General features: G+C 37.3%; 69 protein-coding genes, 1 pseudogene and 2 other annotated features (2 of these 72 only partly in view). Of the genes and pseudogenes, 52 read left to right on the top strand and 18 right to left on the bottom strand.

The window, feature by feature from the left end; translation table 11 throughout:
* The 5 genes from GJU32_RS18260 to GJU32_RS18240 form a co-directional block, all read left to right on the top strand.
* Positions 1-179: the final stretch of an ABC transporter permease gene (locus tag GJU32_RS18260; protein ID WP_155593352.1), read on the top strand. 532 nt of this gene lie to the left of the window's left edge; only the last 179 of its 711 coding nucleotides appear in the window; its start codon lies beyond the left edge, outside the window; it ends in the stop codon at positions 177-179.
* Complete coding sequence (locus GJU32_RS18255) at positions 179-916, top strand: ABC transporter permease (RefSeq protein WP_155593351.1); 738 nt, start codon at positions 179-181, stop codon at positions 914-916. Before GJU32_RS18260 ends, GJU32_RS18255 begins: the two co-directional genes overlap by 1 nt.
* A gap of 18 nt (positions 917-934) precedes the next feature.
* Positions 935-2,200, top strand: coding sequence for an erythromycin esterase family protein (locus tag GJU32_RS18250; RefSeq protein WP_155593350.1), 1,266 nt, complete (start codon positions 935-937; stop codon positions 2,198-2,200).
* A gap of 68 nt (positions 2,201-2,268) precedes the next feature.
* Complete coding sequence (locus GJU32_RS18245) at positions 2,269-3,159, top strand: helix-turn-helix transcriptional regulator (protein ID WP_155593349.1); 891 nt, start codon at positions 2,269-2,271, stop codon at positions 3,157-3,159.
* Between the two features lie 96 nt (positions 3,160-3,255).
* On the top strand, positions 3,256-3,414 hold the full coding sequence (locus tag GJU32_RS18240; RefSeq protein ID WP_082389367.1) for a DUF1540 domain-containing protein: 159 nt from the start codon (positions 3,256-3,258) through the stop codon (positions 3,412-3,414).
* 48 nt (positions 3,415-3,462) lie between these two features.
* Here the strand turns inward: GJU32_RS18240 and GJU32_RS18235 are convergent, their stop codons facing one another.
* Positions 3,463-3,705 (bottom strand): group-specific protein, encoded by a 243-nt coding sequence (locus GJU32_RS18235; RefSeq protein ID WP_155593348.1) that lies wholly within the window; start codon positions 3,703-3,705, stop codon positions 3,463-3,465.
* 74 nt (positions 3,706-3,779) lie between these two features.
* Positions 3,780-5,117 (bottom strand): aminotransferase-like domain-containing protein, encoded by a 1,338-nt coding sequence (locus GJU32_RS18230; protein ID WP_155593347.1) that lies wholly within the window; start codon positions 5,115-5,117, stop codon positions 3,780-3,782.
* Between the two features lie 120 nt (positions 5,118-5,237).
* On the opposite strand from GJU32_RS18230, the gene GJU32_RS18225 reads away from it, so the two are divergent.
* The 4 genes from GJU32_RS18225 to GJU32_RS18210 are packed head-to-tail and all read left to right on the top strand — an operon-like array spanning position 5,238 to position 7,692.
* Complete coding sequence (locus GJU32_RS18225) at positions 5,238-6,140, top strand: DMT family transporter (protein ID WP_155593346.1); 903 nt, start codon at positions 5,238-5,240, stop codon at positions 6,138-6,140.
* Between the two features lie 2 nt (positions 6,141-6,142).
* Positions 6,143-6,388, top strand: a complete 246-nt coding sequence (locus GJU32_RS18220; protein ID WP_196426738.1) for a DUF4097 family beta strand repeat-containing protein — start codon at positions 6,143-6,145, stop codon at positions 6,386-6,388.
* 39 nt (positions 6,389-6,427) lie between these two features.
* Positions 6,428-6,985, top strand: a complete 558-nt coding sequence (locus GJU32_RS18215) for a histidine phosphatase family protein (protein ID WP_155593344.1) — start codon at positions 6,428-6,430, stop codon at positions 6,983-6,985.
* Between the two features lie 59 nt (positions 6,986-7,044).
* On the top strand, positions 7,045-7,692 hold the full coding sequence (locus GJU32_RS18210; RefSeq protein WP_155593343.1) for a uridine kinase family protein: 648 nt from the start codon (positions 7,045-7,047) through the stop codon (positions 7,690-7,692).
* Positions 7,693-7,734: 42 nt separating this feature from the next.
* Here the strand turns inward: GJU32_RS18210 and GJU32_RS18205 are convergent, their stop codons facing one another.
* From GJU32_RS18205 to GJU32_RS23645, 4 genes are all read right to left on the bottom strand, one after another.
* A complete protein-coding gene (locus tag GJU32_RS18205; RefSeq protein WP_155593342.1) occupies positions 7,735-8,379 on the bottom strand; it encodes an SIMPL domain-containing protein in 645 nt (214 codons plus the stop codon).
* Between the two features lie 50 nt (positions 8,380-8,429).
* On the bottom strand, positions 8,430-9,056 hold the full coding sequence (locus tag GJU32_RS18200; protein WP_155593341.1) for a DUF2238 domain-containing protein: 627 nt from the start codon (positions 9,054-9,056) through the stop codon (positions 8,430-8,432).
* Between the two features lie 113 nt (positions 9,057-9,169).
* The gene (locus GJU32_RS18195) at positions 9,170-9,472 is read right to left on the bottom strand and encodes a YunC family protein (protein ID WP_155593340.1); all 303 of its coding nucleotides are present in this window, start codon (positions 9,470-9,472) and stop codon (positions 9,170-9,172) included.
* Between the two features lie 218 nt (positions 9,473-9,690).
* Positions 9,691-9,816: a hypothetical protein gene (locus GJU32_RS23645; protein WP_274381830.1), complete on the bottom strand. Its 126-nt coding sequence runs from the start codon at positions 9,814-9,816 to the stop codon at positions 9,691-9,693.
* 252 nt (positions 9,817-10,068) lie between these two features.
* Here GJU32_RS23645 and GJU32_RS18190 point away from each other — a divergent pair, with 252 nt between their 5' ends.
* The gene (locus GJU32_RS18190) at positions 10,069-10,803 is read left to right on the top strand and encodes a polysaccharide deacetylase family protein (RefSeq protein WP_155593339.1); all 735 of its coding nucleotides are present in this window, start codon (positions 10,069-10,071) and stop codon (positions 10,801-10,803) included.
* A 65-nt stretch (positions 10,804-10,868) separates the two neighbouring features.
* On the opposite strand, the gene GJU32_RS18185 is transcribed toward GJU32_RS18190, so the two are convergent.
* The gene (locus GJU32_RS18185; RefSeq protein ID WP_155593338.1) at positions 10,869-11,135 is read right to left on the bottom strand and encodes a hypothetical protein; all 267 of its coding nucleotides are present in this window, start codon (positions 11,133-11,135) and stop codon (positions 10,869-10,871) included.
* A 105-nt stretch (positions 11,136-11,240) separates the two neighbouring features.
* Here GJU32_RS18185 and GJU32_RS18180 point away from each other — a divergent pair, with 105 nt between their 5' ends.
* Together GJU32_RS18180 and GJU32_RS18175 are read left to right on the top strand one after the other, a co-directional pair.
* Positions 11,241-12,035, top strand: a complete 795-nt coding sequence (locus GJU32_RS18180) for a DUF2268 domain-containing putative Zn-dependent protease (RefSeq protein WP_155593337.1) — start codon at positions 11,241-11,243, stop codon at positions 12,033-12,035.
* 18 nt (positions 12,036-12,053) lie between these two features.
* Positions 12,054-12,596: a DNA-deoxyinosine glycosylase gene (locus tag GJU32_RS18175; RefSeq protein ID WP_155593336.1), complete on the top strand. Its 543-nt coding sequence runs from the start codon at positions 12,054-12,056 to the stop codon at positions 12,594-12,596.
* A gap of 21 nt (positions 12,597-12,617) precedes the next feature.
* Here the strand turns inward: GJU32_RS18175 and GJU32_RS18170 are convergent, their stop codons facing one another.
* Entirely contained in the window at positions 12,618-13,472 is an 855-nt protein-coding gene (locus GJU32_RS18170) for an endo alpha-1,4 polygalactosaminidase (protein ID WP_155593335.1), read from the bottom strand.
* 107 nt (positions 13,473-13,579) lie between these two features.
* On the opposite strand from GJU32_RS18170, the gene GJU32_RS18165 reads away from it, so the two are divergent.
* From GJU32_RS18165 to GJU32_RS18155, 3 genes are all read left to right on the top strand, one after another.
* On the top strand, positions 13,580-13,942 hold the full coding sequence (locus tag GJU32_RS18165; protein WP_155593334.1) for a hypothetical protein: 363 nt from the start codon (positions 13,580-13,582) through the stop codon (positions 13,940-13,942).
* 379 nt (positions 13,943-14,321) lie between these two features.
* Positions 14,322-15,953: a ribosomal protection-like ABC-F family protein gene (abc-f, locus tag GJU32_RS18160; RefSeq protein ID WP_155593333.1), complete on the top strand. Its 1,632-nt coding sequence runs from the start codon at positions 14,322-14,324 to the stop codon at positions 15,951-15,953.
* Positions 15,954-16,021: 68 nt separating this feature from the next.
* Positions 16,022-16,774: a hypothetical protein gene (locus tag GJU32_RS18155; protein WP_155593332.1), complete on the top strand. Its 753-nt coding sequence runs from the start codon at positions 16,022-16,024 to the stop codon at positions 16,772-16,774.
* Between the two features lie 46 nt (positions 16,775-16,820).
* Here the strand turns inward: GJU32_RS18155 and GJU32_RS18150 are convergent, their stop codons facing one another.
* Positions 16,821-17,306 (bottom strand): SRPBCC family protein, encoded by a 486-nt coding sequence (locus tag GJU32_RS18150; RefSeq protein ID WP_155593331.1) that lies wholly within the window; start codon positions 17,304-17,306, stop codon positions 16,821-16,823.
* A gap of 145 nt (positions 17,307-17,451) precedes the next feature.
* On the opposite strand from GJU32_RS18150, the gene GJU32_RS18145 reads away from it, so the two are divergent.
* Positions 17,452-17,817, top strand: a complete 366-nt coding sequence (locus GJU32_RS18145; RefSeq protein ID WP_155593330.1) for a YybH family protein — start codon at positions 17,452-17,454, stop codon at positions 17,815-17,817.
* On the opposite strand, the gene GJU32_RS18140 is transcribed toward GJU32_RS18145, so the two are convergent.
* A complete protein-coding gene (locus GJU32_RS18140) occupies positions 17,811-18,608 on the bottom strand; it encodes a sulfite exporter TauE/SafE family protein (RefSeq protein ID WP_155593329.1) in 798 nt (265 codons plus the stop codon). The two genes, GJU32_RS18145 and GJU32_RS18140, sit on opposite strands and share 7 nt — an antisense overlap.
* 112 nt (positions 18,609-18,720) lie before the next feature.
* Between GJU32_RS18140 and GJU32_RS18135 the strand changes: the two genes are divergently transcribed.
* From GJU32_RS18135 to GJU32_RS18075, 13 genes are all read left to right on the top strand, one after another.
* A complete protein-coding gene (locus GJU32_RS18135; RefSeq protein WP_155593328.1) occupies positions 18,721-19,290 on the top strand; it encodes a nucleotidyltransferase family protein in 570 nt (189 codons plus the stop codon).
* Between the two features lie 21 nt (positions 19,291-19,311).
* Positions 19,312-19,776 carry a DinB family protein gene (locus GJU32_RS18130; protein WP_155593327.1) on the top strand — a complete coding sequence of 155 codons (465 nt, stop codon included), beginning with the start codon at positions 19,312-19,314 and terminating at the stop codon, positions 19,774-19,776.
* Positions 19,777-19,786: 10 nt separating this feature from the next.
* Positions 19,787-20,617 (top strand): helix-turn-helix domain-containing protein, encoded by an 831-nt coding sequence (locus tag GJU32_RS18125; RefSeq protein WP_155593326.1) that lies wholly within the window; start codon positions 19,787-19,789, stop codon positions 20,615-20,617.
* A 203-nt stretch (positions 20,618-20,820) separates the two neighbouring features.
* Positions 20,821-21,801, top strand: coding sequence for an ABC transporter substrate-binding protein (locus GJU32_RS18120; RefSeq protein WP_155593325.1), 981 nt, complete (start codon positions 20,821-20,823; stop codon positions 21,799-21,801).
* A gap of 175 nt (positions 21,802-21,976) precedes the next feature.
* Positions 21,977-22,984 carry a FecCD family ABC transporter permease gene (locus GJU32_RS18115; protein WP_155593324.1) on the top strand — a complete coding sequence of 336 codons (1,008 nt, stop codon included), beginning with the start codon at positions 21,977-21,979 and terminating at the stop codon, positions 22,982-22,984.
* 28 nt (positions 22,985-23,012) lie between these two features.
* Positions 23,013-24,008 (top strand): FecCD family ABC transporter permease, encoded by a 996-nt coding sequence (locus tag GJU32_RS18110; RefSeq protein ID WP_155593360.1) that lies wholly within the window; start codon positions 23,013-23,015, stop codon positions 24,006-24,008.
* A gap of 29 nt (positions 24,009-24,037) precedes the next feature.
* Entirely contained in the window at positions 24,038-24,820 is a 783-nt protein-coding gene (locus tag GJU32_RS18105) for an ABC transporter ATP-binding protein (RefSeq protein WP_155593359.1), read from the top strand.
* On the top strand, positions 24,817-25,587 hold the full coding sequence (locus tag GJU32_RS18100) for an alpha/beta hydrolase (protein WP_155593323.1): 771 nt from the start codon (positions 24,817-24,819) through the stop codon (positions 25,585-25,587). The genes GJU32_RS18105 and GJU32_RS18100 overlap by 4 nt, the downstream gene beginning before the upstream one ends.
* Positions 25,588-25,700: 113 nt before the next feature.
* Positions 25,701-27,266: a BCCT family transporter gene (locus GJU32_RS18095; RefSeq protein ID WP_155593322.1), complete on the top strand. Its 1,566-nt coding sequence runs from the start codon at positions 25,701-25,703 to the stop codon at positions 27,264-27,266.
* Between the two features lie 90 nt (positions 27,267-27,356).
* Positions 27,357-27,815: a GNAT family N-acetyltransferase gene (locus GJU32_RS18090; protein WP_155593321.1), complete on the top strand. Its 459-nt coding sequence runs from the start codon at positions 27,357-27,359 to the stop codon at positions 27,813-27,815.
* Positions 27,816-27,826: 11 nt separating this feature from the next.
* Positions 27,827-28,477, top strand: coding sequence for a hypothetical protein (locus GJU32_RS18085; RefSeq protein ID WP_155593320.1), 651 nt, complete (start codon positions 27,827-27,829; stop codon positions 28,475-28,477).
* Positions 28,478-28,550: 73 nt separating this feature from the next.
* Entirely contained in the window at positions 28,551-29,030 is a 480-nt protein-coding gene (locus GJU32_RS18080; protein ID WP_155593319.1) for a hypothetical protein, read from the top strand.
* 108 nt (positions 29,031-29,138) lie between these two features.
* Complete coding sequence (locus GJU32_RS18075; RefSeq protein WP_155593318.1) at positions 29,139-29,651, top strand: YfiT family bacillithiol transferase; 513 nt, start codon at positions 29,139-29,141, stop codon at positions 29,649-29,651.
* A gap of 76 nt (positions 29,652-29,727) precedes the next feature.
* On the opposite strand, the gene GJU32_RS18070 is transcribed toward GJU32_RS18075, so the two are convergent.
* Positions 29,728-30,363, bottom strand: a complete 636-nt coding sequence (locus tag GJU32_RS18070; RefSeq protein ID WP_155593317.1) for an exosporium glycoprotein BclB-related protein — start codon at positions 30,361-30,363, stop codon at positions 29,728-29,730.
* Between the two features lie 170 nt (positions 30,364-30,533).
* Positions 30,534-31,718: a hypothetical protein gene (locus GJU32_RS18065; protein WP_155593316.1), complete on the bottom strand. Its 1,185-nt coding sequence runs from the start codon at positions 31,716-31,718 to the stop codon at positions 30,534-30,536.
* A 235-nt stretch (positions 31,719-31,953) separates the two neighbouring features.
* Here GJU32_RS18065 and GJU32_RS18060 point away from each other — a divergent pair, with 235 nt between their 5' ends.
* The 4 genes from GJU32_RS18060 (at position 31,954) to GJU32_RS18045 (ending at position 34,282) form a co-directional block, all read left to right on the top strand.
* On the top strand, positions 31,954-32,607 hold the full coding sequence (locus GJU32_RS18060; RefSeq protein ID WP_155593315.1) for a BMQ_0737 family morphogenetic spore coat protein: 654 nt from the start codon (positions 31,954-31,956) through the stop codon (positions 32,605-32,607).
* Positions 32,608-32,692: 85 nt separating this feature from the next.
* A complete protein-coding gene (locus tag GJU32_RS18055) occupies positions 32,693-33,265 on the top strand; it encodes a hypothetical protein (RefSeq protein WP_155593314.1) in 573 nt (190 codons plus the stop codon).
* The gene (locus GJU32_RS18050; RefSeq protein ID WP_155593313.1) at positions 33,258-33,539 is read left to right on the top strand and encodes a hypothetical protein; all 282 of its coding nucleotides are present in this window, start codon (positions 33,258-33,260) and stop codon (positions 33,537-33,539) included. The genes GJU32_RS18055 and GJU32_RS18050 overlap by 8 nt, the downstream gene beginning before the upstream one ends.
* 11 nt (positions 33,540-33,550) lie before the next feature.
* Positions 33,551-34,282 (top strand): coiled-coil domain-containing protein, encoded by a 732-nt coding sequence (locus GJU32_RS18045; protein WP_155593312.1) that lies wholly within the window; start codon positions 33,551-33,553, stop codon positions 34,280-34,282.
* A gap of 295 nt (positions 34,283-34,577) precedes the next feature.
* Here GJU32_RS18045 and rpmG read toward each other — a convergent pair whose 3' ends face one another.
* Positions 34,578-34,727 (bottom strand): 50S ribosomal protein L33, encoded by a 150-nt coding sequence (gene rpmG, locus GJU32_RS18040; RefSeq protein ID WP_155593311.1) that lies wholly within the window; start codon positions 34,725-34,727, stop codon positions 34,578-34,580.
* A 169-nt stretch (positions 34,728-34,896) separates the two neighbouring features.
* On the opposite strand from rpmG, the gene GJU32_RS18035 reads away from it, so the two are divergent.
* Positions 34,897-36,090, top strand: a complete 1,194-nt coding sequence (locus tag GJU32_RS18035) for a GTP-binding protein (protein WP_155593310.1) — start codon at positions 34,897-34,899, stop codon at positions 36,088-36,090.
* A 19-nt stretch (positions 36,091-36,109) separates the two neighbouring features.
* Here GJU32_RS18035 and GJU32_RS18030 read toward each other — a convergent pair whose 3' ends face one another.
* A complete protein-coding gene (locus GJU32_RS18030; RefSeq protein WP_155593309.1) occupies positions 36,110-36,652 on the bottom strand; it encodes an isoprenylcysteine carboxyl methyltransferase family protein in 543 nt (180 codons plus the stop codon).
* Between the two features lies 1 nt (position 36,653).
* Positions 36,654-37,736: a type III polyketide synthase gene (locus GJU32_RS18025; protein WP_155593308.1), complete on the bottom strand. Its 1,083-nt coding sequence runs from the start codon at positions 37,734-37,736 to the stop codon at positions 36,654-36,656.
* A gap of 396 nt (positions 37,737-38,132) precedes the next feature.
* Here GJU32_RS18025 and rsgA point away from each other — a divergent pair, with 396 nt between their 5' ends.
* The 5 genes and pseudogenes from rsgA (at position 38,133) to metG (ending at position 43,009) form a co-directional block, all read left to right on the top strand.
* Complete coding sequence (rsgA, locus tag GJU32_RS18020; protein WP_155593307.1) at positions 38,133-39,206, top strand: ribosome small subunit-dependent GTPase A; 1,074 nt, start codon at positions 38,133-38,135, stop codon at positions 39,204-39,206.
* Positions 39,207-39,220: 14 nt separating this feature from the next.
* A pseudogene (fosM, locus tag GJU32_RS18015) lies at positions 39,221-39,637 on the top strand (FosM family fosfomycin resistance protein); the annotation flags it as partial.
* A complete protein-coding gene (locus GJU32_RS18010) occupies positions 39,626-40,309 on the top strand; it encodes an HAD hydrolase-like protein (protein ID WP_420798391.1) in 684 nt (227 codons plus the stop codon). The pseudogene fosM and the gene GJU32_RS18010, both read left to right, overlap by 12 nt.
* 212 nt (positions 40,310-40,521) lie before the next feature.
* Positions 40,522-40,848 (top strand): hypothetical protein, encoded by a 327-nt coding sequence (locus GJU32_RS18005; protein WP_155593306.1) that lies wholly within the window; start codon positions 40,522-40,524, stop codon positions 40,846-40,848.
* A 209-nt stretch (positions 40,849-41,057) separates the two neighbouring features.
* Positions 41,058-41,318, top strand: a binding site (T-box leader).
* 56 nt (positions 41,319-41,374) lie between these two features.
* On the top strand, positions 41,375-43,009 hold the full coding sequence (metG, locus tag GJU32_RS18000; protein WP_155593305.1) for a methionine--tRNA ligase: 1,635 nt from the start codon (positions 41,375-41,377) through the stop codon (positions 43,007-43,009).
* Between the two features lie 46 nt (positions 43,010-43,055).
* Here the strand turns inward: metG and GJU32_RS17995 are convergent, their stop codons facing one another.
* Both GJU32_RS17995 and GJU32_RS17990 read right to left on the bottom strand, forming a co-directional pair.
* Positions 43,056-44,627, bottom strand: a complete 1,572-nt coding sequence (locus GJU32_RS17995; protein ID WP_155593304.1) for a 2-isopropylmalate synthase — start codon at positions 44,625-44,627, stop codon at positions 43,056-43,058.
* Positions 44,628-44,721: 94 nt separating this feature from the next.
* Positions 44,722-44,960: a binding site (T-box leader), on the bottom strand.
* 378 nt (positions 44,961-45,338) lie between these two features.
* A complete protein-coding gene (locus tag GJU32_RS17990; protein WP_155593303.1) occupies positions 45,339-47,033 on the bottom strand; it encodes a methyl-accepting chemotaxis protein in 1,695 nt (564 codons plus the stop codon).
* Between the two features lie 310 nt (positions 47,034-47,343).
* On the opposite strand from GJU32_RS17990, the gene GJU32_RS17985 reads away from it, so the two are divergent.
* From GJU32_RS17985 to GJU32_RS17970, 4 genes are all read left to right on the top strand, one after another.
* Positions 47,344-47,838, top strand: a complete 495-nt coding sequence (locus GJU32_RS17985) for a DUF1648 domain-containing protein (RefSeq protein ID WP_155593302.1) — start codon at positions 47,344-47,346, stop codon at positions 47,836-47,838.
* A gap of 159 nt (positions 47,839-47,997) precedes the next feature.
* Positions 47,998-48,663 (top strand): YdeI/OmpD-associated family protein, encoded by a 666-nt coding sequence (locus GJU32_RS17980; protein WP_155593301.1) that lies wholly within the window; start codon positions 47,998-48,000, stop codon positions 48,661-48,663.
* A 21-nt stretch (positions 48,664-48,684) separates the two neighbouring features.
* Entirely contained in the window at positions 48,685-49,116 is a 432-nt protein-coding gene (locus GJU32_RS17975; protein ID WP_230875086.1) for a DUF1801 domain-containing protein, read from the top strand.
* A gap of 224 nt (positions 49,117-49,340) precedes the next feature.
* Complete coding sequence (locus GJU32_RS17970; RefSeq protein ID WP_155593300.1) at positions 49,341-50,321, top strand: GNAT family N-acetyltransferase; 981 nt, start codon at positions 49,341-49,343, stop codon at positions 50,319-50,321.
* Positions 50,322-50,369: 48 nt separating this feature from the next.
* On the opposite strand, the gene GJU32_RS17965 is transcribed toward GJU32_RS17970, so the two are convergent.
* Entirely contained in the window at positions 50,370-50,807 is a 438-nt protein-coding gene (locus tag GJU32_RS17965; RefSeq protein ID WP_155593299.1) for an Rrf2 family transcriptional regulator, read from the bottom strand.
* Between the two features lie 190 nt (positions 50,808-50,997).
* Between GJU32_RS17965 and hmpA the strand changes: the two genes are divergently transcribed.
* The 9 genes from hmpA to GJU32_RS17920 form a co-directional block, all read left to right on the top strand.
* Entirely contained in the window at positions 50,998-52,164 is a 1,167-nt protein-coding gene (gene hmpA / locus GJU32_RS17960) for an NO-inducible flavohemoprotein (RefSeq protein ID WP_155593298.1), read from the top strand.
* 219 nt (positions 52,165-52,383) lie between these two features.
* Complete coding sequence (locus tag GJU32_RS17955; protein WP_155593297.1) at positions 52,384-52,644, top strand: metal-sensitive transcriptional regulator; 261 nt, start codon at positions 52,384-52,386, stop codon at positions 52,642-52,644.
* A 42-nt stretch (positions 52,645-52,686) separates the two neighbouring features.
* Positions 52,687-53,028, top strand: a complete 342-nt coding sequence (locus GJU32_RS17950; protein WP_155593296.1) for a rhodanese-like domain-containing protein — start codon at positions 52,687-52,689, stop codon at positions 53,026-53,028.
* 11 nt (positions 53,029-53,039) lie between these two features.
* Positions 53,040-53,333 (top strand): rhodanese-like domain-containing protein, encoded by a 294-nt coding sequence (locus GJU32_RS17945; RefSeq protein WP_155593295.1) that lies wholly within the window; start codon positions 53,040-53,042, stop codon positions 53,331-53,333.
* A 69-nt stretch (positions 53,334-53,402) separates the two neighbouring features.
* A complete protein-coding gene (locus GJU32_RS17940; RefSeq protein ID WP_155593294.1) occupies positions 53,403-53,951 on the top strand; it encodes a sulfurtransferase TusA family protein in 549 nt (182 codons plus the stop codon).
* Between the two features lie 16 nt (positions 53,952-53,967).
* Complete coding sequence (locus GJU32_RS17935) at positions 53,968-54,363, top strand: DsrE/DsrF/DrsH-like family protein (protein WP_155593293.1); 396 nt, start codon at positions 53,968-53,970, stop codon at positions 54,361-54,363.
* A gap of 81 nt (positions 54,364-54,444) precedes the next feature.
* Positions 54,445-55,572, top strand: a complete 1,128-nt coding sequence (locus GJU32_RS17930; RefSeq protein ID WP_155593292.1) for an MBL fold metallo-hydrolase — start codon at positions 54,445-54,447, stop codon at positions 55,570-55,572.
* Between the two features lie 94 nt (positions 55,573-55,666).
* The gene (locus GJU32_RS17925; RefSeq protein ID WP_155593291.1) at positions 55,667-55,894 is read left to right on the top strand and encodes a sulfurtransferase TusA family protein; all 228 of its coding nucleotides are present in this window, start codon (positions 55,667-55,669) and stop codon (positions 55,892-55,894) included.
* Positions 55,895-55,974: 80 nt separating this feature from the next.
* Positions 55,975-56,583, top strand: the 5' portion of a protein-coding gene (locus tag GJU32_RS17920) for a sulfite exporter TauE/SafE family protein (protein ID WP_155593290.1). 168 nt of this gene lie beyond the right edge of the window; only the first 609 of its 777 coding nucleotides appear in the window; it begins with the start codon at positions 55,975-55,977; the stop codon falls past the right edge of the window.

Raw genomic sequence — 56,583 nt, 5'->3', positions numbered from 1 at the left:
TTTTCGGGGTGATATTTGCCTACTCCTCATATGTTTTACCTGATTGGATGATATGGAAATGGCCTTCATTGATGAACCAATGGAATGAGCCGATGATCAATGTCATGCTAGGCGTAGGTACTGGTATTTTACTATATATTGCTGGCATGATCGATTTTGCAAGAAGGGACGTGAAATAATGAGTACTATACTTCGAGCTGAGTGGTTCAAGTTGCGTAAATCGAAAATGGTGCCGATTATTATGGCTGGACCTATTATTGGGTTGTTTATTGGCCTTTCAGCTAATTTAGAAGACAATATGCAGGGGATTGAAATGAATGAATGGTATATTGCCCTATTCTCGATGAATTTAACGTACGCATTATTGTTTTTACCGCTCATTACTGGCGTTTTTGCCAGTCTCATTTGCAGGTATGAACATCAGTCGGGTGGATGGAAGCAGCTTTTAGCACTACCTGTAACGAGGGGGCAAGTATTTGTAGCCAAATATGTATTAATCACGCTGCTTGTTATGGCGATGCAGATATTGTATTTAGGCTCGGTCTTTGCTGTGGGTATGTTGAAGGGCTACACAGATCCTTTTCCAATGGAAATCGTGTGGAAAAGTATTGTTGGAGGCTGGGTAGCAACACTGCCTTTAGTGGCCTTGCAATTGTGGATGTCTATTATGTTTAAAAGCTTTGCCGCTCCTTTTGCTGTCAATGTCATATTTACGCTACCATCTATTTTAGCGGTGAACTCTGAACGTATTGGCCCATATTATCCTTGGGCACAGCCTTTTTCTATGATGTATATAGGTGGCAATACAGACGATGTATTCTTTGTGCCGTGGGAGCAATTGTTAACAGTTGTAGGTGGTGGATTTATTCTGTTTTTCCTTGGAGGTTACTATTATTTCCAACGAAAAGCAATTTAACCTTAAGGGAGAATTAAAATGATAAAGATGAAAAGAAGCATACGATTAGTAACAGCATGCATGCTACTAGTAGTATTAGCTGGATGTGGGCAGGGAGATGCTGTGAAAGATGCCTCCCAATATATTAGTGAAATAAAAGATATTAATATTCCTGATGATGTAAAAATTATTGGTTTTGGGGAAGCGACACACGGAAATAAGGAGTTTCAAACATTAAAAAAGGATATGTTTGAAGCGATGATCAAAAATGAAAATGTTCATGTCTTTGTTTTAGAAGGGGATTTTGGTGGAGCCCAGCAAATTAACCAGTTTGTTTTAAATGGTGTTAACACTGCAGAGGAGGTTATAAAAACGCTGGATTACGGCATCTATCAAACCGAGCAAATGGTAGAGTTTGTGCAATGGATGCACGAATATAACCTTACAGTCAGTGAGCAAGAGAAAATATATTTTTATGGAAATGATATGCAACGCTATGATTATAGCAAAAAGGGATTGCTTGATTATTATGCAAATGTACATGGTGAAAATGCTAAGAAATATACGGATCAGCTAGAGCATGTTTCGAATAAAACGATGAGAGAATTATCGAATACACAGCTACTAGAAGTTGATAAAACGATTGATGAAATTATCAAAGATTTACAGTCAAACAAAGGGTTATATGAGAAAAAATCATCAAAGGATGCCTATTCTTTTGCTGTTCAATACGCACGAATTATGAAACAGCGTACACAATTATTTTTAAATGATGATAACTATATGAATTTACGGGATGAATATTTAGCTGAGAATTTACAGTGGATTGTTGAATACGAAGCAACGCAAGGACATGATAAAGTACTCATGTCTGCTCATAATGGTCATATAGAAAAAACTTCTGCTACAATGGCAGGATATCAATCAATGGGGCATTATTTAAATGAGCAATATAAAGATCAATATTTTGCGATTGGGACAGACTTTGTAAAAAATACATTCCAAGCACAAAATGCGGGTTCTGGTGAACGTAAGGAATATACGATTGAACATCATAATGCATTAGTGGATGCCTTTAGTGAAGTTGACGACAATATCTTTTATGTGGATTTTGAAAATGCCAATCAATCAGAAGAACTGGCTAATATTCTTTCAAAAAAGCAAAGAATGGGCAATATCGGCGATGATTTTCGTCCGTGGTATAAGCTTACACAAATGCTGTATACCATTAATATGACACCTGTTGAGGCATATGACGGTCTCATTGTTGTGCAAGAAGCAACGTCAACAAAAATAATTGATTAAGAAAATTTAGCAACTTCCATCAAAAAATTTCTTTCCTTCTCCTATATGATAAAGATGAGGTGAGTAACATGGAGTATAGTCAAGCAACACAAAGGACTATTGCTTATATCGAGGGGCAATTGACGGAAGAAATTTTACTTGAGTGTCTTCCTACTAATGTTGGCTATTCGAAATACCATCTAAGTCGGATTTTTAAGCAAGAAACAGGGCTTACAATTGGTGAATATATTCGTATACGCCGATTAGCTATGGCTGCAAGTTATTTGATTTACTCCAATGCATCGATATTAACGATTGCATTTACACTCCAGTTTCAATCACAAGAGGCTTTTACAAGAGCTTTTAAAGAAGTTTACGCCTTGCCACCAGGGAAGTATCGAAAATTGATGCAATCTTTAAATATGATGGAGGAAGAAAAGATGATGGAGTTAAACGAACATGTTAGTGGTTGGATGTTGAGTGGTGCGAATCCAGAGTTATATAAATTTCATACAGATGACAAGGTATTTCATTCGGGAAAGCGTTCGGGTGTTATATATTCCACAATAGCATCAGGGAATAATGGGCAATTTGCTACGATGATGCAGGGCTTTCAAGCAGCTGAATATAAAGGTAAGCGGTTGAAAATGTCATGCTATTTAAAGACAGCTGATGCTACAAAATGTGGTGCTTGGATGCGTATTGATAATGGTACGGGTGACACCATTCAATTTGATAACATGGATCAACGTTCTGTGACAGGGACTACCGAATGGAATCACTATTCCATCGTATTAGATGTACCTGAGGAAGGTTACTCCATTTATTTTGGTGTGTTATTAATTGGTTCGGGTAAAGTATGGGCAGATGGCTTTCGATTTGAAGAAGTCGATGACAACGTACCCTCAACCAATATGTTATCGCAGGAACGTTTACCGAGCCAACCTACAAACCTAGACTTTAGTATGGATTCATTGTAAACGGCATGCTATTCAATTTGTCGTAGATAGACTTTGTTTAACAACGTATTGATTACCTCTAATTTGTTAAAGCTAACAAAGAGGAGGTGTATAACGATGGCACAAGAAATTCTTTGTGAAGTCAATAACTGCACATTTTGGGATTCTGGAAACAAGTGTACTGCAGAAAAAATTTATGTTGTCAGCCAAAAGGGGCAACATGCTTCCAACAGTGAAGAAACAGATTGTAAAACATTCGAACCTGATACGCATTAATGATAAAAGGGTAGCCATATATATGGTTACCCTTTTTCCCTGCCTTTATTAATACATATCCACTTTTTCTTTGTTAAATAGAAGTGTATGTGCATTTTTTACTTTTTCTTCTACATAATCCAATGAGTATTTACCAACGGAATCCGTTAAATCACCAATTGCTCGCGACAAATTATCAATGATTGGAATGAACTTGTGCACTTCATTTCGGTCTTTTTCTTTATGCATCTCATCCATGATTTCATACGCAAGACGCTGAATCTTCCTTAGTCGCAATTTTTCAGATTGCATTGAATCCTCCTTATTGAACCAATTTATGATGTCTAAATATATGACTTAAGGTAAGATTTCATGAATGCCATTAATTAAAAGTAATGATTAGGGTTGTTTAGGGCTTGCGCAATTTCCTTTATGCCAGTGTCAATTTTTGATTCTTCAACATTCGAAACATTTAGTTTTAATATCCGTTCATAGTAAAATTCGTCTAAATAATTACGATAAATTGTATCTAGAAAAATATTTCGTTGCGTCAAATGCTGGATGAGCTTATTGATATTGACCTGTTTTGGAAGAATGATATGGCTATGCATACAGACTTCTGTAGATGCCTGATATTCTGCCAAATGTGTTGTTATGGCTTGCTGGAGTCTGTTAGCACGTATTGCATACGCCTCACTGACTTTCTTTTGATAACGTTCAAACATACCGCTTTTCAAATAGAGCTCTAATGCAGCCTGAGAAATCATCGAACTATCAATATCAGTGGTATTTTTATACTGCTGAAATGTATCAATAAAGACATCAGGTAAAACGGCAAGCCCGATTCGTAAGCCGGGAAACATAATTTTAGAAAAGCTTTTTAAATAAATAACATGTGCCTGTGAGTCATCTGTAAATAATGGATCCATTTTATGGTTTTGTTCGAAATCTGCCAAATAATCATCTTCAACTATGTAAACATCATATTTATAAGCAAGGTTACGGATAGCATCCTTTTCCTTTTTACTATAAGAAGTACCTAGAGGATTGTGCAGGCGCGGCATCGTGTAAAAAAACTTTATGTTATGTTTGCTAAAAATGCTTTCTAATTCATGTAAATCAATTCCATCCGATGTTCTTTTGATGCCGATTGCGGGAAGTCCATAGGTTTTTAAATAATCCATATACAAATGATAACTAGGTTGTTCCACTAAGATGGTTGAGCGACCATTTGGAAATGGCATAATACTTAGCAAGGATAGGGATTGTTGGACGCCAGAAGTAATGAAAATATTTTCTTCTTTTGTGAACAGTTGATAATTTGTTAATAATTTTTTTGCTTCTGTTATTAAAGAGGGTAAGCCTTTTGGTGTCCCATATCTAAATAGGTCTGCTTGGTATGTATCGATAGCTTTGTTGATACAATGCTGAAAATCCTTGTAAGGGAATGCATGCCAACTAGGTGAAGATGTGGCAAAATCTATGTATTCATTTAATTGTGGTTGGTAAGGTAGTTGATGGTCAACGACATAGTAGCCGCTTTTAGGCAAGGCATAGATAAGATGTTGATCCTCAAGTTTTTTTAAAGAGGTTAAAATCGTACTTTTACTGCAAGAAAATTGCTGTGTTAATTGGCGGATAGACGGTAGCTTTGAACCGGATTGTAAAGCACCTGTTTGTATTTGAGCCAAGAGTTGAGAGTAAATCCATTCATATTTAAGCATATACAACCTCCAGCGCATCTGTATCGGTACAGATGCGTTTTTTTAATATCGCCCATCTCTGCTTATTTTTAGTACGATAGCTATACCGGCCGGGAATGATGTAAGAAGGAGTACAATCGTATGACAGAAAAAAGAAAGGCCTATATAGCAGCGATCATTTATGCTTTTGTCATTGGGCTCTCATTTATGTTTGTGAAAGTTACGTTGACTGTTGCGAGCCCTATTGATACACTTGCACATCGCTTTACTTTTGCACTCATTGGTATTGCTCTTTTAATGGCATTTACGCAAAATAAGTTAACAATCAAAAGACAGGATTTTTTTAAAATTTTACCGTTAGCAATTTTGTACCCTATTGCTTTTTTTACTTTTCAAGTGCTTGGGCTTGCTAAAATCTCCTCATCAGAGGCGGGAATTATACAAGCAACCATCCCTATTTTTACATTAGCACTGGCAAGCGTAATTTTAAAAGAAAAAGCTACAAAAGGACAGCTTGTCTCCATTAGTTTATCAGTACTTGGAGTCATCTACATGCTATTTATGAATGGCGTGAATGCTACTACAGGAAATATAATTGGCAGCGGATTTATTTTACTTTCAGCTATTGCTGCTTCGCTTTATAACGTATTTGCAAGAAGACTTACAAAGCAATATTCATTACTGATTTTAACGTATGCAATGACATTGTGTGGATTTGTCATTTTTAATGGAATGGCTCTTGGACATCATTTGGTGAATGGCACACTCAATGAATTTTATCAGCCATTTAAACATGCTGATTTTGTCATCGCCATTTTATATTTAGGTATTTTATCTTCACTTGGTACGTCCTATTTATCAAATTATGCATTATCTAAATTGGAAGCTTCCAAAATGAGTGTTTTCAGTAATTTTGCTACGCTCATTACAATACTTGCAGGCGTTTTGTTTTTACAAGAAGCCTTCCGTTTTTACCATTTTATAGGTGGTGTCATCATTATTATTGGCGTCATAGGAACAAATTATTTTGGGCGTAGGAGGTGATTTTGAAGGAAATAGACGAAGAAAAATCATTATCAATCGAAACTGGCTCAGGAGATATTACAATTTCTTATAAAAATGACCCACAATCATTAGAGCTTATGGCTACAAGTGACTCATCGGACATTACCGTTGATTTAGAAGGTTTAAACAAAAAAGATGGTAGTGAATATTCGATGAGGGGGACAATTGGCGAGGCTACAAATAGATTGGAACTAGTTAGTAAAGCAGGTATAATAAATGTTAAATAATTACAATGTGAAATGTGACTTTCTCGAAGGGAGTTTTTTATGGGGAAAATTTATATTATTAGACATTGTCTTGCGCAAGGACAATCACCAGACGCACCTTTAACTGAGACTGGGTTGAAGCAAGCAGAAACTTTAGCTGATTTTTTCAAGGATATAAAAATTGAACGAATCCTATCCAGCCCTTTTTTACGAGCTATCCAATCCATTGAACCATTAAGTATTAGAGAAAGTATTACTATAGAAATTGATGAACGGCTTTCAGAACGTCTTTTAAGTACGAGAGATCTGCCAGATTGGTACGAAAAATTACAGGCGACATTTATTGATATGGATTTAAAATTTGATGGGGGAGAATCCAGCAGAGAAGCGATGGATCGAATTGTAACCGTTGTAGAAGACGCTTTTGCTCAAGATGCTGACAATATATTAATCGTGAGTCATGGGAATATCATTTCGTTGTTATTGAAGCATTATGATCAAGAGGTTGATTTTCAAAGTTGGCAAAATTTAAGTAACCCAGATGTTTTTCTATTAAGTGTTCATCTCAATGGCGTAATGATAGAGCGAGTATGGAGTTCACAGAATAGTGAATCCTAAAATTAGTTGGTATGGTAAGATTGTTTCTTACCATACCTTTTATGATGAAGGAGAGTGCGATGGAGACAATTTTAAACGAAATCTTAAAAAGGATTAAGTTAGCCGATAAAAGGATGATTATTGGCATTTCAGGTCATGGAGCTGCCGGAAAAACAACATTTGCCCAAAAGCTATTAAATGCTTTAAATCAAGATGAAGTGAATTATATGAATACTGATCCGTATATTGTCAGTGCAGACATTCGCAAACAGACAATGATTAATTATACATATCAAAATGAAGATCATCATTTTAAAATGACTGCTTGTCATCCCGCCGCCCATCATTTGCCGTCGTTAGAAAGAGATGTTCAGATGATAAGAACAGGACTAGATTTATTGACAATTGATACGCATTATTTGAAAAGTACATTACTTTCTTCAGAAAAACAGATCACGCTAGTTGAAGGCATGAGTGTAGCATTTATTAATCCAAAGTTATTTGATTTAAAAATTTATTTTTATACTGATGGGGCTACAGAGTTTAACAGAAGATCGGGTCGTGACGTACTTGAAAGAGGGATAGATATCAATTATTTAAAACAATCACATGATGAACGACGTCTTCAATATGAATTATTTATGCATCCTTTTAGTCAGCATTTTGATCTAGTTATTAAAACACAGGGTGACGTAATCTTTATTGAAAAAAATACATTTATAAAATAATAAAGAGCCTTCTGCTATTCAATTAGCGGGAGGCTCCTGTCTTTAGTATTGAAACTTTACGCGGACAGTAGCGTTGATAGCTATTTGTCCCTGTTCTATAGGTGTAACCCCCGAGGAAACGGCTATAGAGCGATAAAGGATTGGTGTGTTAGCCTGCTCTTCCACGATTTCTATGGGGAGAGGTTGCAAAGGCAGATGCATGGTTTCTGCAATGGTTTTCGCCTTCAATTGAGCATTCTGAAGAGCTAAACTTAATGCTTGCTGATAATAAGTGTCTACATGGTCATTTTTAAACTGAATATTAGCTATACGATTTGCCCCATTTTCTACGGCTGTATCAATAATTAAGCCCATATTATCAGTATTGGCTACATTGACGGTAATGGCATTAATCACTTCATAGCCATTAAAAATTTGTTTACCATCTTCAAAATTATACTGTGGTGTAATCGTATAACTAGCTGTTTGAATTTGCTCTTTTGGAATACCAAGAGCTACTAGTGATTGAATAACTCGATTCATTATCATCGCATTTTCCTGCTGAGGTCCTTGTACATTTTGGCCTTGTGTTTGGACTTCAATTTGTAATTGAACAGAGCTTGGAGTAGCCATTACCTGTCCATTGCCAATTACCGTAATAACACGTGATAGATGGGGAGATTGTTGATTGACCTGTGCATAATACATACAAAACCACCTTTCGAAAGGTTTATACTATCATGCTATGCAAAAATAGATTATTCCTTGTTTAGTCTTTTCAAAAATTTATCATGGAGCTTTGTGAAGAAAAGTAAAGTTAAAACAGTCCCCAACAAGGCTAAAAACATATCCCACTGAGCATCCCAGCGATCTCCCTGCATGCCTAAAAAGTCTTTCGCACCTTTACCGCCCTTCGAGATTTTTGTACTTAACCACTCAATAATTTCATATAAAGCAGCAATTGCGAGCACAATACTGATTGTAATACCTGTTAACCAAGCTCCTTTAATAAGCGGTGTCTTTCGAAGTAATATTTCCCTTATCACGATGGCTACTAAACCTTTAATAAAATGGCCAAAACGATCATAGTGATTGCGTTGCAAATGAAATTCTTCTTTTATCCAATTGAAAAGCGGAACTTCTGAATAGGTATAGTGCCCACCTATAAAAGTAAGAATCGACAATAAGGCAATGATAAAATAAGAAAATGTTGTGAAGCGAAATTTATTATAAATACAAACAACAACAATTATTGCCACTACGCCTGGGCTAACTTCAGCCAGCCAATCTAAATAGGAGGAGGGCTTAATGACGGACCAAATGAAGACGATGAAGACGATGGCAAGTAAGGTTACATGTATTTTAAAATGTTTACCATTATTCATAACAACACTCCCTTTGCCCCACAGTATGGGGAAGGGGGAAATTGCTTATTCAATATAGGTCAGGAAATATAAGAAAAGCGTCTAGTCACTCTAGAACTGACGCCTTTCTTAGGTTAAATCATTTTTAAAAGTGCCTCTACACCAGACATTCCTTCTGTAATACCAAGCTGTTCTGCTTCATACGTTACCGATTCTAACGGAGCTGTTAATAGCTCATCAATCGTCTTCACGCCTACTGCACGACCAGCAACAATTTTTCGATCAACTAAGCGAGTATTTAAAAGACCTACATCTAACGCTCCACACATAATGTAGCCTGTAGTATTGGAAATGGTCAGTAGCGTCGTTTTAGGTAATTGAACAACAACTGCAGTGAAAAAATGCCCTTTAATCATAATAGGTTCAATTGTCACCATCGAAATCACTCCTTTTCTCTATATACATATGGTGATAATTAGCAAGGTGTTCAACATTTCCATTAAAAAAATCTCTAAGAATGCGACAACTCAACTAACCAATTCGATATATGGAAAAGAATGAAACTGGTTGTGATTAAGTTATGCCAGAGTAATATGCTGAAAGCCTATAAATAGCAAAAAAGGAATCTACTCGTGATGAATAGATTCCCTTACATTTATTTTGTATACGATAGCAAAGCTGTTTGTTGTTTAAATTTATTTAATGCACTTGTTGCCTCACTTTTAGAACTGTACTCAAACATGCGATAAGTGTTTTCTTCAAAAACGGTAATAACCCACATATACGTCATCCCCTTAGTTGTGTTACATAACATTTAATTATTTAATGTAATTGTTGTATATCAGTTTACATTAATACATTAAAAAATAAAGTACTTTCCGTTATTTTTCACATATCGTTCAAAATTATTAATCGTACGTAAAGTTTTTTTGAAATAATAAGAACTGACAATCCTTCAGAAGTATAATTCACTGTTATTCGTAAATAGTAAGATGACGGAGTTCTGTGAATTTTGAACTTGGGAGGTGATGCTATGACACGTATATATGTATTGATTTTTACGGTTTGCTTTTTAATCATCTCAGGGTTTTTAGGGCAGCAAGGCTATGCAGATAAGGGCCGTCCTTATTATGAGCAGACAGGTGAAGTTGTGTGGGATATTAACACAGAAGATAAAATTGTCGCACTCACCTTTGATGATGGTCCACATCCGAAATACACTGCGGCAGTGCTCGATTTATTAGCAAAATATAAAGCAAAAGCTACCTTTTTTATTGTTGGGAAAAATGCAGATAAGTATCCAGACCTTGTTTTACGTTCTTATACAGAAGGGCATGAATTAGCAAATCATACGTATTCACATCCGTTTAAAGTTTCCATCAAAGATTTGCAAGAAGAGCTTCGGCAGACAAATGAAACGATTTATAGTATTACTGGTTTTTCCCCAGTTTTATTCCGTCCTGTTGGTGGAAATTACACAGATGCTATGATTAATGCTGCTGTAAAGGACGGCTACAAAGTTGTGATGTGGTCTTGGCATCAAGATACGCAAGATTGGAAAGAGCCTGGTGTAAAGAAAATTGTGCAAAAGGTGATGAAGGGAACAAAGCCTGGCGATGTTATCTTATTTCATGATGGTGGAGGTAACCGTGCACAAACTATTAAAGCACTAGAAGAAATAATACCTGCATTAAAAAAACAGGGCTACACATTTGTCACAATATCCGAGTTGATTGAAAGTAAACAGCAACAAGAGCAAGTTCAATAATGAAAAATGAGCCATCTCAATAAAGTTTGAAATGGCTTATTTTTCACATAAAAAAAATGCTTGAGTTAGAAGAAAATAATTGGAGCTAGTGCAATGCCTAGAATTGTTCCTAATGCAATTCCGTAGCCAAAGCCTCCGCCTCCGAAGCCTCCTCCTCCGAATCCCCAAAATCCTAAACCATAACCACTGTATCTTCTATCAGGTAGAATCCATACCTGTCTTCTGTCTACTCTTGTGATTTCCCCAACATGTACCCTACCATTTGAATCAGAAATCCTAACGCGTTTACCGTGATATTTACAGCAAAGATCATACGTTTCAGCTGGATTCACAAATATCCCTCCTTTCGACTTCATTACAAGCTAATATATGCAAATTGATTCATTTATCATTAGCCGATTGTCTATTCGCGACATATGCTGTAAAGAGGTGATGAAGTGGCAGTCGTGTCAACAGATAAGTGGTTAGATGAATTTGTCAACGCCAAAAAATCTAAAAGAAAAGATGAGCTAGATAACTTACAATGCTCGATTCTTTGTAATCGTTTAGTAAATCTATTTCAAGATGGGTTTCCAGAAGAAGTACAATTTACATTACAGCAACAGGGACTTTTTCTACCACATGAGGCAGTTGAGCTAGAGGAATTAAAGAAGCACAACGTTTGGCATTGGGTGCAGCAGGAATTTTTATTTTTACAACAGAAGTGGCATGGTCCCACAGTACCTATTTATATTTTTCCAATTACCCAACAGCAAACGATGACCAATAAAAACGGTGTGGCTTATCCTCATGCCCTTTTTTTATTTATTGGAGAAGTAGAAACACAAGAACTTCAAGCATTGTTTGCTCATGAATACAATCATGTTTGCCGTTTACACACTGTAAAAAAGTCACTCGATGAGATGACTTTGCTGGATTCTCTTATTTTAGAGGGATTAGCAGAATGTGCGGTGAAGGATATATACGGAGATAAATGGCTAGCACCATGGTTAAACAACTACACATTTGACGAGATCATAGCTTTATGGAAGACTCACTTTTTGCCAAATCTACAACTTCGAGGAGTGGAAAAACATAGGCCATTTTTATATGGTGGTGAGCTCCCACCGTGGATAGGCTATTGTATAGGCTACAGAATTATCCAGTCGTATAAAACGAATCATTCATCTACCAACCCATTATTCATTTCAAGCCAAGATCTTCTTGCTGGCTCAGATTTTCCGCTACAATAGAGTAAAGGAGTGATTGTTGTGTCTAATGAAATAAAAAATGTATTATTACCAGTCGTAGATTCATCTACAAAGGTGCTAATTGTAGGCTCTATGCCAGGGAAGCAATCGTTAGAAAAGCAACAGTACTATGGCAATCCACGCAATCACTTTTGGCCCATTATGGCAGAACTATTGGAGACCCATATTCCAGATGACTATGTAAAAAGAATCGCATTATTAAAACACAATGCCATTGGACTTTGGGACACGATTGAAACTTGCGAGCGTAAAGGAAGCTTAGATGCAGCGATTCGCAATGAAAAACCAAATGATTTTCAAACCCTTTTTAAAAACTATCCCAATATCCTGCTAGTGCTTTTTAATGGGTCAAAAGCATTCGACGTTTTTAAAAAGCATATTGGTCTAGAGCTTTTAGATGGACGAGCCTACAAAAAAATGCCATCAACGAGTCCGATACCAGGGAAAAATATTAAATCGTTTGCTGAAAAGGTAGAGGACTGGAAGGCTATGCAATATTATTTGGAAAATAACACTACAACTAAAATAACCTCCGAACAGTAAAGTTTCGGAGGTTATCTTATACTATTGCCAGCTGTTATAGTATGAACCAGCAGGGCTATAAAAGAATTTAAACTGATATTTTTCAGCTAAGGCACGACTTTTTGATTCATCTTCAAAACCAATTGTCATCACCTGTGTACCAAATTTGTCTCGGATTTGTACAAGTTTTTGCATCATATCGAGTGACCATTTATCTTTGCCTACCACAGGATAAGAGAAGTCTTCCCACATAATAAAGTCGACATAGGGTGCGGTATAATCAGCTAATGTTTGAAATCCCCAATTTTGAGCAACAGATAAATCAGGATTACGTTTTTTGATTTCTTGGATCAAAGATAGCATGGCTTCATTTTGCCATTTCTGTTCATCTTCAGGTAGATAAGAATTAATATTACCAACCGTATCTAAAAATACACCATCTAAGCCTTTTTGAACAATTTGCTTCTGTATTTCCGCTAGTAATAGGTCTTGATAGTGCGTAGAAGTCATATCCATTAAATAAGAATCCCATTCAGCGAAATACATTTTCTCGCCTTGCTTGTTTCGATAAAAGTCATCTTCCTTTAATTGCTGATATAGAGCTGTATTCCATTTATCTGTCTCCATCGCATTAATATAGCCATATATCAAAGTATCGCTTTTTTGAGCATTATCGATATATTTTTGCTGCATTTCAATGGGTTCAACAATCACTAAATCTAACTTAGTCATTTCCTTGCCAATGGCATCATTGCCTTTATCTAAGTAGTATTTGAAATTCTTCACATCATCAAGTTTTGTTTGAATAGTAGTTGAAGAGGAAGCTGAATTTTGAGTTAGACACCAAATACCTACTGCTATAAGAACGGCTGTAATGAGTAAAAGTAATTTTTTCATAAGCACTCCTTTTTGAAAAATATCCCTTTCATTATACATTAATAGGCAATGGCTCAACGGTTAATCGCCCTTTTACATATATTGAATAATGTAAAAGGAGGGCTTGTGTGTATAATAATCCATTTAGAGAAGATAATTTTAGAAGACCTGGCTGGGGAGGTTATGATGATTTTGAAACAACGTCATTTGGCCCATCTAATTTCGGACCACCTCCAGCAGGACAAATGCCGATGAGCACACCACCAGGCTTTTCACCGCCAATACCTTCTTGGCGAGTAGGATCAAGTGGTATACGTTCTTGTTTGTTTAGAAATACGTATATTTGGATGAATAGTGGTAGGAGTTTTTGGTTTTTCCCAACAGCTGTAGGAAGGGAAATAATCGCAGGCTTCCGCTGGAGTCGAAGATATGGCTGGTATTTCCGTACCATTTCTAGAAATCAAATTCGCTCCTATGAATGTTTTAGATAAACCTATATAAAGAGTAAAGAGCGTTTTATTTTGCAAAATTTGGTGGTACAATGACAGTAACTAAAGATGAAGGGAAGATGGGTGGCTGATGAATAACTAATCTTATTTTTTGCACATGAAATTTTATATTTCAAGAACAACAAAAATAGGATTAGTCTGCCCATTTCCCATAATTATTGCTTGTATCGGTCATGATATGCCAGATATAAAGCTACTCCAAAACTTGTTTTCATTCTAATTGAAAAGCATGGTATTTAAGTATTGGAGTAACAAATATTGCTTTTTCAAAAGCTTATTTGTGTATGATATTGTAGCGACTAATCCTTCCAAAATATTTGGAGGGACTTTTTTGTCCCTCCAACTGGAGAGGATGGATGGTATGAAGGAACTTTTAAAATTACAGGATGTACGTTATGAAATAAAGGAAACTGTACTATTTGAACATGTGACAGGCACAGTGAAACAAGGTGAAGTCATTGGTATTATTGGTAGAAACGGAGCTGGGAAATCGACATTGTTGCAGTTAATACAAGGTACGTTATTGCCAACTGCAGGAGCAATACAAAGGTTGCAAGCTGTAAAAATTGCATTTGTTGAGCAGGAGCTAGCCCATTTTGACAAACTAGAAGTATCGGCAAGAGAAGCTGATTTGCTGGCTAAATGGCAGGTGCCACATGTGTCATTTGCAGCGTTAAGTGGTGGGGAAAAACTGAAAATGCGCCTGGCAGAAGGCTTTTCACAAAATGCACCAATTCTATTGCTTGATGAACCAACAAATCATTTAGATGAACAAAGTACTGCTTTCTTAATGAAACAAGTACAAAACTATAAGGGGACAATCATTGTTGTCTCACATGACCGCTACTTTTTAGATAAGATCACCACAAAAATCTGGTCTATTGAGGACAAGAGCCTCACTGAACATTACGGCAATTATACAAGCTATATGGCCGAAAGAGAGCATCGAAGATTAACGCAACAACGGGCCTATGAAAAGCAGCAAAAAAACATTGAGCGGATTGAGGCTCAAATGCAAGAGCTGACGTCATGGTCGCAAAAAGGTCATGCGCAGTCCACAAAAATAGAAGGCTTTAAGGAATATCATCGTGTGAAAGCAAAGCGTCTAGACTCGCAGGTGAAATCAAAGAAAAAACGATTAGAGGCAGAGCTTACGAAGGCAAGAGTTGAAGCGGTGGAGCCTGAAGCAGAAATTCGTTTTGCTTTAGGAACTAATCAGCGTGTCGGTAAGCGCTTATTGGAGACCAAGCATTTATCCTTATATTTTGGTGATCGCTCGTTATTTAAAGATGTCAACATCACTGCTCAATTTGGACAAAAAATCGCCATTACTGGAAAAAATGGTAGTGGAAAAACAAGTTTTCTAAAAGTTATTTTAGGTCAAATACAAGCGGAGGGTGAAGTATGGTTATCCCCTGCTGCAAATATTGGCTATTTGACACAGGAAGTATTTGATTTACCACTTGATCAGACACCAGAGCAGTATTTTTATCAAGAAACATTTGAAGAACGGGGCAAAGTTCGCAATCTGATGAAGAATCTAGGGTTTACTTCAACGCATTGGACATCTGTTATAGGAAAGATGAGTATGGGGGAGCGTGTGAAGTGTAAACTGATGGCGTATATTTTAGAGGATAAAAATGTACTTATTTTAGATGAGCCAACGAATCATCTTGATCTACCTTCTCGTGAGCAGTTAGAGCGTACGCTTGCACAATATAATGGGACATTACTTGTAGTTTCACATGATCGATACTTTCTAGAAAAAGTAACGGATAGTGTTTGGGCGCTTCACAATCAGCAAATAGAGAAAAAATGGAGAAACGATGCTCCGAAGCAAGTGGATGATACAGTGGCTCTTCGTTTAAAGCTTGAAACAGAAAGGCAAGAGATACTAGGTAAGCTAAGTTTTCTTACAGCGAAGGATAAGGACTACGTGATGCTTGACGAAAAGTTTAACGAGCTGACGAAGCGAATCAATGAGCTGAAATAGGTAAACGTTTAAGTTAACCTTTACCAGGGGAAAATACGGAGAGAATCATCTTTATGGAGGTTAACACAATGAAAAGAAGGGTAGTTCTCTCTTTATTATTTAGTATTAGTATCATAAGTGCCTGTGCTGATCATGAAAAAAATCATCAGACAAATGAAGACCAGAACCATGTACCTGTAGCGCAATCTAATAACGAAAATAGTGTAACAACTGAAACTCTTCAACGAATAGAGGATCAGCTACATTCTGATTTACCTATTAAAATGCCAACGACTTTACCGGTTGCACGAGATGCTTTTTTAACAGCTACTACAAGGTCTAAAGGAGATCAGGTTGAAATTATCTTTTATGAAAGCAAAGAGAATATGCCAATTAATGATATTCGATTAAAGAAATCAGCGGCTGTTATCGGAAGATTGATAGTTAAGCAATATAAAAGTGCTGAAGGTGCTAGTACACAAATAGCGTTTGATAATTTTAGCCAAAATGGTGGGCAAGAAGTTGATCTTGGTTACCATATAAAAGGTTATCAAGATGCCGGTGCTGGCTCGTTATGGACTGGTTGGAATGAAGGACGATGGGCAATCGCCACGCATACACGGACTGACAATCCTGAGGCAGGTGTAAAGCTTGCAAAGCAGGCTGTAGAATATTTAGAAAGTCATATGCTACCAATCCCTAAACAATACGGTATGGCTCAGTTAGATGCTTATCAATCAGGCAATTTAGTTGTTTGGCAGGATGAAAAGCTTGTCTACACACTCGATTCGATAAAAGATCCTTTAAAAGCACTAGAAGTAGCCACAGCATTTTATCAATAATAGCAATCCTAGAGCGCACGATGCTCTAGGATTTTTTTATAGTATTTTACTTTACAGTTTCCACCAGATTTTTGTATTCACTAAATCGTTGTTGCCAATCCTCCATTGGGAAACTTTGATGTTCAACGCCACTCAATAAATCAGCTAATAGATCAAGACATATGTGCCATCCTGCTATATCTTTCGGTGTGTGGTCCGTTAGCTCTTGAAGGGTCTCCACTAATAGTAATAATGAGCCATCCTCAGTAGAGGACAGTTCAAATCTCACTGTATCTGTACCCCAATCAAATGCCAGTACTTGTTTTTCAGCATAATCCGTTATGGCTATTTCCTCATAGGCATCTGTTCCATCGTTCATATTAAAATGCATTTTACCATTCTTACGAAGATCAATAATTTCTAGATTACTCATCCATTTTTGTAGGTTTTCATTTTTAGTGATTACTGCCCAAACAGCGTCTACTGAATAGGGTAGCGGTCGTTTGAACTTTACAACATGGTGATTGGATTGTTTTTCAATAGTAGCTAACATTAGCATCCTCCTAATTTCTTCGTCTTTAGGGTTTTGACATCATTATAGGTGTTCTGTATGAACTGTGAAAGCAGAAAGCCATCTGAAAATAGCAATTTCTAAAAAGTTAACTTTAGGATAATATTGTTAAAAAGGAGAGATGGATATGACACATCAGCAAGCATTAGAAAGCTATATACAAGCAACAAATACGCATGATTTTAATCAAGTAAAGGCTATTTTGCATCCACAAGTGGTTTATTGGTTCTCCGACAAAACGTGCACTACTACAGAAGAAATTGAGGCGTACTTCAACCATTCATGGCATGTAATTAAAGAAGAAGTCTATTCGGCTACCGATGTAAAATGGCTAACAGTTGATGAAAAAACAGCTACCTGTCTTTATACATATCACTATGAAGGCTATCATAACGAAAAATTTGTATCAGGTAGCGGTAGAGCAACGAATATCTTTACACTGGTTAATGATGAATGGAAGCTAATTCATGAACATTTGAGTGGTGCTCAATAAAACAATTTTAATGCAACTTGAACAATCAAAAATGAAATAATAATAATTAGTAGTATTTTAGCTACTTTAAACGGAATGTGTGGCAGCACTAGAAGACCTAACTGGGAACCTATAATGGAGCCTATTGCCATAGCAATCGCATAACGCCATTGAATAAAGCCGCTTTGATAAAAAATAGCAAATGCGCCTGTACAGCTTCCAAAGATGAGTACACGTGTGAGCTGTACAGCCTGTATATAAGTGTGATGACAACGTAGATAATGTAAAATACTGAATGTTGAAGAGCCGGGTCCAAAGCCACCATCATACATGGCAATGAAAAACGGTTGCCAAAGATGATGAGTTTTATGTTGTGTTCGATCAGGAATTTCTGTCCATTCTTTATGCTTCAAGGTTACGATTAAAGCCAAGATAAGTAGTACACAGGCTGTGTAGGTCATCGTTTGTTCTGATAGTGCCACTGTTAGAAGTGCGCCACAAATTCCTCCTCCAGTAGCAATAGCTATATATTTTATAATGGATGTAAAATGTAGCTCCTTATGGTAGAGCAGATAAAAAATACTGGATAAAGCTGAAATGCCTGTCGAAAATTTGTTAGTTGCAATACTTGTTTGAATAGGGATACCGACAAGCATCATGGCTGGAAGTGTAATCAGTCCTCCTCCTCCTGCAAGTGTGCCGATAAAGGCTGCTACCACGCCAATACATACGAGTGTTAAAGAAATATTTATATATAAAAGTCCAGTTAAGCAAAATAGTACAAAAAACAACAAAAGAAATAATTTTTTCATTCGCTTCTCCCTTTACTTTAATAGCTTTAGGGTAAATGCAAATAATATATAAATCTAATATATTATTTTTGGAAATATATAAATATATTTTATATTAGTAGGAGGTTAAAGAGTGAGAGTACTACGAACAGAGGAAGAACTAAAAAATTTGTTGGCATCAGATGACTGGCTCATGAACGTTTTAGCAACTGTAGAAGCGTTACATCTCGCAGATTGGTGGATATGTGCAGGGGTCATTCGTTCTATGGTATGGGATTACCTTTATGAAAAAGAAGATAGAACACCAATTGCTGATATTGATGTGATATATTTTGATAAAGCAAATTTAGCAGAAGAAATTGAGAAACATTACGAGCGCGAGCTAAGAAAGATATCTCCAAACGAGCCTTGGTCTGTGAAAAATCAGGCACGCATGCATGTGCTAAATGAAAGTAAGCCATATCAATCTGCTTTAGATGGAATCGCTCATTTTCCTGAAATACCAACTGCAATCGGTGTAAAATTAACAAGTGGTTCACTAGAAATTGCTGCACCGTACGGTATTAAACATTTAGGAGCTGGCATTGTAGAGCCAACACCATTTTTCCTCGAAAATAAGCATAACTATGCGATTTATCGCCAAAGAATTCATCACAAACAGTGGCATTTAAGTTGGCCGAGGTTAGAAATAAATCTTCAGTAAGACGTGAAAGAGGTGATTCCATTGCAACAAGATAAAACTTATGTAATCAAGCATTATGAAAAATCAATTGATTGGATAAGCGAGTTGAGGAGCATATCCGAGGATCAATGGCGTATGCCTATCGAACCTGGAAAGTGGACAGTTGCAGAGGTGATTGGCCATCTTCCTCCATGGGATGAATTTGTGTTACATCATCGTATTCCTTTTCTTTTTACAGGGGAATGCCTACCAAAAGGACCAGATGTAACACATTTGAATACGCTGGCAGCTAAGAAAAGTAGTGAACAATCTATGGATGAAACAATCACTGATTTTATTTCCACAAGGAGTCAATTACTACAGGCCATTCAGCCATTTACAGATGATCAGTGGCAGCAGTCATTTAAAATTGGGCAGTCAGAGCTGACCATTGTCGACTATTTTGTAGGATTAATCAATCATGATTCACATCATTTTTCACAAATTCAGCATGTTATACATGTATAGGAGTTAGCATATGGATATCAAATATTTAATTGATTACTTTGCACATGCTTCTGTAAAATTCACAGATGTTTTTACTAAAAGAATGGAGCCTGGTGAAGTGGATGTAGGGAGAACAACAGCGCCAGAAAAGTGTGGATTAGTTGTGCCACTTGCAGGTAGTGCCGTATTTAGCTTTGATGGAACGCCCTATGTGATGGAGCCAGGAATGATTGTCCATGCAGGACCTCAAATGCCAATAGAAATTAAAGTGACTGGCCACAAAGGTTGGGAGTATGCAGTCGTTCATTATAGTCTACCTACAGAGGAAGCGGCTCTTTTTCCACTAGCAGAGCAGCATTTTCCAATCAATACAGGCTTTAACACGCAAATCATTAGCCATGTTCAACAATTAATAGAAAGCTATTCCTTTCCAGGTAACATGGCAATATTTAAGTCTAAGACCTTATTTATGAATTTGCTGGAAAATATTCTTTTAGCGGCAAAAATGAAGGTTTTGGATAGTGCTAATGAATTGATGGAACAGACATTACAGTATATTCATGAACACTATGCGGAGCAGATTTCTGTGTCAAATATTTCTAGGGAATTTGGAATTGAACGTCGTCGTTTTGCCTATTTATTTGAGCAGCACACGGGCATGAATCCGAGCACTTATATAACAGAATACCGTATACGTCGTGCGAAGGACTTACTAGAATATGATGTGATTCCTGTAGCTGAAGTAGCAGAATGTGTCGGATATGTAGATTGTTTTTATTTTAGTAGAGTATTTAAAAAATGTACGGGTTTGTCACCTTCAGCCTATCGAAAGATAAAAATTGAGGAAGCTAAATACGGATAGAAAGCTGTTTCTTATAAAAAAGAAACAGTTTTTTATTGATTAAATCGGCAAAAATCCATGTCATTTTCGAAATCGTCCATTCACAATCCTTTTTCTCTTTGTTAGGATAATATCCGTAAATGATAATGAGTATCAATTGTGTATTGACATACATATGAAAACGATTATCATTATCAATATGAGCTCGTTAGGGGAGAATATCTATGAATAAATATTTTAAAATGTGTGCTCCTGCACTTTTAGCATTATCACTGGCTGCATGTGGGACTGATAAGGCAGAAGAGTCTACGTCTACAAATAATACAGCAGAGACAAGTGCAACAGAATCACAGACAGAGCAAGCTACAACACAGACAATTACGTACTTAGGTGAGAAATACGAGATTCCAGCAGAAGTGAACAATATTGTTGCTGCAAGTCTAGAATCAATGGAAGATGCTGCAATGCTTGGTATTAAACCAGTAGGTGTACTTGAAGTTGGTGGTAAGGTCCCTGCTTATCTAGCATCTGATTTTGAAGGTGCTACACTTGTAGGTAATAAAATGGAGCCAAATGCCGAAGCCATTCTTAATCTTGATCCGGATGTAATCGTGGGTACTTCAAAATTCCCTGAAGAAACGGCTGAAAAGCTTAATAAAATTCAAACAATGATTCCATACTCACATATCTCAACAAACTGGAAGGAAAATCTAACATTGCTAGCACAGCTTGCTGGTAAAGAAGATGATGCTAAGAAAATTATCTCTGACTATGAAGCAAAAGTGGCTGATGCACAAGTGAAATCTAAAGAGCAATTAGCAGATAAGCAAGTGTTAATCATCCGTGTTCGTGGTGGTGTGATGTACATCTATCCAGCAGGTGTTTATTTAAATCCTGTACTATATGAAGATTTAGGAGCACCAGTTCCAGAAGTGGTAACAACAGCTAAAGCACAAGCTGAATTATCACTTGAAACATTAGCTCAAGTAAATCCAGATGCGATTTTCTTACAATTCGAGGATTCAGAGAATAAGGATACTCCAAAAGCTTTAGAAGACCTACAAAAGAATCCAATTTTCACGAGCTTAAAGGCATCACAAAATAATCAAATTTTCGTTAACACAATTGAACCATTAGCACAAGGTGGTACTGCTTGGTCTAAGGTGAAATTCTTAGATGCCGCAGCTGAAAATTTACTTAAATAGTATGAACAGGCTGGTAGTAGATTTGGTGATATCACCGGGCTATTACCAGCCTTTTGTAAGATATCGTATTTTTCATTCAGCAGAGGTTTGAATGTGGTTGTTTTCCAAGGGGTATAAAACAACTGAGTGATCGACATTGTGTGCTGCGAAATTGATAAAGAAAAAGGTGTGAAAGTTGAAAAAAACAAACATAGTGTCATTTTCAATATTAGCGGTATCTCCTTTCCTTATTGCCATTGTGGCACTTGTTTCCGTTATGTATGGAACAAAAGATATTAGTGCAATCACAGTGTGGCAGGCGATGACAGAATTCGATCCTTCTAATGTTGATCATCAAATCGTACGGACAGGCCGTATTCCTAGAATAGCCGCAGTATTGCTAGTTGGAGCATTTTTAGCAGTAGCCGGAGCAATAATGCAGGGGATTACACGGAATTATTTAGCCTCCCCTTCATTAATGGGTGTCAACGATGGCTCTGCATTTGTCATAACATTAGCCATCGTCTTTTTTCCAGGTCTTCCAAACTATCAGATGATTTTATTATCGATGCTAGGCTCTGCATTAGGAGCAGGCATTGTCTTTGGTTTTGGTTCATTAATTCGCAATGGCTTATCACCAGTAAGGCTAGCCATTATTGGAACGGTCATTGGTACATTTTTAAGTAGTATTGCTACAGCGATTGCAATGTATTTCCAAGTATCGCAAACAGTAAGTGCTTGGTATAACACGAAGGTACATATGGTAGATATGGATATGCTCATCCTTTCTATTCCGTTTGGTTTAACAGGGTTAGTCTTGGCTTTATTATCAGCAAAGGCCATTACCATTACTTCGCTAGGTGAAGATATTGCAATGGGCTTAGGACAGAAAACAAAAGCAGTGCGGATTATTAGTATGCTAGCAGTAGTATGCTTGACGGGGACAGCAGTTGCCCTCGTTGGAAAGATCGCCTTTGTTGGTTTGGTCATACCGCATATTACGCGCTTCCTAGTGGGTGTCGATTATCGCTATATCATTCCTTGTGCAGCTGTCATCGGTGCCTTTTTCTTAGCACTTTGTGATGTACTTAGCCGATTTGTCAATTATCCATTTGAAACGCCAATTGGGGTCTTAACAGCATTGGTTGGTGTACCGTTCTTCTTATACTTAGTTCGAAAGCACGGAGGTGAAAAACGTGCGTAAAAAAACCTCAGGTGTATTCTTTTTAACCATGTCGATGCTTATTTTAGTGATTTTCGTTGCGAGCTATTTACATATTACAAATGGTGTGTTCGATATGTCTGTGATGGATGTCATCAAAACATTGTTGCGTATTGAGCCAAATTCAAAGTTTGATCTTGTCATATTTGAATTTCGCTTACCACGAATTGTCATTGCTGGACTCGTTGGGATTGGCTTAGGTATGGCTGGTGTTGTATTACAAGGTATTACACGCAATGGACTAGCAGACCCAGGTATTTTAGGGATCAATGCTGGGGCTGGTGCAGCGGTCGTAATATTTATGTTCTTCTTTCAATTAAAACTAGTGAGTGCGGATATGAGCAGCTGGTTGTCTATTTTAATGATGCCATTGTTCGGTTTTATAGGTGGAACGATTGCTGCTGTATTAATTTTTTCATTTGCCTTGAAAAATGGTCATCTCGATATGCAGCGATTAATCTTAACAGGGATTGCAATTAATAGTGGATTTGGCGCTTTGTCCTTGTTTTTATCCTTAAAAATGAGTGCGCAGGATTTTGAATCAGCAGCCATTTGGATGGCGGGTTCTATTTATAATGCGAATTGGATTTTTGCACTTACGATGTTACCTTGGCTCTTGTTCTTAGGGATTTATGTGCATAGAAAATCATATTTACTCGATTATTTTCAGCTTGAAGAGGATAGCATTACGAGCTTAGGAATCGCTGTTGAAAAGGAGAAAATGAAGCTATTATTAGCCAGTGTTGGTCTTGTTAGTGCCTGTGTATCTGTATCAGGGAGTATTGGTTTCATCGGTTTAATGGCACCACATATTGCGAAGCAACTTGTCGGTATACAGCACCGCTACGTCATGCCAGTAAGTGCACTGATTGGTGCAGCCTTGCTCATCTTAGCTGATTTTATCGGCAAAACCGTATTTGCCCCATCGGAACTGGCTGTGGGGATTGTTGTTTCAATTATTGGAATCCCGTATTTCTTGTATTTACTTGTGAAATCTAAGGCATAGGAGGAAATGGTGTGCAAACTGCATTTAGAATGGAAAACTTGGCGTCTGGTTATGAGCAGGTTGCTGTCTTTGAAGGGTTAAATTTAACGATAGAGGAGGGCAAAGTGACAACAATCATTGGTCCGAATGGTTGTGGTAAATCAACCCTCCTTAAAACGATAGGGCGTATTTTAAAAAAGCAACAAGGCACGGTTTATTTGCAGGAGCAAAACATGCAAAATTTATCGACAAAAGATATTGCAAAAAAACTAGCGATATTATCTCAAACACCTGTTGCTCCAGGTCAATTAAAAGTGGAGGAGTTAATAGCCTATGGTCGTTATCCACACCGAAACAATGTCAATCGTTTAACAAACAAGGATGAGGAAATGATTGAGTGGGCATTAACGGTCACGAATACGATGGAGTATCGGAATCGAGAGCTTGGGCAGCTTTCAGGAGGGCAGCGTCAGCGTGTTTGGCTAGCTATGGCTTTAGCACAGGAAACAAATATTTTGTTGTTGGACGAACCTACGACGTATTTAGATATGGCACACCAGTTAGAAGTCTTGGATATTGTCAAAAGCTTAAATGAACAGCACAACTGTACAATTGTGATGGTTCTACATGATATTAACCACGCTGCTAGATATTCGGATCAACTTATTGCGATGCGTAAGGGTGTTATTATGCAAACGGGAACACCTCAGGAAATATTAAGTGCAGACGTGATGCGTAAAGTATTTAACATCGATGCTCGTATTATGGAAGATCCCGTAACGAATACACCTGTATGCTACGGCTATGACGTTTTGAAGGAGGATATCAAATGACTAAAGCAGTAATAGACTATGCTACGAAACAAGTGACTTCAAAATTGACAGATTATACGTACACGATTAACATCTATGTACCACATGAGGAAGCACCAGAGGAAGGCTTTCCTGTTTTGTATGTACTAGATGGATCATCTTATTTTAATCTTGTAAAGGAAGCAGTACGTCTACAAAGTCGCAACGCACCAAAAACGGGTATTCTGCCATCCATTGTCGTTGGTATTGGGCATGGCGATGATATGCGTGAAAGACGTTTCTATGATTTTACAGCGCCAGCCGAGACATATATTTATCCTGCAAGATTTAAAGGCAAGGGTCATGAAAAGCTTGGTGGAGCAGTAAACTTTAGTCGATTTATAGAGGAAGAGCTAAAGCCAACTATTGAAACTCATTATCCAGTAAATAAAGAGCAGCAAGCTTTATTTGGCCATTCTCTAGGAGGATACTTTACGCTTTGGCAACTATTTCACCGTCAACCTAGCTTTCAACGCTATCTAGCAATTAGCCCTTCCATCTGGTGGAACGAGCATGAGTTAGTGCAATGTGCTTCAGTATTTTTAAACGAGCATCAGGATATAAAGGAAACATTGTTTATGAGCGCAGGTGAACTTGAAACCTTTATGGTTGATGATGCACGACAAATGGCGACTGTGTTAGAAAAAATAATGACTGTTGACTTTTATGAGGCTTTAGACGAAAATCATGCTTCTATCGTACCAACAGTTATGAGTAGAGCGATACGCTTTATGCATAAATCACAATAATAGGGTGACCGCATTATCTTTTGATAATGTGGTTTTTTTAATAATAAAATACTTGAATTGTACGCATAATAAAGGAAATTTGGTCATCTGTCTGGGATAAATGGAGGCGCTGTATGCAAAATAAAAATTTGAAAAACCCAGTATTTATTATTGCTAGTGGGGCAATTTTACTCTTGGTCATTATTGGAGCAATAATACCGGAACAATTTAAGAATGTAGCAAACAGCGTATTTCATATGACAACGGATTATTTTGGTTGGTTTTATTTAATGGCAGTCTTTATTATCGTTCTTTTTCTACTTGGCTTGGCGATAAGCAAGTATGGCACCATTCGCTTGGGATCAGAAGAGGGTCGTCCCGAATTTAGTTTTCTAACATGGATTTCTATGCTTTTTTCTGCTGGACTTGGTGTTGGATTGGTCTTTTGGGGAGTGGCTGAACCTATGAGTCATTACTTTTCACCGCCCTTTAGTGACACAGAGCCGCTATCAACAGATGCAGCTAGATTAGCGATGGGTTATGCATTCTTTCATTGGGGATTAAGTCAGTGGTCTGTTTATGCAATATTGGGGCTTGTTATGGCTTATGTACAATTTAATAAAAAAAGGAATATGCTCATCTCTACCGCTTTAGAGCCTGTCACGGGAACAAATCGACTAGTTAAAGGAACGATTGATATTCTAGCTGTTATTGCTACTGTTATGGGGGTAGCGACATCTATTGGGCTTGGCGTATTACAAACTAACGGAGGTCTGACTTTCGTTTTTGGTTTACCTGATACATTTCTCTTACAAGTAGCCATTATTGTCATAATGTTTATTGGCTATATGTTATCGGCAACTACAGGTCTGCAAAGGGGAATGAAAATCTTAAGTAATGTCAATATGACCTTAGCGATTATCTTGCTTTTATTTGTTTTTATAACAGGTCCAACAGTATTTATTCTCGAAACCTTTACACTTGCGATAGGTGATTATATTTCAAACTTTATTCAATATAGTTTAAGAATGCAGCCCTACGTAGGTGGGACTTGGGTAAAAGATTGGACCATCTTTTACTGGGCATGGGCAATAGCGTGGTCACCCTTTGTTGGCTCCTTTATTGCACGTGTATCGAAAGGAAGGACTATTCGAGAATTCATAATAGGGGTATTAATTATACCACCCCTTATTGCCTGCTTTTGGATTGCCACTTTTGGTGGAACCGCGATGTGGTTTGATTTACATCAAGATGCACAAATTGCTCAAACGGTTCATAGCGATGTCACAGTGGCCTTATTTCAAATGTTAGAGCACTTGCCCCTTTCAACAATTGCCTCTGTTATTGGACTACTGCTAATCGTTATATTTTTAATTACCTCTGCAGATTCTGCCACTTTTATTATGGCGAGTATGACGACAAAAGGTTCATTAAATCCGTCCGTATTTTCGAAGCTAGTATGGGGAATTTTAATGGCTGCTATCTCAGGTGTTTTATTGTATACCGGAGGGCTTGAAGCACTGCAAACAGCTTCTTTAATTGCCGCTTTACCATTTACTGTGATTTTGCTGTTATTAATGATTTCCTACATTAAAATGATGAAGAATGAGATTATTCCTCTTAAGAAAAAGGATATTCAACGTTTGAAAATAGCGAGAAAGCATATTGAAAAGGAAGAAAAATCTAAAGAAAAAAATTAAAACACAAAGAAACCGTATGATTGAATACGGTTTTTTGATGTATTAATATAAAATATAATTAATATTAATACATTTAGGGGGTGTTTAGTAATGGAACTATTTATAGCAGAAATCAAGGATGCACCAGTCATACATAGGGTAATGCTACAGGCATTTAGAGAGTATGAACAAGCAACTCCTCCATCTAGTGCATTAAGTGAAACAGTGGAATCCATTGAACAGGCAATGCAGAATGGACAACAGGCTTTTATTGGCTATATGGAGAAACAGCCAGTTGCCATGGTAAGATTTACGCTCAGTTCAGAGGGGATCTACTTTTTTAGATTATCAGTTATTCCTGAAAGACAGGGACGAGGCTTAGCAAAAGTACTGATCGCGAAGCTTGAACAATATGCACTGTCGAATGGAAAAACAATCAGTCAATGTAAAGTACGTATGAGTGTCCCACGAAATATTGAGTTATATCGCTCATTGGGTTATGTTGTAACGAAGGAAGAAATGGGGGAAAGTCTGGCTATTGCGACGATGGAAAAGAGGCTTTCAAATTAGGAGGAGTTTAGTTGAGGAAAAAACTTGGCTGCTTGCATGCACATCATTCCAATATAGAGTACATAGAGCAAGCTTTTAAAAGTAATGAAGATATTGAACTGATTCATTTTGTGGACCCAGGTGTGATACATCAAGTGGCAAAAGGTCTAGATGGTTTAGCACTTAAAGTCAGGGAGCAAATTGGATGGATAGTTAGCTGTGATGTGGATGCCATTTTAATAACGTGCACCAATTACATTGCCTTGTTAGAAGAGCAGGATTTGCTCAACCTCTCAATCCCTATATTAAAAATTGATGAGCCTTTTTTTGCAAGCATATGTAGCGTACAACAGCCTCAAACCATTCTTTTTACCAATCCTGCGACGGTAGAAGGAACGATGACAAGACTTCAGCAATATGCTAAGCAACAAGGAATATCAGTAAATGTTGTGGCAAAAGTTATCGAGCATACATTCGATCTCATTATGCAGGGGAAAAAGGAAGCCTATAATGATGCAATTTTAAGGACTCTGTATACTTTATCAGATGATTATAGGTACGTATCGGTTGCTCAACTCTCGATGGTGGATGCGGCACAACAATTTGAAGAGCAAACAGCTATAACGATTCATCATCCATTAAGGACAGTAGCTGATGTTGTGATGAGAACTATAGAAATATAGCTCTTTTAAATTATCGGAATTATCTGTAACAAATTATTCATAACAAACGTTTCATGAGAAATGGGGGGATAGTATGAAACGAATTGTACTTTTATGTGCACTGCTATTATTCGTAGTGGGCTGTACAAATAAAGAGAACGTTACAATGCCAGAGGATCTACCTGATTTTGTGCAAGAAAGTGATTTGACGTCAATTGATTGGAACCATAAAGCAGTTGAATTCGGTGATAGAGGCATTATTGGTAACGTCAATAAGTCAGGGGTCATTGGTGCTAATATGCCAAGTTTAAGTACGCAAAAATGGATGTGGCATCTTTGGGGGATTGAAGAAATTCGTGAGACAGAGCTAACGATTGTGGGCTATCATAAAGATTCTAAAGTTGTACAACCGATTTTAGTGGATGGTTGGAACATCGGGCTAGGTGGACCTGTTAATGGAGCAGATGCACATACCCCCTCGCATGTAAAAATTCCAAAACCAGGGGAATGGGCTATTTTACTGTATACGAATGGTACATACTTCGATACGTTGATATATGACATTCATGAATAAAATTGACCTTTGTATTGTAAGATCAATACCATCGTTGCAATCAATAGCATAGAAAACACTAAATTGATAAGATGAAAAAGTAAGAGAGTAGAAACGGAGGAGAGCAATATGACAGATTTACGATACCCTATTGGACAATTCCATTTACCAAAAGAAATGACGTCACAGCAAGTACAGGAATGGATTGAAGACATTCGTTTATTACCAAAACAACTTGCGGATGCATTAAGTGGTGCAAGTGAGCAAGCATTGGCAAAATCCTATCGTGAAAATGGCTGGACTGTTACACAGCTAGTCCATCATATTGCTGATAGTCATTTGAATAGCTATATCCGTTTTAAGCTAGCGTTAACAGAGGATGTGCCAACCATTAAGCCATACAATGAAGCGGAATGGGCACAGCTACCAGATTCTGAAATGCCAGTAGCGACTTCTTTTCATTTAATTGAAAGTTTACATGAACGTTGGGTTTATTTGCTGACAAGCTTAACGGCTCAACAATTACAAAGAGCCTTTAATCATCCTGATTCAGGGCTGACAACTCTTGAGCATGCAATTGGTTTATATGCATGGCATGGTAAGCATCATTTGGCACATATTCAGAATGCTTTGACGAATTGATATAAAAAAGGCGATTTCTTAAGAAAAGAAATCGCTCTAATTGGGATTATATTTATTAATGTTTCCTAAATACGGTTTATAAAATAGTAATACCTGCACTTGCGTTACCTTCAAGAGCGACAAGAGCAGCAAGCCCTGTAGTTGTAGTGGAGAACACCATTAATAAACGCTCTCCAGTAGTTACTGGAACTGATACATTTGCGTTACCACTTGCAAGCGTACCTATTCCTAGTGTAACTAATGATAAAGCTGGAGCTAGATCAACAACTGCTGTAGTAGGGCTAAAAGTATTACTTCCTACAGCTGCGCGATAAATTTGTGCTCTGACTGTTGCTGTTCCTGCTGTGAGGGCTAGAGCAATAGTTGACGCAAATGTTGCAGCAATAGATGTAATTGTACCTGCACGTGGGACAGTAAAAGCTTCTGTGAAACCAAGAGCTGTTAAGTCTATATTAATACCCGCTAGAGATACTCCTGGAACAGATGAACCGAATCCTACAAGGCTTACAGTAGTAATTAAACCAGCAGTTGAAGTTAAAATAACAGGTACTATCCCTGAGGAAAATGCGATGATTGACCCGCCAGTAAGTTGTGCTGGTGGTTGAGGTACTATACATGCAGCATCAATTGCCACAAATGGTCCAAGTGCATTACATTCTCCATTGCCATGACCTTTACCTGAACAGCCACACATTGAATTATTTAAACACATATTTTTACACCCCCTTTCTTCATTATTCTATTCATTCCAGCTTAGGGGTTAAGGGCAATTATCTATTTAACCTTACAAGTTTATAGATTTCTTATAGGTAGCTTTTAATTTTTACACAAAAAATCCAATATGCATTTTCATACATATTGGATACTTTTAGAATAATAAACTTAACTCCATCTTTTAAAGAAATCGAAAAATGAGTTTTTTCCCTTCTTACTTTCTTCAATCTGCTTGTTTATAGATTCAGGTTGTTTAGTCTCTTCTTCAAGGGATGGATGAACCTCGTAAGCTGTTCCAGCATGATACACTTCAACGTATTCTTCTGTTTCCAATGAAGGAGAATGAAATGTGTTAGGTGGCTCTACTGCAGTTTCTGCAATGATTTGGTTGATTGGCTCGCTAGCTATTGATGCAATATCTTGACTAACACGCTCGCTAGGTAGCTCCAATATAACTTGTTCAAACGATTCATTAGAAATTTTGGAAATATCAGGATTGTTATGGTCATTTTCAGTATGCACAACCTCGATAGGATCATTTAATTTTTCGACTTCATTACTACCTGATCCCTGAATAATAGAGGATTGTAAATTATTATTCTCGATGTTTTCTTCACTTAAAGTAGGCTGTACAGCAGATGGGTCATAAACACTTACTGGAACTTCCTTTGCATCCGTAGCATTTTTAAAATGGAATGTGGATTCAACTGTCGTGTTTCTGTATAAACCATTGTATATTTGGCTTGGGTGCGTATTGATTGATTGAAAATATTGCTGATTAAAATGCCGCTCTTCAGGTTTGGTTGCCTGTAAATCATTGTGGGAAGGGGAAGTGCCATTATTCACATTTAGTTGGTGGTTTGTGGCTTTACCTGCCAAACTTTGCAGTAGTCTATAAGATGGTTGTGCTGATGTAATCGTAGTTTGATCTGCTGTCTGTGCCATTCTAGGTTGTCTAGGTAAAAGAGTAGCCGAAGTTTGAGAAGGCTTTTCAATGGAGGGAGGAATAGTTGGCGTATTAATTCCTTCAACTGTTACTAGTTTGTTTAAAACTGTTAAAATCTCTTGATTCATTCCTTCAATGGTTTGATTCAGAGAATTAATCTGTATTGAAAGAAGCTTTATTTGATCATCATAGCCTTTAATGTATGAATTTTGTTTAGTATCTAATGTCTCAGTGATCCCTTCTAAATGGGCCATCTGTGTTTTTAGTCCATCAAATTCCTGTTTCATATAAAGGAAATCTTCAATTGACGTCCCCGCTTTTAATGAAGTTAACGATTCTCTATAGGTTTCAATTTTTTGCTTTAAATTTTCAATTTCTTGAGTGGTATACAATTTTGACTCTTCCATTGTAGTTCACCCCTTTCATTCCATTATTAGTTTATTAAAAATATTGACTTTCTGTTACAAATATACCGGTCCTTTCAACATTTTAGTTCTTTCTATAAAGAATGAGCTGTATGTAAAAACAATCTTTGTTGATTTTAACAATTATCATGTGGAACTATTTGTTAGCCCATGCACTAATAGCTGAAAAACATATGATACAAACGAAAGATAAAAAACTTATGGAGGTGTCAAAAGGATGCAAGAGCATATGCCATCCCAGGCGCAGGAACTCATTTGTATAAATGTCGATAAGGTATACGACTGGATTGTAAAAGAAATGTCATTTGATATTTCTCCAACTGGAGCTATTACTTTCCCAGGAGTAGCAGCAGATACAGATTTAACAGGTGCTATTGTTTCATGTAGAGTAATTCCAGCAGCTTCAAATCCAATAGTGATCTTAAACCGTGAGAATCGCCAATTCTCTATTGATGGATCCACTGTTTGTCTACAACATTTAAATATTCAAAAGAACTTCATTCTAACAATAGTCGTAACTTTACCTAATGGAACTGTTTACACAAGCACAGAAATCCCTGTTTCACGCTGTGAGCAAGTAACGTTATGTGCACCTAAGGGGACAGATGTAGAGATCTTATACACAGATTTAGATTGTTTTGTTTGTACAACTGGTACACTTACACCAGGGACTGGAGTAGGCGGAGTTGGTACAATCACGTTCTCTGCGTTAACAATTACGGTTGCTGTTTGTCAAAGTATTCAATCTACATTCCCAGTTACTGTGGAATTTTTAGCAACGTTCTGCGAACCGAGAGCAGACTTACCATTCTCATGTCCAACTGCGGTTCGTCCACAACAATGCCCTATTATTTTCCCAACTTTAGGTTAGTGGTGCTAACAAATAGAGGAAAGTCATATCATGAAGAGAGGATCATCCTCTCTTTTTTTTTATGGAGAAAGCAAGGAGGTATTAAGTGATAAATCGTGTAGAAGACAAGATACAGGCGCTAAAAGAACAGACAAACGAGTATGTGCATGAAATAAAAAGGCTGGTAGAGGAGCTGACCATTCCTAACAGGGTAAACCTAATCAGTTATTTTACTTCCTCGTTCAATATATCCTATGATCCTGAGCAAGAAAGTCTATGTTTGGGCTCCTATCATATACGTAATGTTGGTAGTACACCTATCACGAACCCATATTTGTGCATTACATTACCTAAGGATTCTCCGTTTTACTTCTCTGGGAGATATGTCCATGAAAATTTTACACCAAACTTTAAAACACAGGGGCAAAGTAATTGGGAGCGTTTTAACGATAAACTAAGTAAAGAAGAATATTGGCTGAGACCAGTAGGGAAATCAATAATAGAACCGAATGAAACCATTTCATTTACCAATTTTCAAATAAAGTGGGCCCATAATTTATCGTATTCTGGCACTATTATGGGTTTTACATATTGCGACCAGCTAACAGATGGAGTTGTCGTTTTAAATCCAATTAATCTCAATGGAATGGGCCAAACACAGGAGGATGACAATGAGTGACGATCAAAAACAAGAGTTTGGTAGTGTCATCAATCAATTATTAAAGGGGCAGCTTAGTCGTCGGAATGAACAAGATAATAGTTTTGCGTTTCTTGAAAAGAATACATTACATCTGTTAATTGCCTATCTTGTCTCAGGAGAAAGGGGCAGTGTTGAACAAACAGCAAATCCACAATTAGAAGCAAAGTTGATGAGGCAGTTAGATGAAATACTAGATGAAAGTAAAGAGCAATTTGAAGAGGTGGTTGATCTACTAAAACGTTATTCCGGCTAGGAGGTGTGATGATGGAAAACGATATTGTGAAAAACAATGATCCAATACAGCTCCAACAAATGATTATTTTTTTAAGGGCCGAATTAGCAAAGTATAAAAACGAAGTGAAAAGGCTTAGAGATAGTGATTATTATGCTTTAGTTCTTCGGCTCGAACGGGAAAATGTACAATTAACTAGGCTCAGAAAAGATCTTTCGATGGAGCTATTAAAGCTGAAAAGAGATTTTGACAAGGAGCTTCAAGCCTATGATGAAGAAATTCAAAAGCGAGAAGGGCAAAGAAAAAAACAAATTGCATCCATAGCGGTATTGTTAAAGGAATTAACCGAATTGAGAGTTGAAAATAAGTCATTGAAGGAAAGTATTCAATTTTTGAATGAAGCTTCCATTGAGACAAATGATAAAGCCATTCTTGAAGGTCTAGATAAAAAAATAAGTGCCTACACCACAGTAACAGCTAAACAAATGGAAAGTATTATAGAGGCACTAGAAAAATATCATAGAGATAAAGTAGAAACGAACAGCCTTCGTCAGCAGCTATTAAAAGAGTTAGAGACAAAAAATATGGAAATTGAAAGATTAACCCATGAATTAGTTGAATTCAAAAACCAATCTGCTAGTAGCTCACCAATAAAGCAACAGGTTCAGGTAGATGAACAAATAAATTTTAGATTAAAAATGCTCGATGAATTAGATCAAAAATTGAACGAATTAGCTCTAGAAATCAATAGAGAGCAGGTATAGCAATGAATTTTATAACAGACTGTTTCAAAATGTATAGTTTTGAAACAGTCATTTTTGTTGCTCGGTGAGGTGCTTCGATTGAACGTAGAGGGAGCACTTTATTTGGTGATGCTCGAAGGGAAAAGAGGGGATGGCAGTTAGGATTCGCCCTAAAAATGTAGAAGGTCGCTCTAAGAAGAGCTTCTCCACTTCAAAAGTGTGGAGAGACGCCAAAGATAGGTCTCTTATCCTGGGAAGTTTTAAGAATTACACTAATAAAAAGCCTCAACATCCGAAATTTAATCCCATAACAAAATTATTTTGTCTCTCGATGCAGTGTTGCTCGTTTCAAGCGAGGGGAATATTTTTTGAGCTCCAATCTTTCTGGATGATTACGTTTATTTTTAGTTGATATATAATTTTTATCACCTGTCTCAGTGCAGGCTAGTGTTACTTGTACACGCATGAAAGAACCTCCTTTTAAATAGTAATTATTACGATTTAAACAATATATTTTTCTCTGAATATTGTCAAGTTTATTTTTATAAGTAATAAAAAGCTTTGCATTTTGAAAATTATTGTGCTTTAATTACAAATTATAAATAGTAATGATTACTATTTGAGGAGTTGTAATAATGACAAAGAGAATTCCTGTTACGGTATTGAGTGGATATTTAGGTTCTGGTAAGACAACAATGATGAATCATGTATTGCAAAATAAAAAGGATTTACGTATCGCTGTTATTGTGAATGATATGAGTGAAATTAATATTGATGCTGAGTTAATTGCTAATGGCAGTGGTATTTCACGGACAGAAGAAAAATTTGTGGAGCTATCCAATGGCTGTATTTGTTGTACATTACGTGAGGATTTATTGCAGGAGGTGGAACGTCTTGCGAAGCTTGGTAATATTGATTACATTTTGATTGAATCAACGGGAATTAGTGAACCGATTCCAGTTGCTCAAACATTTAGTTATTTAGATGAGGAGCTTGGTATTGATTTAACGAAGTTTTGTCAATTGGATACGATGGTTACTGTCGTGGATGCTCATCGTTTTTGGCATGATTTTCAGTCAGGAGAGAGCTTATTAGAGCGTAAGGAAGCGATTGGCGAATTAGATGAACGTGATGTTGCGGACTTGCTTATTGATCAAATTGAATTTTGTGATGTTCTTATATTAAATAAGTGTGATTTAGTATCAGTAGAAGAGCTTGAGCGATTAGAACGTATTTTGCGTGCTCTACAGCCTGAAGCAAAAATTATCCGTACGGTTAGTGGTGAGATTGATCCAGTTGAAATAGTAAACACAGGGCGCTTTGACTTTGAGCGTGTTTCAGAATCGGCGGGTTGGTTAAAGGAGTTGGAGCTTGGGCATGAAAACCATACACCAGAGACAGAGGAGTATGGAATATCTTCGTTTACCTATAAGTGCAGGAGACCATTTCATCCAATGCGCTTTGTAGAGTGGTGTGATCAAATGCCTGAATCCATTGTGCGAGCAAAGGGTATTGTTTGGAGTGCAAGACATCAGGATGTTGCTCTATTATTATCACAGGCCGGGTCATCTGCAAAAATTGAACCTGTTTCTTATTGGGTAGCAGCTCTACCTAATGCTCAGCAACAGGATGTATTCCAGCAGAGCCCTGAGGTGTTGGATGATTGGGATGAGGAGTTCGGTGATCGAATGACGCAGCTTGTTATTATTGGTATTGATTTAGATAGAGAGAGCATTATTAAACAATTGGACAACTGTTTGTTAACGGATGAAGAGTATCGTCATCCGTGGGAGCTTCTACAAGATCCATTTAATTGGGAATGGCATTAATAAGAAAAGAAGATTTCGGTTAAGACTCCGAAATCTTCTTTTGAAATACGTTGTTATAATTGGTTGCATCGCGCAATGCTTTTTCTTCTATAGGTATTCGCACAGAGAGCATTGTAATGTTTAATAATGTAAAGCAAAACGCTGTAAAGTAAGCCTGAAACATGAGAGGTAGGAGGAGAATCTCCAAACAAACGACAGCATAATTAGGGTGACGCATATATTCATAGGGCCCCTTACGCACAACTTGTGCATCAGGTAAAATAAGAATTTTTGTATTCCAAAAAGTACCTAGAGAGCGAATACACCAAATTCTTAATGCCTGCACTGCTATAAATAAAATAAATAATAATGGGAATAAGGGCGAGATACCATTGTTATTTGTGACAACTTCCACAATTAAGAACAAGAAAAAGCTTATATGCATGGTTACCATATAGGGGTAGTGAGTGGCCCCTACTTCATAGGCTCCTTGCGAAAGAATCCACTTTTCGTTGCGTTTGGCAATGACAACCTCTGTCAGTCTTTGTAGAATGACAAGAATCAAAATAAGATAGAAGATCATGTTACTCCCTCCAGTTTAATAATACAGCTTCTGCACAAAAACCAGGGCCAAGAGCGACGAGCAAGCCTGTATCCTCCACTTGTCCTTCATGTAACATAAATTGCTCTAATACATATAACACTGTTGGTGATGACATATTGCCATTTTGCCGCAATATTTCCCGAGAAATGTCGGTTTTTTGGGGAGATAAATAAAGTGTATCTTCATAAGCCTTTAATACCTTTTTTCCTCCAGGATGAGCAATGAAATGAGTCAGTTGTTCGCTATACAGTCCTTGATCCATTAAAAATTGTTCAATGAAAGGTCCGAGCCAATTGGTAATAATAGAAGGAATACTTTTTTGAAAAATAACATGAAGCCCGCTATTTTTCACATCCCAACCCATCACATTTTCTGAATCTGGCATCCATTTAGAACCTGTAGCTAGAATATCAGGGGTTGGTCTGTTTGTTTCGATAGCTACTTCATCTCCACAGACAAGTATACATGCCGCACCATCTGCAAAAAGGGAAGCACCGATTAAATTACTTTTAGAGAAATCATTTGGCTGAAAAGTGAGGCTACATAACTCGACACAAACGACAAGCACCTTTGCATGTGGATGGGCTTTACAAAAATCATAGGCTCTACTTACACCAGCGGCTCCTCCTGCACATCCTAGCCCCCAGAGAGGAATGCGTTTAAGCCGATCTGAAAAGGGGAGCTTGTTCATAACACGTGCGTCAATGCTAGGTGTTGAAATTCCTGTACTGCTAACAAAAATGATGGCATCCATTTCTTCAGGAGAAATGGGTGAGGGTAAAAAGGCTGTATTTTGTAAACACGCCTGGATGACACTCACACTATATTGTGTAGCTAATTCAATATATAAATCGTTACGTTCCTCAAAAGAATGATTCGAACGATGCCATTCTGGTGAAACACAAAAATGTCGTGTGTCGATACCACCATTTTCAAAAACCTTTAAGTAGCGCTCTAGTTTTGAAATTTTGGCAAAGAAGAGCTCCTTCGTTAGTTCCTCTGCATGTGCTTGCTGTAATGTGTAAGGTGGTTGATGTGTGCTAATAGAAATGATTTTAGGCAATCCAACATCTCCTCGCATTTAGTGGTTTTGTTTATTCTATGCGTGGAGGGTTGAAATAAATGAGTATAATGTTTTATTTGACAATTTCTGAAAATTTAGCTATATTGATAACAACTAAATGGAAAGTAGGTGATGTGACATGATGAATAGATCTGTAATTAGCGAACTGCAATTCGGTTTGTTCAATTTCACACGCCTAAAATATACAAAGTGACGTCGCGCTATAGCTCGGGGTATTTGTATATCTTTTAAACGTGCGTGTGAAACCTTGTAACTGCCGAATTGCGTAGATACAAGGTTTTTTTATTGTGGTAAAAAAATGCTGAGCCACGATATAGCCTCTGGCGGATGAAACGTCGAGGCAACATTGATATGCACTTTTAGGAGGAAAATAAATTGAATTTAACAACATTAGGTTTTACAACATATTTTGAAGAGCAAATGATGGAGATGAAAAAACAACCTAAATTAAAAAATTGTGTACCTGCGAGGGTTACTTTAGAGCATAAGCATTCTTATCGTGTATTAGCAGAAGAGGGTGAATGGCTTGCAACAATTGCTGGTCATTATGCGTATATCTCTTTAGCTCGTGAGGATTATCCAGCAGTTGGTGATTGGGTACTAGTAGAGAAAATGCCAGGTGAGGAACGGGCAATTATTCATCAATTATTCCAACGAAAATCTGTCTTTTCACGTAAAGTGGCAGGTCTGGAAATTCAAGAACAGATTGTCGCATCGAATGTCGATATCGTGTTACTTGTTATGAGCTTGAACGCTGATTTTAATATTCGACGTTTGGAGAGATATTTAGTGGCTGCCTGGGATTCGGGTGCAAAGCCTATTATTGTCTTAACAAAAGCAGATTTATGTGAGGATACTTCAAGCTTAGTTCAAGAAGTTGAGTCTATAGCATTCGGTGTAGATATTTTTGTAACGAGTGCTTTATCGGGTGAAGGCTTAACGGAAATTCAAGTATTATTTACAGCGGGTGTAACGGGTGCATTACTGGGCTCTTCAGGCGCAGGTAAATCGACACTAACAAATGCTTTGTGTGGAGAGATGCTTATGAAGGTTGCGGCTATTCGTGAAGATGATGCAAAAGGTCGTCATACAACGACCCATCGAGAGTTAGTGATGTTACCTAATGGGGGGTGTTTAATTGATACACCAGGAATGCGTGAGTTTCAATTGTGGGATCAAGGTGATAGTTTAGCTTCAAGCTTTCAAGATATTGAGGAGCTAGCAACAGCTTGCCGTTATCGTGACTGTACGCATCAAAAAGAGCCTCATTGTGCTGTACAACAAGCCATTGTAGATGGAGAGTTGGATCAATATCGTCTACAAAGCTACTTTAAGCTACAAAGAGAATTGGCTTATATGGAACGCAAAACAAATGTTCAGGCAAAGCTCGAGGAACAACGCAAGTGGAAACAAGTTTCTAAGGGATTGAAAAAAGGAAAAAAATCATAAGTAGGAGCACATATATGACAATCCAAAACATAAATCATCTACTATTTTCGGTATCTAATCTAGAGGAATCCATTACATTTTATGAAAATGTTTTTGATGCCAAGTTATTAGTAAAGGGGAAGAACACAGCCTATTTTGATGTAAATGGGCTGTGGCTTGCCCTTAATGTAGAAAAGGACATACCACGCAATGAAATACGTCATTCCTATACACATATCGCTTTCACGATCTCGGAGGATGATTTTGATAAAATGTATAATAAATTGGTACAATTGAAGGTCAATATTTTAGATAGCCGCCAAAGGGATGAAAAAGATAAAAAATCAATCTACTTTACCGACCCCGATGGACACAAATTTGAATTCCATACGGGCACTTTGCAAGATCGTTTGGATTATTATAAGAAGGAAAAACTGCATATGGCGTTTTTTGATAATGTATCAAGGAGTGATTCTATGAATAAAGCTATGATTTTTGATATGGATGGCACATTATTTCAAACAAATCTTATTTTAGAGCCTGCACTTGATGCGACATTCGATGTGCTACGTACAAAAGGTTTGTGGCAGGGAGATACACCGATCGAAAAGTATCGAGAAATCATGGGCGTTCCCTTGCCTGTTGTGTGGGAAACATTATGCCCTATGCATACGGTAGAGATACGTGAAGAGAGCAATGTGTTGTTCCATGTTAAGTTGATTGAGCAAATACGCAATCGTAAGGGTGCCTTGTATCCAAATACGGAAAAGACCCTTGCTGTATTGTCAGAGAATTATCCGTTATACATAGCGAGTAATGGGCAAATTGACTATTTACAAGCAATCGTTGAAACCTATCAGTTAGAGCGCTTTATAAAGGGAACCTACAGCATTCAATCCATAGCAAGTGGACATAAATCCGACTTAGTTAAAAGAGTAATAGAGGAAAATGCAATACATTACGGGGCAGTGGTGGGTGATCGTTCTTCGGATATTCAGGCTGCACATGACAATCAGCTGCTCTCTATAGGCGTTCGCTTCGACTTTGCACAAGACAAAGAATTGCAAAAGGCAGATATCGTGATAGACGATTTAACAACGTTATTAAAAATAAAGATTGATTAATTATGAAAAATTGCTTTTTTTTTTCAAAGCAATATCGTCTTTGTTGAAATTTTTATAAATGTTTATAACAAACTAGTTGTTGTATAATATTTACAAAAAATGTAACCTTTGTTTAGGAAATAATAGAAATCTGTATTTTCATAGCTTAAAATTATGGAATTGAAAGGGTGCTTTCAGTGATTATCAAGAAATTTAGATTTTTAGTAATTTTCTTGAGTCTATTACTTTTATCTGCTTGTGAAGGAGAGACATTTATATTTTACGGGGAAAGTGACAATTGGGCCGTACACTACGAAGTTGAGAAATCTGATAACTGTCAACCAACTAGTGGGTATATCAAGTTTATCGGCAAGCAACCTATTCCGCTAAATATAGAGTATGCCATTAGTGATTCATCAGGAGATGTGCCATTAGAGGACAATGGAACTTTCACGTTGCCAAACGGATGTACAAATGCAACAGAAGATTCGAAGATCGAAGCGATAATTAAATGGGATAATCAATCAGAAGCAATACCGTTACCTATTCATTCAAAATAATAGCTCGTGTCGAGAAGTAATTTATATACTTGAACAAAAGTTTGTGAATCGAGAGCTTCGGGAGAATACGGATTTTAAACACTAAACCTTCCTGTTGGAGCCTTTTAATCGCTCAAGGTTAGATCTTTTTCCAAAAATGGAACGGAAGCGATTTAACAACAATTATTGCATTTCATCACGATAAAGCGTAAAATAGTGCCAATCCTATAAGAAAAGCATTGAAAAGGAAAAGTAAATTGGATTAGCATTTTGTAGAGAGCCTCTGTTGGTGGAAATGAGGTAAATGAACCCTTTTGAAAATGACCTTTGAGCTTCGTACCGAAAGCTTTTGAGCAAGTAGATTACGACGAGATGGGCACTCGTTACAACAGCGGCAGTATCTCTTATTTCGAATGAGACGTACTGATTGAGGCAAATAGTGTGAGCTATTTGTAAATATAGGTGGTAACACGGGTATACTCGTCCTAATCAGAATTGATTAGGGCGATTTTTTTTACCATTTTTTAAGTGAGGGGAGCAATCTAGAATGACAATTGTTATTGGAGGCGCTTGGCCGTATGCAAATGGCTCTTTGCATTTAGGGCATGTTGCCGCACTATTACCAGGTGATATTTTGGCTAGATATTACCGACAAAAAGGTGAGCAGGTTTTATATGTGTCTGGCAGTGATTGTAATGGTACACCTATTTCTATTCGTGCAGCACAAGAAAATACAACAACAGAGGCTATTGCTAATCATTATCACGATGAATTTACTCAATGCTTTCATGATTTAGGATTTACCTATGATTTGTATACAAGAACAGATGCTGAGCACCATCATGAATCCGTTAAAGCTATATTTTTACAGCTGTTGGCTAACAATTTTTTATACAAGAAAAAGATTGAACAGGCATACTGTGAGACAGATAAGCAATTTTTACCAGATCGATTCGTTGAGGGAATATGCCCAAATTGTGGTGCAAAGGCAAGAGGAGATCAATGTGATAACTGTTCTGAAATTTTAGATCCGCTTGATTTACTAGACAAGCGCTGCAAAATTTGTGGGAATGAGCCAGTTATTCGAGAGACAGAGCATTTTTACTTTACCTTTAGTCAATTTCAAGGAAGACTAGATTCTTATTTAGCAGAAGCGAAAGTGGAGAAACGTTGGCGAGACAACGCCATAGGTTTGACGGAGCGCTACCTAGCAGAAGGAGTTCCTGACCGTGCAGTAACACGAGATTTACCAAACGGCATAGATGTCCCAGTGCCAGGCTTTGAAGGGAAAAAAATATATGTGTGGATTGAGGCTGTAGCAGGGTATTTAACAGCAAGTCTAGAATGGGCAAAAGAACATCAACTAGCGATTGAAGACTTATGGAATGAAGAGACTATTTCGTACTATGTCCATGGAAAGGACAATATTCCATTCCATACGGTTATTTGGCCAGCCATATTAATGGGGATAGGAGCCAAGGCATTACCAACACATATCGTCTCTAATGAATATTTAACATTAGAGAAACGGAAGTTATCCACTAGTCAAAATTGGGCTGTATGGGTTCCTTATATTTTAAGTCGTTATGATGCGGACTCTATTCGTTACTTCTTAACGACTAACGCACCAGAAAATCGTGATACTGATTTTTCATGGCGAGAATTTATTTACAGTCATAATGGTGAATTACTCGGTGCCTATGGTAATTTTGTCAATCGTACATTGAAATTTATTGAGAAATCTTTTGCTTGTGAGGTGCCTCAGGCTGAGGTGGATAGTGACATTCGAAAACAAACAGTTCAGCTATTTAATGAAGTGGGTATTCTTATTGAAGGTGGCCATTTTAAGCAAGCGTTAGAAAACATTTTTGAGTATATTCGTGGGGCTAATCGCTATTTTGATGAACAACAACCATGGCTTCAAGTAAAAGAAAATGTGGAGGCCGGTAATCGTACATTAGCAACCTGCGTCTATATTATTGCTAATCTAGGGCAGCTACTGCATCCCTTCTTGCCGTTTTCAGCACAGAAGGTAAGAAACATGGTAGGTATCAATGAATTGATGTGGCATGAGCAAGTTGACTTACCAAAAGTGATTCAAAATGTCACACCGTTGTTTGAACGCCTTGACGTAGAGCTAATCGAAGAAGAATATCAAAAATTAGTGAGTGACAGTCGCTAGGATCGAAAAAGCAGTATGACTCATTGGCCATACTGCTTTTTTTAACTTAATTCATAACGGGTGTTAATTTTGCTACTACAATGCTATTGATGGCATTAATATAGGCTAGTGCACTCGCCTTTAGAATATCCGTATCTGCTGCTTTTGCAATATACTTTTCACCTTCATGCTCAATAGTAATTTTTACTTTACCTAACGCCTCTTTGCCTCGTGAAACACTATTAATATTATACTCCACTAGTTTTACATCAATATTTGTAATTTCCGCAATGGCTGAATACAAAGCATCGATTGGACCTGAGCCTACTGCGCTTGCCTTAAATACTTCGTCACCTTTACGAATCTTCACACTTGCAGACGGGAAGTTTGTATTGCTGACAACTTGTAAATCATCGAAATCAAAGAATTGATCACTATAATGTGTAGCATTTTTATTATTTGCATCATGTTTTTCATAATAGCTTTCAACAATAACGTATAAGTCGTGATCGTATACCTCCTTCTTCGCATCCGCTAGCTTTAAGAAACCTTCAAATATTCCTTCAAATTCATCAGTAGAAAGATTAGAAAACCCTAATTTTTCAAGGGCATTTTTCACCGCATGGCGACCTGAACGAGCTGTTAAAACTAGCTCCATATCATCAAGCCCTACATCTTCAGGATGCACAATTTCATAAGCATCACGAGATTTCAGCAAACCATCCTGGTGAATACCAGAGGAATGGGCAAAGGCATTATCTCCCGTAATGGCTTTATTGACTTGTACATCTAAGCCCATAAAGCTAGAAACAAGACGTGAAGTATTGATAATTTCTTTCGTATTGATACGTGTATCAGCATTGTAGATAGAGCTACGTGTTTTTAGCGCCATAACAACTTCCTCTAATGCAGCATTACCTGCACGTTCACCAATACCATTAATTGTACACTCCACTTTGTCAGCACCATTTTTAATAGCAGCAAGGGTATTAGCTGTTGCCATACCAAGGTCATTGTGGCAATGAACGCTAAGAAGAACGCTGTCATCTAAATTTTTCATGCGGTCATTCAATTTAAAGATCATTTCTCCAAATTCCTCTGGTTCTGCGAAACCTACTGTATCAGGAACGTTAATCATCGTTGCGCCAGCTCTCATAACAGCTTCGATTGTTTTCCAAAGATACTCAAAATCTGAGCGAGATGCATCTTCTGTGGAATATTGAACTTGTGGTAATAATGACTTAGCGTATTGAACAGCATCTACACCAATTTGTAGAATTTGATCCTTTGATTTGCTAAATTTTTTCTCCACATGAATATCAGATGTTCCAAGTACCATGTGAATCATAGGGTTTTCAGCATATTTTACTGCGTTATAAACAGCATCAATATCGGCCTTTACAGCACGTGCTAATGCCGTAATCATAATGTCGTTTGTGTTGCCTACCTTTTCAGCTACAGCTTTGACGGCATCAAAATCACCCTGTGATGAAGCAGGGAATCCAGCTTCGATAATATCCACACCTAATTTTTTCAATTGCTGTGCAATCTCTACTTTTTCATAAAGATTCAGCTTTGCTCCAGGTACTTGCTCGCCATCGCGTAAAGTTGTATCAAACACCCAAATTTTTCTTCCCATTTTCAAACACTCCTTTTATAGTAATCAGTATTTAAAATCTACACTTCGGCCAATGAATTATTAAAAAATAAAAAAACTCGTCTCTATTTAAAAAAATAGAGACGAGTTTATGCTCGCGGTACCACTCTAATTGACTTTTTCTTTACGAAAAAAGTCCCCTTATCGACAGCCATCACTGTCTATCCTGTTAACGGGGGAAACCGACATCCCATACTAATATGTTCAGGGAGTAGCTCATGGACGAGTTCAAAATGTGTGTCTACCGATTTACACCAACCATCGGCTCTCTACAAGTACACAACCACTTTTACTATTTCCAATCTTGGCCTGCAATGTGTTGTTGAAAGCAATATTACTTGGATATTATCTTCCTGTCAACAATATTCTAAAAATTTTTTTAATTCTGTCTTAAGTGATATGTATTCTACTATACAAGTTTAAATGCTCAATATTTTTAGCGAAAAGTATAGGAGAAGCATGGCGTATAGATACATAGAACGAAAAAAACTGCTCGTTTTCTAGAGGCAATGAACCTTAAGAACATGAGCAGTTTTATTCAGCAAATGTTTTTGTAGCGAAAGCGAAGCATCACGTATAGAAGACTCCCTCCTCTGTAGGGAGGGAAGGATGCTTGTTTAGCTTTTTTCAGCGGGTGTTCAAGAGAGGCCTCGAAAAGATTTGGATGCAATTCCACCGAGGTATAAATTAATGTTATTCTACTTTAAAACGAGAGACTTGCGTGTGAAGCTCTTCCGCCATATTTGAAAGTGTAGCTGCTGAAGCTGCTACTTCTTCGATAGTAGCTAGTTGTTCTTCTGAAGCAGAAGCAACATTTTGTAAATTAGTTGAAGACATTTGCGCTATTGTTGCTATTTCATCAAAAGAAGCATATATTTGCTCAGCACTGGATGACATCTCCTCAGACACAGTCGTTGCTTCTTGGATTTGCATGGATACTTGCTTAATAAGCTCTACAATTTTGGAGAAGCCTTCTTCGGCTACCTTTACTACTTGCATACCAATCTGAACTTCTTGTGTACCAGTATCCATTACGGCTACAGCACGGTTTGTATCTTGCTGGATTTCAGAAATTAAAGTGGTGATTTGCTCAGCAGATTTTTTTGATTGCTCTGCTAATTTTTTCACTTCGTCTGCAACGACTGCAAAACCACGTCCATGATCTCCTGCACGAGCTGCTTCGATAGCAGCATTGAGTGCCAATAAATTTGTTTGTTCGGCAATATCGGTAATAATACCAATGATGTTGCCGATTTCAATAGAATGCTCGTCTAAATTTTTAACAACACTTGCTGACTCTAAGACAGCGGTATTGATTGTAGTCATTTGAGAAATGACACGATGTAAAGATTCATTGCCTTTTTTAGCCTCTGAATTCGTTTCAATTGCTAGCTCAGAAACAGCCGCTGTAGTTGTGGCTAATTGTTGTATGCCTTTTGTCATATTTTTCATCGCATTGGAGCTTTCCGTAGCATTTTTCCCTTGGGCCTCTGAGCCACTAGCAACTTCTTGAATAGAAGAAGTGATTTGCTCTGTAGCTTGTATTGTTTGGTCTGCACTTGCTGTTAATTCAGCAGCAGAGCCACTGACTTGCACAGTATTTTGGCGCACATTCGTAATTAAATCCTTTAAATTTATAGCCATCTGATTAAATGCGAGTGCTAAATCACCCACTTCATCACGATTTTTAATGCTAATTTGTTCAGCTGTTAAGTCACCTTCAGCTATTTTTTTCGCTGCCTTAGCCATACCGTTGATAGGACGAGACATTAAACTACCTACCACCATCGCAATTATCAGACTTATGACAACGGCAAATACGCCAAGAAGCATCATTTGGAGCTTGATGTCTTGAATTTGTTTTGATGTGGCAGCTATTTTTCCTTCAATGTATTCATTTTGATAATTAGAAAGGTTTTCAACGCGTTCATCAAATTGTTTAATAATTAAACGTCCTTGGGTACTATCAAGCTTTTCATACTTTTCAGTTTCTCCGTCAGCCTTTAATGCAAACATACGGTCCGCAAATTGTTGGACATTTTGCTCACTTTTATTAATAGCCTCTAGGAATTTGATAGATTCTTCTGAATCCAAAGTTGCCATCAACTCTTCTGATTTTTGTTTAAACTCTTCACGTGAGTCCTGATTACTTTGAAAGTTTTGTTTATCTCCGAGCAGTAAATAACCGCGCATGCTGACAATTTCCTGTTTTGCAATCACACGTAATTCCTGAATACTTATAGATTTAGTAGTTTGTTCTTCCAGTAATGTACGATATGTCTTGTTCACAGAATCAAGCTGTTTTATATTTAAGCCGATTGTAGCAACGAGAACTAAAATAACTATAAAAAAACCGAGTAATAATTTCTTGTAGATAGTAAATCTCATAGTTGAAATATCCTTTCTCAATTTTTAGTAGAAATGTTACAAAATAATGAAATGTGTATATATCATTTATATCAGATTATATAGATTTTACAAAGTATTATGAGTATTTTTACTGTATTTAATAGTTTGAAGATGGGCGTAACATGAGAATGAAGTAGTAAAAAAAGTAGATTTTATTGTTATAATGCTACTAATAATAGTGATAGTTAATGGTGTTTGTTGAATATTGAGCCAATTTTCATAAATTTTGAAACTTTAACAGTAGTCGTAACGTAGAAACAGTAAAGGAAATGAATAGGGGTGGAGGAAGATGTATAGACCAATTTTAAAATTACGAAAAACTAGAGCAGAAAAGGTACGGGACTATATTGGTGGAAGCCTATTTGTTCTATCCATCTTTTATATTATAGTTATGTGGGGTAATTTACCTAATGAAATCCCTGGCCATTTTAATGGCGCAGGCGAGGTTGATCGTTGGGGTTCGAAGATAGAGTTATTTATTCTTCCATTCATCGGATTATTTTTATGGATGTTATTAGGGCTTCTAGAGAAAGCACCTCATATGCATAATTATCCAGCATGCTTGAATGAAAATAATGTAGAAGCATTTTATTTAAATAGCAGAAAAATACTAAATGAAGTGAAAAATTTTTGTCTCATTTTATTTGCATTTATATCGTTCCAAATGGTCCGTATTGGACTTGGTGAGGCTAATTCTTTGGGTTGGTGGTTCTTACCAGTCATCATAATAGGGACGGTTATTCCAATTATTAAAGGGATAGTTGCTACCTCCAAAATAAAATAATGAGTAACAACGTAACGCTTGAGATTTTCTCGGGCGTTTATTTTTTTGTACCCAAGTTTTCAATAATTAAGTATACTATCAAAACTAAGGTGAAAATGTATGAGCGGATTGTTCGATGCTAAAATTGAAAAAAGAACTGTAGAAGAGGTGTTTTAAGCTATGCATAAAAAATTCAAACTTAACGATGAATTAGCAGTAGCTATTTACAATCAACCGAAAGATTTGTTACTAGAAGGGGTTTTCCATAATGGAGATGCACCCTTTGATCGAATTATTTCTTTTGTGTTCTCAGTAGATGAGATGGAAACGTATTTACAAAAAGTGTTAAAAGATAATAGTCTAGTGGAGCAAGGTTATTTATTTTTTGTTTACCCTAAAAAGGGCAATAAGGATTATGAGCAGTTTATCCATCGAGATGAGATTTTTCCTGCCATTCAGGTTGACGAGGAAAAATACATCGTTGGTAGTGATTTGAAATTTGCTAGCTTAATGTCATTAAATGAGACTTTTTCGATTTTAAGCATTAAAAGAGACGGTAAAGGAAGAGGTAAAAAGAAAACAGCGAGTAGCCAATGTGTCAGTGACTATGAAAGCATGATACCTCAATTACGTGATCTACTTGCAGAAAATCCAAGCGATTTAGTGTTTTATGATGGATTAACACCTGGATATCAAAAGGATTGGGCACGGTACGTCTATAGTGCAAAAAAACAGGATACGCAAGTAGCTCGTTTAAAAGAGATGCGGGAAATTATTCGTTTAGGCTACAAAACGAAGGATTTATATCGCAAAGTACAAGCAGAGGCAAATAAGTCAATACAATAACTGATAAAGTGAGGCAAAGGTATGAAGATATATATGGAGCGAGTTGAAGAAAAATGGCGTGATGCTTTTAGCAAGCTTGTAGATGTTGTGGAAGCAAATTTACCAGAGGGATTTGAACAAACGATTCAATATGACATGATCAGCTATGTGGTCCCCTTAGCAACCTATCCAAAGGGTTATCATGTTACACCAAATACGCCTTTACCTTTCATTAGCCTTGCAGCGCAAAAACGCCATATTGCGCTCTACCATATGGGGATTTACGCAGACCAAGCATTGCTTTCTTGGTTCCAAGAAGAGTATGCGAAGCGAGTACCATCTAAATTAAATATGGGGAAAAGCTGTATCCGTTTTTCAAGCACAAAGAATATTCCGTTTGACCTAATTGGTGAACTTGTGTCAAAAATGACTCCAGCACAGTGGATTTTACAATATGAAGGAGCGAAAAAATAGTTGAAAAGTTGCAACTATCTTTTGATGTTTCAAGGACAAGCTATTGAACAATAACAGCAATGGTTAACAAATTAGAGGTCGTGAGTTTAACCTTTATGAAAAATTCACAGCATGTAGCGACGCTTCTTCCATTTAATGGTATTATAACTGTGGGTGAAAGATATAAGAAAAAAGCAGTATTTAGATAGTGAAAACATAGAAAGTTAGGGAAAGGGGAATAGAGGATGGCGGTAACATTAGTGAAACATGATATCAAATATGCTGAGGCCATGCATGAGTTATCTTCAATGCCACAGGTACGAGATGCACTTGGGTTACCTGCTGGTAAGGTAGAAGATACGATTAATTTTATCAAACGTGAATGTGTAGACGAAGAAGAAGGTAAGACAGTTCCTCGTGTTGTATTAAATGAGGAAGGGCAGCTGATTGGTGTGACATCACTGATGTTTATAGATCAGCATAAAAGGAGCTGTCATATTGGCTCTTGGCTCGGCCATCAATTTTGGGGAAAGGGTTATAATCTTGAAGCAAAAACGGCCATCTTAGATATTGCTTTTTTTGAGCTAGGATTAGCACATGTTTTTGCAGGAGCTAGAAAGGTTAATATCCGTTCTCAAAAGGCACAGGAAAAGCTATCTTTTATTCGATTAGGAGTAGAAAAAGAGTATCCAGAGGAGCATTCGTGGTTAGAGGTGAAGGAAAAACAACCATGTGTGTTAAATGTTTTTGAACGGGAGGATTTTGTCCGTTATCGAACATCCGTAGAGAAAGTAAAAGGGGAACGTGAAGACTTTTTACCACAGCTTTTACTAGCTGATGAAAGTGAAGTGGCAGTTCGAGAATACTTAAATAAAGGTACCTTATATGAAATAAAATGTGGAGAGCTGCTAGCGGGAGTGGCACTATTAATTCCCCAATCTGATTCAACAATTGAGTTGAAGAATATTGCTATTGTACCAAAGTATCAAGGAAAGGGCATGGGCAAAGAAGTATTACGACAAATCACTGAAATTTGCCAGAAGGAAGGGTATCAAACGGTTCTGGTTGGAACAGCAAATTCAAGTATTGATAATATTGCCTTTTATCAAAAAGCGGGCTTTCGTATGGAGATTATCGAAAAAGATTTCTTTCGTAATTACCCAGAGCCAATTTATGAAAATGGCATTCGTGCATTAGATATGATTTTCTTTTCAAAACAATTATAAGCATATTCATAAAGAAATACCCGTCCAACAGAGGTTGAGCGGGTATTATTATTTTCCGAGCAGCAGTGCCATTAATTTTTCCTTGGAATGTAAGAAGTCATCTAATGTGTATCGGTCTAGCACGCTCAAATAGGCTTGTAAAGCTTCGTACAAGACACCTTTAAGTTGACATTCTGGTGCTATTTTACATAGGTTATTTTCTTTGTCGAAACATTCTACAAGATGAAAGTCTTCTTCTGTATGACGAACAATTTCACCTATTGTAATGGTTTTTGGGTCGATAGCTAAGCGAATACCTCCGCCTCGTCCTCGGATTGTTTCGATATAACCTAATAATCCAAGTTGATGTGTCACCTTCATTAAATGGTTTTTCGATATATTATAAGCATCTGAAATCTCTTGAATAGTTGATAATTGACCATCTTCCTTTGCACCTAGATAAATAAGTGTGCGCAAAGAGTAATCCGTGTATAAAGTTAAGCGCATCAGAACACCCTACTTTCTATAATTCAAAATAATTATAGCATTTTTACATTGAAGTATAATATTTTCAATCCTTTTTTAAAGATGTATTTAAAATACATTAATTATGTCCATTTTGTTAAAGATGTATTTTATATATTGCTTTAAGAAAATGAAAGCGTTATATTGTAATCACGAAAGGATGGTAAGCGATATGTTAAAACAAGAAACAATTCAAATTATTAAAGCAACAGTACCTGTATTAGAAGTTCATGGTGTTGAAATTACAAAGACGTTTTACAAAAATATGTTTCAAGCTCATCCAGAATTATTAAATATTTTTAATCACACTAACCAAGAACAAGGCCGTCAGCAAACAGCATTAGCTAACACTGTCTATGCTGCTGCAGTTCATATTGAAAATTTAGAAGCAATTTTACCAGCAGTGATGCTTATAGCACATAAACACCGTAGTTTAGGCATTTTACCTGAACACTACCCAATCGTTGGAGAAAATTTATTAAAAGCGATTAAGGAAGTACTAGGTGACGCAGCAACGGATGACATTATTAATGCATGGGCTGAGGCTTATGGCGTTATAGCAGATATTTTCATTCAGGTAGAAGAAGAATTATACCAAAAAGTTGAAAATAATGGTGGATGGCGTCTATTTAAACCATTAAAAGTGGCGAATAAAGTGGTTGAAAGTGACTTAGTTACTTCTGTTTACTTTGTAAATGAAGATGGTTCACAATTACCAGCCTATGAGCCAGGTCAATACATCAGCATTCGTGTAAAAGTACCAGGTGAAGAGTATTTAATGAATCGTCAATACACACTATCGCAGGCGAGTGCAGAAGATGGCTATCGCATTTCTGTGAAACGTGAAAGTGACCATACACCAAATGGTAAAGTTTCTAACTTTATTCACGATGACCTACAAGTTGGGGATTTAGTAGATGTAAGTGTTCCAGCTGGGTTATTTGTTTTAGAAGAAACTGCAGCTCCAATTACATTTGTTAGCGGTGGTATCGGTGTAACACCTTTAAACAGTATGCTGCAATCTCTAAACGATAATGCAACAAATGAAGTAAGCTTTATCCAATGTGCTCGTAATGAGAAAGTTGTAGCTTTCAGTGATGACATTAAAGAGAAAGTAAATGCACTACCAAATGCATCTTATACAGCTTTATTCTCTGATGAAGACAAGCTCATTACAAAAGAATTATTAGCAGAAAAAGTAGCTAATAATGCGGATGTTTATGTATGTGGGCCTGTAGGCTTTATGGAAGCAGTTATTAAAAATTTACAAGAAATTGGCGTAAAAGATGAGAAAATTCACTATGAATTCTTCGGACCTGCCATGCAACTAGCTAAATAAACTAATAAATTTCCCTGTTACGAGTTATGTCTCGTAGCAGGGATTTTTTTGTGCAGCGGAAAAGTGAAGAGAAGTGATGGATAAACAATAATTACTGACGGATAGAAAAAATCTAAGAAAAAAGAGTAGAAGCTTTCGTGTTGACAATATACCTAATGGGGTATATTATAAATCTCGTAAGCAGGTTCATTGAATCGTTTTGAGAGGGGCGTAAACAGAATGGCTTATGATTCTAAAACAGCAAATCGTGTGAAACGAATGGAAGGTCAATTGCGAGGCATTTTACGCATGATGGAAGAAGGTCAAAACTGTAAAGATGTAATTACACAGCTGTCTGCCGTACGTTCCGCGGTGGATCGGACGATAGGTGTTATTGTTAGTGATAATTTATTGGATTGTATTTCAACTGCTGAAGGTGACACTGAAAAAATGAATGTTGCTATCCAAGAGGCGATGGATTTGGTTGTGAAAAGCCGATAATTTAATATACCCTAAAACGTATAAAAAAGGAGGAGGGATAGTATGGAAACATGGTTTATTATTGCGATTATCGCAGCATTTTTCATTTGGCGAATGAAACCAACAAAAGGCGTTCAGTCAATCTCAGTAGCACAATTAAAAAACTTGCTGAATGATAAGGATAAGGTATTTATCGATGTACGCACGCCTGCTGAATATAAAGGACGTCATATCCCGCAATTTAAAAATATTCCACTCGGATCGAGCTTCGATAAACTTCCAAAGGATAAAGAAATTATCGTGATTTGTCAAAGTGGTATGCGTAGTAGTCAGGCATGTAAGCAACTGAAAAAGCAAGGCTTTGAGCGTATTATTAATGTTCGTGGTGGAATGAGCGCTTTTTAGGAGGAGAAAACATGAAAGAAATTACAACAAAAGAAGTACAACAAGCCCTAGAGCGAGGAGAAAGGTTAAATCTTATCGATGTTCGAGAGGTAGATGAAGTAGAGGCTGGACATATTCCTGGTGTCCTGCATATTCCTCTTGGCTTGATAGAGTTTCGAATGCAAGATTTAAATAAAAATGAACACTATATTATAGTTTGTCGATCAGGTGCCCGTAGCGGAAGAGCTACTCAACTATTAGAAAATAATGGCTTTGATGTATCGAATATGATTGGAGGTATGCTAGCTTGGGAGTGGCAAGTATAGAAATAGATTCGATCTATATTTTTTTGTTAAAAATAATACCCATATAGGTATGAAGGGATTGTTAAGCGTATGAAGGCAGATTTCCAGCTCGATGCCAAGGGGCTTTCATGCCCAATGCCGATAGTGAAAACGAAAAAGGTGATGGCAGATTTAGTAGATGGTCAAATTTTAGAAGTATCTGCGACAGATAAAGGATCCAAAGCTGATATAGCTGCATGGGCTGAAACTGTAGGTCACCAATATGTTGGCACATTAGAAACTGAAGGTGTGCTTAAACATTATATTCGTAAATGTTCGAACGATCGAATAGAGGAAACTATGTTTGATCAAACAATTGATTTAGAACTGATTACCAGTAGTGAAGGACTTATTCTTGATGTTCGTGAGGAAGCAGAATTCGCTTTCGGTCATATAGCCGGAGCAAAATCTATTCCGATGGGCCAACTGGAAGCACGTCTTTCGGAGCTCGATAAAGAGCGGGAGATTTATGTCATCTGTCGCACTGGAAAACGTAGTGATATGGCTGCACAGAAGCTGGCTTCACATGGTTTTACAAGGGTCTTTAACGTCTTACCAGGAATGACATCTTGGAAGGGCGATCTAACAAAAAACATTTAATTGGAGGTATTTTATTATGTCAAACAAAGTTGCAATCATTGCAAGTAACGGTGGTTTATTTGATGCATATAAGGTGTTTAATATCGCGACGGCTGCGGCAGCTTCAGAGAAGGAAGTAGCGATTTTCTTTACGTTTGAAGGTTTGAATTTCATTCATAAGCAAGGTATGCACGCATTGCCGATGCCTGCTGGAGCAGAGCATTTTGCAGCAGGTTTTGCGAAAGCGAATGTTCCAGCGATTCCTCAACTGGTGGAAATGGCGCAGGAACTAGGTGTGAAATTTATTGCCTGTCAAATGACAATGGATGTAATGGGTTTATCGACTGGTGACTTTATTGAAGGAATTGAAGTGGGGGGCGCCGTAACGTTCCTAGAATTTGCAAAAGATGCAGCACCATCACTGACTTTCTAACGAGTGTCTTATGAATGCGGAGAGTTATTATCGCTCTCCGCTATAAAATACATTGAAATCATACCTACGGGGGTAATGTTTGTGTCAATTCAGAAATGGAACGCATCACAAGTGGCTAAAAAGGTTATTAACAATGAAGAATTGTTTATTTTAGATGTTCGTAATGCAGATGCATTCGAAGACTGGAAAATCGATGGTCGTCGTTTCAAGTACCTAAATATACCATATTTTGAGCTGTTAGATGGTATCGAGGAAATTTTACCGAAAATCCCAACTAATAAAGAAGTATTAGTTGTTTGTGCAAAAGAAGGGTCATCATTAATGATCGCTGAAATGTTATCCGATGCAGGTCATGATGTCGCTTATTTAGCGGGAGGCATGAAATCTTGGAGTGAATATCTGGAGCCGATTAAAGTTGGCGATTTAACAGGTGGTGGCGAGCTTTATCAATTTGTTCGTTTAGGAAAGGGCTGCCTTTCATATATGGTTATATCCAAAGGTGAAGCAGCTGTCATCGATGCAGTTCGTTTTACAGAAATATTTACAAGCTTTGCGGAACAAAAGAACGTTGAAATTAAACACGTGTTTGATACTCATTTACATGCCGACCATATTTCAGGTGGGCGTCACATAGCAGAGTCAACTGGTGCAACCTACTATCTACCTCCTAAAGACGCAGAAGAAGTAGTGTTTCATTATACACCTTTAGTTGATGGCACAACCGTTCAAATTGGTACCACTAAAATAGAAGTAGGGGCCTTATATTCCCCTGGACATACAATTGGCTCTACATCATTCGTTGTTGACAGTAAATTTTTATTAACGGGCGATATTTTATTTATCGATTCCATCGGACGTCCTGATTTAGCAGGTCTTGCAGAAGATTGGGTGGGTGATTTACGAGATACACTATACAAACGCTATCGAGAATTGTCTCATGAACTCATTGTATTACCTGCACATTTTATGATTATTGATGAGCTCAATGAAGATGGAACAGTTGCGAAACCACTCGGCGTTCTATTTGGACAAAACCATGGCTTGAATGTTCAAGATGAAGAAGAATTTAGACGTGTGGTGACAGATCAACTTCCTCCTCAACCAAATGCCTATCAAGAAATTCGTAAGGTGAACATGGGGAAAATAGCACCTGCACCAGATGAACAAACAGAAATGGAAATCGGACCTAATCGCTGTGCAGTTCGATAAGAAAGTGCTAAAGTGAAGGCGGCTTATCCTTCATGAAACGAATAGAAGAACCGGCAAATCGCTTACAACCTTTGCCGTGTCGAAGGAGATTACTATGAAGTCAAAATTACAACTAGATGCAAAAGGGCTGTCGTGTCCAATGCCTATTGTGAAAACAAAAAAAGCAATGGATACATTAAATACAGGAGAAGTTTTAGAAGTTCAGGTGACAGATAAAGGAGCTTTAGCGGATATTCCTGCTTGGGCAAAAGCTAGGGGTCATATAATTTTATACCAATCCGAAGCTGCTGGCGTCATTACATTTTTAATTCAGAAAGTATAGAGTGAATTGAGGGTTGTCTATTAAGGTAGAACATCCCTCCTTGCTCTTTGTTTATTGTAGCTGGAAAGAAGGATAAAGAAATGGATATTGCATGGATCTTAACCATTTTACTTATTGGTTTTATCGGTTCGTTTGTATCAGGCATGCTAGGTATAGGCGGCGCTATTATTAATTTTCCAATGTTATTATATATTCCGCCATTATTAGGTTTTGCTGCTTTTTCAGCGCATGAGGTGTCAGGAATTAGTGCACTTCAAGTACTTTTTGCCTCCCTTGCAGGTGTATGGGTATATCGCAAAGGTGGGTATTTAAATAAATCACTCATTATTTATATGGGTAGCGCTATATTAACAGGAAGCTTTGTAGGTAGCTTTGGCTCAAAATTTTTATCAGAGTCTGGCATTAACATTGTCTATGGTATCCTTGCGTTGATTGCCGCGGTCATGATGTTCATCCCGAAAAAGCAAATTGATGATAAACCAATGCAGGAGGTTACCTTTAATAAACCACTTGCAGTCATAGTAGCATTATTTGTTGGAGCCGGTTCAGGGATTGTGGGGGCAGCTGGCGGCTTCCTATTAGTACCAATTATGCTAGTTGTCTTAGGAATTCCAACGCGTATGACCATTGCGTCAAGTCTTGCCATCACTTTTATCTCCTCAATAGGAGGCACCATTGGAAAATTAATG

The sequence above is a fragment of the Lysinibacillus cavernae genome (assembly GCF_009724685.1).
Lineage (GTDB): Bacteria > Bacillota > Bacilli > Bacillales_A > Planococcaceae > Lysinibacillus > Lysinibacillus cavernae.
Note: the sequence above shows the minus strand (reverse complement) of the source record. Positions and strands in the feature narration are given on the sequence as shown.

Bases quoted from the DNA above. Each gene is read 5' to 3' on its own strand.
- hmpA (WP_155593298.1), top strand. From the start codon at position 50,998: ATGTTAAAACAAGAAACAATTCAAATTATTAAAGCAACAGTACCTGTA.
- GJU32_RS18205 (WP_155593342.1), bottom strand. From the start codon at position 8,379: ATGTATTATGCACAGGTCAATCAACAATCTCCCCATCTATCACGTGTT.
- GJU32_RS17995 (WP_155593304.1), bottom strand. From the start codon at position 44,627: ATGGGAAGAAAAATTTGGGTGTTTGATACAACTTTACGCGATGGCGAG.
- GJU32_RS18105 (WP_155593359.1), top strand. From the start codon at position 24,038: ATGGAAAACTTGGCGTCTGGTTATGAGCAGGTTGCTGTCTTTGAAGGG.
- GJU32_RS18145 (WP_155593330.1), top strand. From the start codon at position 17,452: ATGACACATCAGCAAGCATTAGAAAGCTATATACAAGCAACAAATACG.
- GJU32_RS18095 (WP_155593322.1), top strand. From the start codon at position 25,701: ATGCAAAATAAAAATTTGAAAAACCCAGTATTTATTATTGCTAGTGGG.
- GJU32_RS18035 (WP_155593310.1), top strand. From the start codon at position 34,897: ATGACAAAGAGAATTCCTGTTACGGTATTGAGTGGATATTTAGGTTCT.
- GJU32_RS18120 (WP_155593325.1), top strand. From the start codon at position 20,821: ATGAATAAATATTTTAAAATGTGTGCTCCTGCACTTTTAGCATTATCA.
- GJU32_RS18075 (WP_155593318.1), top strand. From the start codon at position 29,139: ATGACAGATTTACGATACCCTATTGGACAATTCCATTTACCAAAAGAA.
- GJU32_RS18195 (WP_155593340.1), bottom strand. From the start codon at position 9,472: ATGGTGACAATTGAACCTATTATGATTAAAGGGCATTTTTTCACTGCA.
- GJU32_RS17940 (WP_155593294.1), top strand. From the start codon at position 53,403: ATGAAGGCAGATTTCCAGCTCGATGCCAAGGGGCTTTCATGCCCAATG.
- GJU32_RS18255 (WP_155593351.1), top strand. From the start codon at position 179: ATGAGTACTATACTTCGAGCTGAGTGGTTCAAGTTGCGTAAATCGAAA.
- GJU32_RS18250 (WP_155593350.1), top strand. From the start codon at position 935: ATGATAAAGATGAAAAGAAGCATACGATTAGTAACAGCATGCATGCTA.
- GJU32_RS23645 (WP_274381830.1), bottom strand. From the start codon at position 9,816: ATGTGGGTTATTACCGTTTTTGAAGAAAACACTTATCGCATGTTTGAG.
- GJU32_RS18210 (WP_155593343.1), top strand. From the start codon at position 7,045: ATGGAGACAATTTTAAACGAAATCTTAAAAAGGATTAAGTTAGCCGAT.
- GJU32_RS18200 (WP_155593341.1), bottom strand. From the start codon at position 9,056: ATGAATAATGGTAAACATTTTAAAATACATGTAACCTTACTTGCCATC.
- GJU32_RS17950 (WP_155593296.1), top strand. From the start codon at position 52,687: ATGGAAACATGGTTTATTATTGCGATTATCGCAGCATTTTTCATTTGG.
- GJU32_RS18010 (WP_420798391.1), top strand. From the start codon at position 39,626: ATGGCGTTTTTTGATAATGTATCAAGGAGTGATTCTATGAATAAAGCT.
- rpmG (WP_155593311.1), bottom strand. From the start codon at position 34,727: ATGCGTGTACAAGTAACACTAGCCTGCACTGAGACAGGTGATAAAAAT.
- GJU32_RS18190 (WP_155593339.1), top strand. From the start codon at position 10,069: ATGACACGTATATATGTATTGATTTTTACGGTTTGCTTTTTAATCATC.
- GJU32_RS17985 (WP_155593302.1), top strand. From the start codon at position 47,344: ATGTATAGACCAATTTTAAAATTACGAAAAACTAGAGCAGAAAAGGTA.
- GJU32_RS18100 (WP_155593323.1), top strand. From the start codon at position 24,817: ATGACTAAAGCAGTAATAGACTATGCTACGAAACAAGTGACTTCAAAA.
- GJU32_RS17980 (WP_155593301.1), top strand. From the start codon at position 47,998: ATGCATAAAAAATTCAAACTTAACGATGAATTAGCAGTAGCTATTTAC.
- GJU32_RS17965 (WP_155593299.1), bottom strand. From the start codon at position 50,807: ATGCGCTTAACTTTATACACGGATTACTCTTTGCGCACACTTATTTAT.
- GJU32_RS18235 (WP_155593348.1), bottom strand. From the start codon at position 3,705: ATGCAATCTGAAAAATTGCGACTAAGGAAGATTCAGCGTCTTGCGTAT.
- GJU32_RS18170 (WP_155593335.1), bottom strand. From the start codon at position 13,472: ATGAAAAAATTACTTTTACTCATTACAGCCGTTCTTATAGCAGTAGGT.
- GJU32_RS18245 (WP_155593349.1), top strand. From the start codon at position 2,269: ATGGAGTATAGTCAAGCAACACAAAGGACTATTGCTTATATCGAGGGG.
- GJU32_RS17990 (WP_155593303.1), bottom strand. From the start codon at position 47,033: ATGAGATTTACTATCTACAAGAAATTATTACTCGGTTTTTTTATAGTT.
- GJU32_RS18230 (WP_155593347.1), bottom strand. From the start codon at position 5,117: ATGCTTAAATATGAATGGATTTACTCTCAACTCTTGGCTCAAATACAA.
- GJU32_RS18080 (WP_155593319.1), top strand. From the start codon at position 28,551: ATGAAACGAATTGTACTTTTATGTGCACTGCTATTATTCGTAGTGGGC.
- GJU32_RS18225 (WP_155593346.1), top strand. From the start codon at position 5,238: ATGACAGAAAAAAGAAAGGCCTATATAGCAGCGATCATTTATGCTTTT.
- GJU32_RS18045 (WP_155593312.1), top strand. From the start codon at position 33,551: ATGGAAAACGATATTGTGAAAAACAATGATCCAATACAGCTCCAACAA.
- GJU32_RS18050 (WP_155593313.1), top strand. From the start codon at position 33,258: ATGAGTGACGATCAAAAACAAGAGTTTGGTAGTGTCATCAATCAATTA.
- GJU32_RS17945 (WP_155593295.1), top strand. From the start codon at position 53,040: ATGAAAGAAATTACAACAAAAGAAGTACAACAAGCCCTAGAGCGAGGA.
- GJU32_RS18155 (WP_155593332.1), top strand. From the start codon at position 16,022: ATGAAAAGAAGGGTAGTTCTCTCTTTATTATTTAGTATTAGTATCATA.
- GJU32_RS18065 (WP_155593316.1), bottom strand. From the start codon at position 31,718: ATGGAAGAGTCAAAATTGTATACCACTCAAGAAATTGAAAATTTAAAG.
- GJU32_RS18240 (WP_082389367.1), top strand. From the start codon at position 3,256: ATGGCACAAGAAATTCTTTGTGAAGTCAATAACTGCACATTTTGGGAT.
- GJU32_RS18060 (WP_155593315.1), top strand. From the start codon at position 31,954: ATGCAAGAGCATATGCCATCCCAGGCGCAGGAACTCATTTGTATAAAT.
- GJU32_RS18110 (WP_155593360.1), top strand. From the start codon at position 23,013: ATGTCGATGCTTATTTTAGTGATTTTCGTTGCGAGCTATTTACATATT.
- GJU32_RS17925 (WP_155593291.1), top strand. From the start codon at position 55,667: ATGAAGTCAAAATTACAACTAGATGCAAAAGGGCTGTCGTGTCCAATG.
- GJU32_RS18125 (WP_155593326.1), top strand. From the start codon at position 19,787: ATGGATATCAAATATTTAATTGATTACTTTGCACATGCTTCTGTAAAA.
- GJU32_RS17955 (WP_155593297.1), top strand. From the start codon at position 52,384: ATGGCTTATGATTCTAAAACAGCAAATCGTGTGAAACGAATGGAAGGT.
- metG (WP_155593305.1), top strand. From the start codon at position 41,375: ATGACAATTGTTATTGGAGGCGCTTGGCCGTATGCAAATGGCTCTTTG.
- GJU32_RS18215 (WP_155593344.1), top strand. From the start codon at position 6,428: ATGGGGAAAATTTATATTATTAGACATTGTCTTGCGCAAGGACAATCA.
- GJU32_RS17975 (WP_230875086.1), top strand. From the start codon at position 48,685: ATGAAGATATATATGGAGCGAGTTGAAGAAAAATGGCGTGATGCTTTT.
- GJU32_RS18150 (WP_155593331.1), bottom strand. From the start codon at position 17,306: ATGTTAGCTACTATTGAAAAACAATCCAATCACCATGTTGTAAAGTTC.
- GJU32_RS18070 (WP_155593317.1), bottom strand. From the start codon at position 30,363: ATGTGTTTAAATAATTCAATGTGTGGCTGTTCAGGTAAAGGTCATGGC.
- GJU32_RS18030 (WP_155593309.1), bottom strand. From the start codon at position 36,652: ATGATCTTCTATCTTATTTTGATTCTTGTCATTCTACAAAGACTGACA.
- GJU32_RS17970 (WP_155593300.1), top strand. From the start codon at position 49,341: ATGGCGGTAACATTAGTGAAACATGATATCAAATATGCTGAGGCCATG.
- GJU32_RS18140 (WP_155593329.1), bottom strand. From the start codon at position 18,608: ATGAAAAAATTATTTCTTTTGTTGTTTTTTGTACTATTTTGCTTAACT.
- GJU32_RS17935 (WP_155593293.1), top strand. From the start codon at position 53,968: ATGTCAAACAAAGTTGCAATCATTGCAAGTAACGGTGGTTTATTTGAT.
- GJU32_RS18090 (WP_155593321.1), top strand. From the start codon at position 27,357: ATGGAACTATTTATAGCAGAAATCAAGGATGCACCAGTCATACATAGG.
- abc-f (WP_155593333.1), top strand. From the start codon at position 14,322: ATGAAGGAACTTTTAAAATTACAGGATGTACGTTATGAAATAAAGGAA.